60 protein-coding genes and 2 other annotated features (2 of these 62 cut by a window edge) are annotated in these 57,671 nt (G+C 44.3%); of the genes, 51 read left to right on the top strand and 9 right to left on the bottom strand.

Annotation, left to right across the window (positions count from 1 at the left end):
• The 6 genes from ddcA to yihA all read left to right on the top strand — a co-directional run.
• Window positions 1-104 carry the final stretch of a DNA damage checkpoint antagonist DdcA gene (gene ddcA / locus M0696_RS14110; RefSeq protein ID WP_222143283.1) on the top strand. The gene continues 901 nt to the left of window position 1, outside the view, so only the last 104 of its 1,005 coding nucleotides appear in the window; its start codon lies beyond the left edge, outside the window; it ends in the stop codon at window positions 102-104.
• A 227-nt stretch (window positions 105-331) separates the two neighbouring features.
• Window positions 332-1,606: a trigger factor gene (tig, locus tag M0696_RS14105; protein ID WP_166849965.1), complete on the top strand. Its 1,275-nt coding sequence runs from the start codon at window positions 332-334 to the stop codon at window positions 1,604-1,606.
• Window positions 1,607-1,877: 271 nt separating this feature from the next.
• Complete coding sequence (clpX, locus tag M0696_RS14100) at window positions 1,878-3,140, top strand: ATP-dependent protease ATP-binding subunit ClpX (protein ID WP_222143282.1); 1,263 nt, start codon at window positions 1,878-1,880, stop codon at window positions 3,138-3,140.
• Window positions 3,141-3,293: 153 nt separating this feature from the next.
• Window positions 3,294-4,952 (top strand): ATP-dependent protease LonB, encoded by a 1,659-nt coding sequence (gene lonB, locus M0696_RS14095; protein WP_222143281.1) that lies wholly within the window; start codon window positions 3,294-3,296, stop codon window positions 4,950-4,952.
• A 180-nt stretch (window positions 4,953-5,132) separates the two neighbouring features.
• A complete protein-coding gene (gene lon / locus M0696_RS14090) occupies window positions 5,133-7,457 on the top strand; it encodes an endopeptidase La (protein ID WP_222143280.1) in 2,325 nt (774 codons plus the stop codon).
• On the top strand, window positions 7,454-8,041 hold the full coding sequence (gene yihA / locus M0696_RS14085; RefSeq protein WP_166849977.1) for a ribosome biogenesis GTP-binding protein YihA/YsxC: 588 nt from the start codon (window positions 7,454-7,456) through the stop codon (window positions 8,039-8,041). Before lon ends, yihA begins: the two co-directional genes overlap by 4 nt.
• A 228-nt stretch (window positions 8,042-8,269) precedes the next feature.
• Here the strand turns inward: yihA and M0696_RS14080 are convergent, their stop codons facing one another.
• Window positions 8,270-8,767 carry a hypothetical protein gene (locus M0696_RS14080; protein WP_222143279.1) on the bottom strand — a complete coding sequence of 166 codons (498 nt, stop codon included), beginning with the start codon at window positions 8,765-8,767 and terminating at the stop codon, window positions 8,270-8,272.
• A gap of 228 nt (window positions 8,768-8,995) precedes the next feature.
• Between M0696_RS14080 and hemA the strand changes: the two genes are divergently transcribed.
• The 8 genes from hemA to cotN all read left to right on the top strand — a co-directional run bounded on the left by hemA (window position 8,996) and on the right by cotN (window position 18,514).
• On the top strand, window positions 8,996-10,363 hold the full coding sequence (gene hemA / locus M0696_RS14075; protein ID WP_222143278.1) for a glutamyl-tRNA reductase: 1,368 nt from the start codon (window positions 8,996-8,998) through the stop codon (window positions 10,361-10,363).
• Window positions 10,364-10,370: 7 nt separating this feature from the next.
• Window positions 10,371-11,201: a cytochrome c biogenesis protein gene (locus M0696_RS14070; RefSeq protein WP_061186701.1), complete on the top strand. Its 831-nt coding sequence runs from the start codon at window positions 10,371-10,373 to the stop codon at window positions 11,199-11,201.
• Between the two features lie 36 nt (window positions 11,202-11,237).
• Window positions 11,238-12,179 (top strand): hydroxymethylbilane synthase, encoded by a 942-nt coding sequence (gene hemC / locus M0696_RS14065; RefSeq protein ID WP_222143277.1) that lies wholly within the window; start codon window positions 11,238-11,240, stop codon window positions 12,177-12,179.
• Window positions 12,169-12,957, top strand: coding sequence for a uroporphyrinogen-III synthase (hemD, locus tag M0696_RS14060; RefSeq protein WP_222143276.1), 789 nt, complete (start codon window positions 12,169-12,171; stop codon window positions 12,955-12,957). Before hemC ends, hemD begins: the two co-directional genes overlap by 11 nt.
• The gene (hemB, locus tag M0696_RS14055) at window positions 12,954-13,928 is read left to right on the top strand and encodes a porphobilinogen synthase (RefSeq protein ID WP_166850014.1); all 975 of its coding nucleotides are present in this window, start codon (window positions 12,954-12,956) and stop codon (window positions 13,926-13,928) included. The genes hemD and hemB overlap by 4 nt, the downstream gene beginning before the upstream one ends.
• Before the next feature lie 29 nt (window positions 13,929-13,957).
• Complete coding sequence (hemL, locus tag M0696_RS14050; RefSeq protein ID WP_222143275.1) at window positions 13,958-15,250, top strand: glutamate-1-semialdehyde 2,1-aminomutase; 1,293 nt, start codon at window positions 13,958-13,960, stop codon at window positions 15,248-15,250.
• Between the two features lie 133 nt (window positions 15,251-15,383).
• A complete protein-coding gene (locus tag M0696_RS14045; protein ID WP_248602080.1) occupies window positions 15,384-17,456 on the top strand; it encodes a LysM peptidoglycan-binding domain-containing protein in 2,073 nt (690 codons plus the stop codon).
• A 32-nt stretch (window positions 17,457-17,488) separates the two neighbouring features.
• Window positions 17,489-18,514, top strand: coding sequence for a spore coat protein CotN (gene cotN / locus M0696_RS14040; RefSeq protein ID WP_222143273.1), 1,026 nt, complete (start codon window positions 17,489-17,491; stop codon window positions 18,512-18,514).
• Between the two features lie 18 nt (window positions 18,515-18,532).
• Here cotN and M0696_RS14035 read toward each other — a convergent pair whose 3' ends face one another.
• The gene (locus M0696_RS14035; RefSeq protein ID WP_003222590.1) at window positions 18,533-18,724 is read right to left on the bottom strand and encodes a hypothetical protein; all 192 of its coding nucleotides are present in this window, start codon (window positions 18,722-18,724) and stop codon (window positions 18,533-18,535) included.
• 165 nt (window positions 18,725-18,889) lie between these two features.
• Window positions 18,890-19,112 (top strand) — a binding site (T-box leader).
• 59 nt (window positions 19,113-19,171) lie between these two features.
• Here M0696_RS14035 and valS point away from each other — a divergent pair.
• The 16 genes from valS (at window position 19,172) to rpmA (ending at window position 33,592) form a co-directional block, all read left to right on the top strand.
• Complete coding sequence (valS, locus tag M0696_RS14030) at window positions 19,172-21,814, top strand: valine--tRNA ligase (RefSeq protein ID WP_248602079.1); 2,643 nt, start codon at window positions 19,172-19,174, stop codon at window positions 21,812-21,814.
• Window positions 21,815-21,873: 59 nt separating this feature from the next.
• Window positions 21,874-23,166, top strand: coding sequence for a bifunctional folylpolyglutamate synthase/dihydrofolate synthase (locus M0696_RS14025; RefSeq protein ID WP_248602078.1), 1,293 nt, complete (start codon window positions 21,874-21,876; stop codon window positions 23,164-23,166).
• A 136-nt stretch (window positions 23,167-23,302) separates the two neighbouring features.
• Window positions 23,303-24,049: a prepilin peptidase gene (locus M0696_RS14020; RefSeq protein WP_248602077.1), complete on the top strand. Its 747-nt coding sequence runs from the start codon at window positions 23,303-23,305 to the stop codon at window positions 24,047-24,049.
• 133 nt (window positions 24,050-24,182) lie between these two features.
• Window positions 24,183-25,181, top strand: coding sequence for an SPOR domain-containing protein (locus tag M0696_RS14015; RefSeq protein WP_248602076.1), 999 nt, complete (start codon window positions 24,183-24,185; stop codon window positions 25,179-25,181).
• Window positions 25,182-25,331: 150 nt separating this feature from the next.
• A complete protein-coding gene (locus tag M0696_RS14010) occupies window positions 25,332-25,901 on the top strand; it encodes a Maf family nucleotide pyrophosphatase (protein ID WP_248602075.1) in 570 nt (189 codons plus the stop codon).
• 36 nt (window positions 25,902-25,937) lie between these two features.
• A complete protein-coding gene (radC, locus tag M0696_RS14005) occupies window positions 25,938-26,633 on the top strand; it encodes a RadC family protein (RefSeq protein WP_166850041.1) in 696 nt (231 codons plus the stop codon).
• A 91-nt stretch (window positions 26,634-26,724) separates the two neighbouring features.
• Window positions 26,725-27,738, top strand: a complete 1,014-nt coding sequence (gene mreB, locus M0696_RS14000) for a cell shape-determining protein MreB (protein ID WP_003222607.1) — start codon at window positions 26,725-26,727, stop codon at window positions 27,736-27,738.
• A gap of 30 nt (window positions 27,739-27,768) precedes the next feature.
• Window positions 27,769-28,641: a rod shape-determining protein MreC gene (mreC, locus tag M0696_RS13995; protein WP_166850044.1), complete on the top strand. Its 873-nt coding sequence runs from the start codon at window positions 27,769-27,771 to the stop codon at window positions 28,639-28,641.
• The gene (gene mreD / locus M0696_RS13990) at window positions 28,638-29,156 is read left to right on the top strand and encodes a rod shape-determining protein MreD (protein ID WP_248602074.1); all 519 of its coding nucleotides are present in this window, start codon (window positions 28,638-28,640) and stop codon (window positions 29,154-29,156) included. The genes mreC and mreD overlap by 4 nt, the downstream gene beginning before the upstream one ends.
• Window positions 29,157-29,208: 52 nt before the next feature.
• On the top strand, window positions 29,209-29,889 hold the full coding sequence (minC, locus tag M0696_RS13985) for a septum site-determining protein MinC (RefSeq protein ID WP_003222613.1): 681 nt from the start codon (window positions 29,209-29,211) through the stop codon (window positions 29,887-29,889).
• Between the two features lies 1 nt (window position 29,890).
• Window positions 29,891-30,697: a septum site-determining protein MinD gene (gene minD, locus M0696_RS13980; protein WP_064814411.1), complete on the top strand. Its 807-nt coding sequence runs from the start codon at window positions 29,891-29,893 to the stop codon at window positions 30,695-30,697.
• Window positions 30,698-30,845: 148 nt separating this feature from the next.
• Entirely contained in the window at window positions 30,846-31,640 is a 795-nt protein-coding gene (gene spoIVFA, locus M0696_RS13975) for a stage IV sporulation protein SpoIVFA (RefSeq protein ID WP_248602073.1), read from the top strand.
• The gene (gene spoIVFB, locus M0696_RS13970) at window positions 31,633-32,499 is read left to right on the top strand and encodes a stage IV sporulation intramembrane metalloprotease SpoIVFB (protein ID WP_166850084.1); all 867 of its coding nucleotides are present in this window, start codon (window positions 31,633-31,635) and stop codon (window positions 32,497-32,499) included. The genes spoIVFA and spoIVFB overlap by 8 nt, the downstream gene beginning before the upstream one ends.
• Window positions 32,500-32,556: 57 nt before the next feature.
• Window positions 32,557-32,632, top strand: a sequence feature (ribosomal protein L21 leader region).
• A 13-nt stretch (window positions 32,633-32,645) separates the two neighbouring features.
• On the top strand, window positions 32,646-32,954 hold the full coding sequence (gene rplU, locus M0696_RS13965) for a 50S ribosomal protein L21 (protein WP_014114650.1): 309 nt from the start codon (window positions 32,646-32,648) through the stop codon (window positions 32,952-32,954).
• Between the two features lie 2 nt (window positions 32,955-32,956).
• The gene (locus tag M0696_RS13960) at window positions 32,957-33,295 is read left to right on the top strand and encodes a ribosomal-processing cysteine protease Prp (RefSeq protein ID WP_166850088.1); all 339 of its coding nucleotides are present in this window, start codon (window positions 32,957-32,959) and stop codon (window positions 33,293-33,295) included.
• A gap of 12 nt (window positions 33,296-33,307) precedes the next feature.
• The gene (rpmA, locus tag M0696_RS13955) at window positions 33,308-33,592 is read left to right on the top strand and encodes a 50S ribosomal protein L27 (protein ID WP_003222623.1); all 285 of its coding nucleotides are present in this window, start codon (window positions 33,308-33,310) and stop codon (window positions 33,590-33,592) included.
• Between the two features lie 120 nt (window positions 33,593-33,712).
• Here rpmA and M0696_RS13950 read toward each other — a convergent pair whose 3' ends face one another.
• Window positions 33,713-33,835: a hypothetical protein gene (locus tag M0696_RS13950; protein ID WP_138921989.1), complete on the bottom strand. Its 123-nt coding sequence runs from the start codon at window positions 33,833-33,835 to the stop codon at window positions 33,713-33,715.
• A gap of 77 nt (window positions 33,836-33,912) precedes the next feature.
• On the opposite strand from M0696_RS13950, the gene spo0B reads away from it, so the two are divergent.
• Genes spo0B through pheA form a run of 4 tightly spaced genes read left to right on the top strand, consistent with a single transcriptional unit; the run spans window position 33,913 to window position 37,183 of the window.
• Window positions 33,913-34,491, top strand: coding sequence for a sporulation initiation phosphotransferase Sop0B (gene spo0B / locus M0696_RS13945; RefSeq protein ID WP_166850108.1), 579 nt, complete (start codon window positions 33,913-33,915; stop codon window positions 34,489-34,491).
• A 33-nt stretch (window positions 34,492-34,524) separates the two neighbouring features.
• The gene (gene obgE / locus M0696_RS13940) at window positions 34,525-35,811 is read left to right on the top strand and encodes a GTPase ObgE (RefSeq protein WP_166850111.1); all 1,287 of its coding nucleotides are present in this window, start codon (window positions 34,525-34,527) and stop codon (window positions 35,809-35,811) included.
• A 57-nt stretch (window positions 35,812-35,868) separates the two neighbouring features.
• The gene (gene thrR, locus M0696_RS13935) at window positions 35,869-36,312 is read left to right on the top strand and encodes a transcriptional regulator ThrR (RefSeq protein ID WP_003222630.1); all 444 of its coding nucleotides are present in this window, start codon (window positions 35,869-35,871) and stop codon (window positions 36,310-36,312) included.
• A gap of 16 nt (window positions 36,313-36,328) precedes the next feature.
• Complete coding sequence (gene pheA / locus M0696_RS13930) at window positions 36,329-37,183, top strand: prephenate dehydratase (RefSeq protein WP_248602072.1); 855 nt, start codon at window positions 36,329-36,331, stop codon at window positions 37,181-37,183.
• Between the two features lie 24 nt (window positions 37,184-37,207).
• Here pheA and M0696_RS13925 read toward each other — a convergent pair whose 3' ends face one another.
• Together M0696_RS13925 and M0696_RS13920 are read right to left on the bottom strand one after the other, a co-directional pair.
• Window positions 37,208-37,750, bottom strand: coding sequence for a transcription repressor NadR (locus M0696_RS13925; RefSeq protein WP_166850118.1), 543 nt, complete (start codon window positions 37,748-37,750; stop codon window positions 37,208-37,210).
• Window positions 37,710-38,897, bottom strand: coding sequence for an IscS subfamily cysteine desulfurase (locus tag M0696_RS13920; protein WP_222143267.1), 1,188 nt, complete (start codon window positions 38,895-38,897; stop codon window positions 37,710-37,712). Before M0696_RS13920 ends, M0696_RS13925 begins: the two co-directional genes overlap by 41 nt.
• Before the next feature lie 102 nt (window positions 38,898-38,999).
• Between M0696_RS13920 and nadB the strand changes: the two genes are divergently transcribed.
• The 6 genes from nadB (at window position 39,000) to M0696_RS13890 (ending at window position 45,359) form a co-directional block, all read left to right on the top strand.
• The gene (gene nadB, locus M0696_RS13915) at window positions 39,000-40,595 is read left to right on the top strand and encodes an L-aspartate oxidase (protein ID WP_248602071.1); all 1,596 of its coding nucleotides are present in this window, start codon (window positions 39,000-39,002) and stop codon (window positions 40,593-40,595) included.
• The gene (nadC, locus tag M0696_RS13910) at window positions 40,549-41,418 is read left to right on the top strand and encodes a carboxylating nicotinate-nucleotide diphosphorylase (RefSeq protein WP_248602070.1); all 870 of its coding nucleotides are present in this window, start codon (window positions 40,549-40,551) and stop codon (window positions 41,416-41,418) included. The genes nadB and nadC overlap by 47 nt, the downstream gene beginning before the upstream one ends.
• The gene (gene nadA, locus M0696_RS13905; protein ID WP_248602069.1) at window positions 41,405-42,511 is read left to right on the top strand and encodes a quinolinate synthase NadA; all 1,107 of its coding nucleotides are present in this window, start codon (window positions 41,405-41,407) and stop codon (window positions 42,509-42,511) included. The genes nadC and nadA overlap by 14 nt, the downstream gene beginning before the upstream one ends.
• A 115-nt stretch (window positions 42,512-42,626) precedes the next feature.
• Entirely contained in the window at window positions 42,627-43,781 is a 1,155-nt protein-coding gene (gene safA, locus M0696_RS13900; RefSeq protein WP_248602068.1) for a spore coat assembly protein SafA, read from the top strand.
• A gap of 147 nt (window positions 43,782-43,928) precedes the next feature.
• Window positions 43,929-44,531: a YhcN/YlaJ family sporulation lipoprotein gene (locus M0696_RS13895; RefSeq protein ID WP_166850137.1), complete on the top strand. Its 603-nt coding sequence runs from the start codon at window positions 43,929-43,931 to the stop codon at window positions 44,529-44,531.
• A 105-nt stretch (window positions 44,532-44,636) separates the two neighbouring features.
• Window positions 44,637-45,359 carry a YebC/PmpR family DNA-binding transcriptional regulator gene (locus tag M0696_RS13890; RefSeq protein WP_222143264.1) on the top strand — a complete coding sequence of 241 codons (723 nt, stop codon included), beginning with the start codon at window positions 44,637-44,639 and terminating at the stop codon, window positions 45,357-45,359.
• Window positions 45,360-45,399: 40 nt separating this feature from the next.
• Here the strand turns inward: M0696_RS13890 and M0696_RS13885 are convergent, their stop codons facing one another.
• Window positions 45,400-46,854 carry an alanine/glycine:cation symporter family protein gene (locus M0696_RS13885; RefSeq protein WP_222143263.1) on the bottom strand — a complete coding sequence of 485 codons (1,455 nt, stop codon included), beginning with the start codon at window positions 46,852-46,854 and terminating at the stop codon, window positions 45,400-45,402.
• Between the two features lie 268 nt (window positions 46,855-47,122).
• On the opposite strand from M0696_RS13885, the gene M0696_RS13880 reads away from it, so the two are divergent.
• Window positions 47,123-47,245 (top strand): hypothetical protein, encoded by a 123-nt coding sequence (locus M0696_RS13880; RefSeq protein ID WP_222143262.1) that lies wholly within the window; start codon window positions 47,123-47,125, stop codon window positions 47,243-47,245.
• Window positions 47,246-47,290: 45 nt separating this feature from the next.
• Here M0696_RS13880 and M0696_RS13875 read toward each other — a convergent pair whose 3' ends face one another.
• Window positions 47,291-47,938 (bottom strand): phosphotransferase, encoded by a 648-nt coding sequence (locus M0696_RS13875; RefSeq protein ID WP_166850146.1) that lies wholly within the window; start codon window positions 47,936-47,938, stop codon window positions 47,291-47,293.
• Window positions 47,939-48,174: 236 nt separating this feature from the next.
• On the opposite strand from M0696_RS13875, the gene iolG reads away from it, so the two are divergent.
• The 9 genes from iolG (at window position 48,175) to yajC (ending at window position 55,634) form a co-directional block, all read left to right on the top strand.
• Window positions 48,175-49,200: an inositol 2-dehydrogenase gene (gene iolG / locus M0696_RS13870; protein WP_222143261.1), complete on the top strand. Its 1,026-nt coding sequence runs from the start codon at window positions 48,175-48,177 to the stop codon at window positions 49,198-49,200.
• Between the two features lie 79 nt (window positions 49,201-49,279).
• Complete coding sequence (locus M0696_RS13865) at window positions 49,280-50,587, top strand: MFS transporter (protein WP_222143260.1); 1,308 nt, start codon at window positions 49,280-49,282, stop codon at window positions 50,585-50,587.
• Between the two features lie 47 nt (window positions 50,588-50,634).
• Entirely contained in the window at window positions 50,635-51,147 is a 513-nt protein-coding gene (bofC, locus tag M0696_RS13860; protein WP_166850151.1) for a sporulation cell-cell signaling protein BofC, read from the top strand.
• 137 nt (window positions 51,148-51,284) lie between these two features.
• Window positions 51,285-51,890, top strand: a complete 606-nt coding sequence (ruvA, locus tag M0696_RS13855; RefSeq protein WP_166850153.1) for a Holliday junction branch migration protein RuvA — start codon at window positions 51,285-51,287, stop codon at window positions 51,888-51,890.
• Between the two features lie 10 nt (window positions 51,891-51,900).
• A complete protein-coding gene (ruvB, locus tag M0696_RS13850; RefSeq protein WP_019259052.1) occupies window positions 51,901-52,905 on the top strand; it encodes a Holliday junction branch migration DNA helicase RuvB in 1,005 nt (334 codons plus the stop codon).
• Window positions 52,898-53,098 (top strand): DUF2905 domain-containing protein, encoded by a 201-nt coding sequence (locus tag M0696_RS13845; protein ID WP_166850155.1) that lies wholly within the window; start codon window positions 52,898-52,900, stop codon window positions 53,096-53,098. The genes ruvB and M0696_RS13845 overlap by 8 nt, the downstream gene beginning before the upstream one ends.
• Before the next feature lie 28 nt (window positions 53,099-53,126).
• Complete coding sequence (queA, locus tag M0696_RS13840; RefSeq protein ID WP_166850157.1) at window positions 53,127-54,155, top strand: tRNA preQ1(34) S-adenosylmethionine ribosyltransferase-isomerase QueA; 1,029 nt, start codon at window positions 53,127-53,129, stop codon at window positions 54,153-54,155.
• A 26-nt stretch (window positions 54,156-54,181) separates the two neighbouring features.
• Window positions 54,182-55,327, top strand: a complete 1,146-nt coding sequence (tgt, locus tag M0696_RS13835) for a tRNA guanosine(34) transglycosylase Tgt (protein ID WP_166850159.1) — start codon at window positions 54,182-54,184, stop codon at window positions 55,325-55,327.
• A 40-nt stretch (window positions 55,328-55,367) separates the two neighbouring features.
• Complete coding sequence (gene yajC / locus M0696_RS13830; RefSeq protein ID WP_003222677.1) at window positions 55,368-55,634, top strand: preprotein translocase subunit YajC; 267 nt, start codon at window positions 55,368-55,370, stop codon at window positions 55,632-55,634.
• Window positions 55,635-55,691: 57 nt separating this feature from the next.
• On the opposite strand, the gene M0696_RS13825 is transcribed toward yajC, so the two are convergent.
• Window positions 55,692-56,081 carry a TIGR04086 family membrane protein gene (locus tag M0696_RS13825; RefSeq protein WP_061186696.1) on the bottom strand — a complete coding sequence of 130 codons (390 nt, stop codon included), beginning with the start codon at window positions 56,079-56,081 and terminating at the stop codon, window positions 55,692-55,694.
• 197 nt (window positions 56,082-56,278) lie between these two features.
• Between M0696_RS13825 and M0696_RS13820 the strand changes: the two genes are divergently transcribed.
• Entirely contained in the window at window positions 56,279-56,935 is a 657-nt protein-coding gene (locus M0696_RS13820) for a DUF421 domain-containing protein (RefSeq protein ID WP_248602778.1), read from the top strand.
• A gap of 3 nt (window positions 56,936-56,938) precedes the next feature.
• Here the strand turns inward: M0696_RS13820 and spoVB are convergent, their stop codons facing one another.
• Window positions 56,939-57,671, bottom strand: the final stretch of a protein-coding gene (spoVB, locus tag M0696_RS13815) for a stage V sporulation protein B (RefSeq protein ID WP_248602067.1). Its footprint extends 824 nt past the window's final position; the window shows 733 of its 1,557 coding nt (coding positions 825-1,557); its start codon lies beyond the right edge, outside the window; the stop codon is at window positions 56,939-56,941.

Raw genomic sequence — 57,671 nt, 5'->3', positions numbered from 1 at the left:
AAATTGAAAGAGAAGAGCTTCATATGATGTACGAGTTTACTGACAGAGAACTCGATGAAGCTTGTACGATGATAAAAGATATTGAAGAAATTTCTTATTTGTAAATCGCGCCATATAGTTGAAAGCGCTATGTGTTATGTTATAATATAATGGTTGTATTTGTGTATAACGGGTTATAAGAAATACGGTTGGACAGGCTTTGCAGTTCATTATTAACATTTATACATAATGATTCTGATCTTTGGCAGCTTTGTTTTTGTTGGACGAAGCCGAATGATTGCTTTAGAATGGAAGACCGACACAACCTGAATAGATTTTTGGAGGGAAACACATGTCTGTAAAATGGGAAAAACAAGAAGGCAACGAAGGCGTTTTAACGGTTGAAGTTGATGCTGAAACGTTTAAAACAGCACTTGATGATGCATTTAAAAAAGTAGTAAAACAAGTTTCGATTCCTGGATTCCGTAAAGGTAAAATTCCTCGCGGATTATTCGAACAGCGCTTTGGCGTAGAAGCTCTTTACCAAGATGCTTTGGATATTCTTCTTCCTGTAGAATACCCTAAAGCGGTTGAAGAAGCTGGAATCGAGCCTGTAGATCGTCCTGAAATCGATGTTGAAAAAATCGAAAAAGGCGAAAGCTTAATCTTCACAGCGAAAGTAACTGTCAAACCTGAAGTGAAGCTTGGCGAATACAAAGGTCTGGGCGTTGAAAAAGACGATGCAACTGTAACTGACGAAGATGTTCAAAACGAACTAAAAGCGCTTCAAGAACGTCAAGCTGAGCTTGTTGTGAAAGAAGAAGGCGCTGTTGAAGAAGGAAACACAGTTGTTCTTGATTTCGAAGGATTCGTTGACGGCGAAGCATTCGAAGGCGGAAAAGCTGAAAACTACTCTCTTGAAGTAGGTTCTGGTTCATTCATCCCTGGTTTCGAAGAGCAGTTAGTTGGCCTTGAAGCAGGTGCTGAGAAGGATGTTGAAGTGACATTCCCTGAAGAGTATCACGCTGAAGAGCTTGCAGGCAAACCAGCTGTGTTCAAAGTGAAAGTTCACGAAATCAAAGCGAAAGAGCTTCCTGAGCTTGATGATGAATTTGCAAAAGATATCGATGAAGAAGTGGAAACACTTGCTGAACTAACTGAAAAAACAAAGAAACGTTTAGAAGAAGCGAAAGAAAACGAAGCTGACGCTAAATTGCGTGAAGAGCTTGTTCTAAAAGCTTCTGAAAATGCTGAAATCGATGTACCGCAAGCAATGGTCGACACTGAGCTTGACCGCATGCTGAAAGAATTCGAACAGCGTCTGCAAATGCAAGGCATGAACCTTGAGCTTTACACTCAATTCTCAGGCCAAGATGAAGCTGCGTTAAAAGAGCAAATGAAAGAAGACGCTGAAAAACGCGTAAAATCTAACCTGACTCTTGAGGCGATTGCGAAAGCGGAAAACCTTGAAGTATCAGATGAGGAAGTTGATGCTGAGCTTACTAAAATGGCTGAAGCATACAACATGCCTGTTGAAAACATTAAACAAGCCATCGGTTCTACTGACGCGATGAAAGAAGATTTAAAAGTTCGCAAAGCGATTGATTTTCTTGTAGAAAACCGTTAATATGGTGCATAATAATAGTAATAATAAAACAGGGCGCGAATGATTCGTGCCTTGTTTTGTACAATTATGATTTATCTCTTTTTCTTGGGGCAAGATAGTTAATGCAGGACTGTTTTTTGTCATACATATAGAATGTGCCAGTCAGAAACACATTGTTACCGTCTTTTTGGAAAGTATGGTAAAATGCAATACATACTCGTTCGTTTCAAGAATCATTTTCTTTTGCTCTGCCGGTAAAAGAAAAAGTGAGACAAGATTAAGGGGTGAAAGAATGTTTAAATTTAACGAGGAAAAAGGACAATTAAAATGCTCGTTCTGTGGAAAAACACAAGATCAGGTTCGTAAGCTTGTAGCTGGACCTGGTGTATATATATGTGACGAATGTATCGAACTCTGCACTGAAATTGTAGAGGAAGAACTCGGAACAGAAGAAGAAGTAGAATTTAAAGACGTACCGAAGCCTCAGGAAATCCGCGAAATTCTGAATGAATATGTCATCGGCCAGGATCAAGCGAAGAAATCACTCGCTGTTGCTGTGTATAACCACTATAAGCGCATTAACTCCAACAGCAAAGTTGATGATGTTGAGCTTTCGAAAAGTAATATTTCATTAATCGGCCCTACAGGAAGCGGTAAAACCCTTCTGGCGCAAACATTGGCTCGCATTTTAAATGTGCCGTTTGCGATTGCGGACGCTACGTCTTTGACTGAAGCTGGATACGTGGGTGAAGATGTAGAGAATATTCTCCTGAAGCTCATCCAAGCTGCTGATTACGATGTGGAAAAAGCAGAAAAAGGCATTATCTATATCGATGAAATCGATAAGGTGGCAAGAAAATCAGAAAACCCGTCTATTACACGTGACGTGTCAGGTGAAGGTGTACAGCAGGCATTGCTTAAAATTCTTGAGGGTACAGTGGCAAGTGTGCCGCCTCAAGGAGGACGTAAGCATCCTCATCAAGAATTCATTCAAATTGACACAACAAATATTTTGTTCATTTGCGGCGGTGCTTTCGATGGTATCGAACAAATCATCAAACGCCGTTTAGGCCAAAAAGTGATTGGATTTGGTGGGGACAATAAAGCTGCTGATCTTGAGAAAGAAGATCTTCTTTCAAAAGTGCTTCCTGAAGACTTGCTCCGCTTCGGGTTAATTCCTGAATTTATCGGACGTCTTCCGGTTATTGCAAGTCTTGAAAAGCTCGACGAAGAAGCGTTGATTGCGATCTTAACAAAACCGAAAAACGCTCTTGTTAAGCAATTCAAGAAAATGCTTGAGCTTGACAATGTAGAGCTTGAGTTTGAAGAAGAAGCGCTTTCTGAAATTGCTAAAAAAGCAATTGAACGCAAGACTGGAGCACGTGGACTTCGTTCTATCATTGAAGGTATCATGCTTGATGTGATGTTTGAGCTGCCTTCTCGTGATGACATTGAAAAATGTGTGATTACCGGGGCAACTGTGACACATGGAGAGCCACCTCGCCTCTTATTAAAAGACGGCACTGAGGTAAGCGAAGATAAAACATCTGCATAAAGATAAGAACAAACCTCCTGAATGGTGACATTCAGGAGGTTTTTTTGTTGCGTAATCTCTTCCGGAAAAACGTTTATTCCCGCCTTGTGTGGGAGATACTAGCAATCAGAGGAATGAATTGGATACATAAATTGTTTTTCAGGAGGGACCATCATGAGTTGGACAGGGATCGCGTTATTTATTCAGCTGTTTTTCGGGATCATCATTGGTTTGTATTTTTGGAATTTGCTTAAAAATCAAAGGACACAAAAGGTCACGATAGATAAGGAATCAAAGAAGGAAATGGAGCAGCTTCGGAAAATGCGCGCCATCAGCTTGTCCGAGCCATTATCTGAGAAGGTCCGCCCCAAAAGCTTTCAAGATATCGTCGGACAGGAAGATGGCATTAAAGCTTTAAAGGCGGCTTTGTGCGGGCCGAATCCTCAGCATGTCATTGTCTATGGACCTCCGGGCGTCGGGAAAACAGCTGCTGCACGTCTTGTGTTAGAAGAAGCGAAAAAACATAAGCAATCGCCGTTTAAAGAGCAGGCTGTTTTTGTGGAACTTGATGCGACAACAGCACGTTTTGATGAAAGAGGAATTGCCGATCCGCTCATCGGCTCTGTCCATGACCCCATATACCAAGGGGCCGGAGCAATGGGACAGGCGGGGATTCCGCAACCGAAGCAGGGAGCTGTTACCCATGCCCACGGCGGTGTGCTGTTTATTGACGAAATAGGGGAGCTGCATCCTATTCAAATGAATAAAATGCTGAAGGTCCTTGAGGACAGAAAAGTCTTTTTAGACAGTGCGTATTACAGCGAGGAAAACACACAAATTCCGAATCATATTCACGATATTTTTCAAAATGGCCTGCCGGCAGATTTTCGCCTGATTGGGGCGACGACAAGAATGCCAAACGAAATTCCTCCAGCTATCCGATCTCGCTGTTTAGAAGTGTTTTTCCGCGAGCTTGAAAAGGATGAGCTGAAAACAGTTGCCAAAACAGCAGCTGATAAAATTGAAAAAAACATTTCTAATGAGAGTCTGGATCTGCTGACCAGCTATACGCGGAACGGGCGCGAAGCCGTTAACATGATTCAAATCGCCGCGGGGATGGCTGTCACGGAGAATAGAAAAGACATTACGATTGAAGATATTGAATGGGTTATTCATTCCAGCCAGCTTACGCCGAAGCACGAGCAGAAAATCGGCGCTGAACCGCAAATCGGCATTGTTAATGGGCTTGCAGTATATGGGCCTAACAGCGGATCGCTTCTGGAAATCGAAGTGAGTGTAACCGCGGCTCAGGATAAAGGATCAATTAATATTACAGGGATAGCGGAGGAAGAAAGCATTGGCAGCCAATCAAAATCAATCCGGCGAAAAAGCATGGCGAAGGGTTCGGTTGAAAACGTGTTAACTGTGCTCAGGACAATGGGAATGAAGCCGTCTGATTATGATATTCACATCAATTTCCCAGGAGGGGTTCCGATTGACGGGCCGTCGGCAGGTATCGCGATGGCAGCGGGAATTTTCTCAGCGATTCACAAAATTCCAATTGACAATACCGTTGCCATGACGGGCGAAATCAGCCTGAACGGTCTTGTAAAACCCATTGGAGGCGTTATTCCGAAAATAAAAGCGGCCAAGCAGTCCGGTGCGAAAAAAGTGATTATCCCATATGAAAATCAGCAGGCGATCTTAAAGCAGATTGACGGAATCACGATTATTGCAGTGAAGACGTTCCAGGAAGTGCTTGATGAAATTTTAGTGAATCCGCCGACGGAACAAAAACCGTTTAATATTGAAATCAATAAAGAATCCGTTTAAACCCTATTTTTATAATAGGGTTTTTTTCATGAAGGACATCTTTTCCTTTTTCATATCAGAAAGAAAGGGTATACTACGAGGAGACTGTTTTATAGAAAATGGAACCATGCCGTTTATTGTACAAGGATGAAAAAGTTGTATTATAATGGTTCATACTAAAGTCACGGAGGTGTCAGTCACATGGCAGAAGAATTAAAACGCAGCATCCCGCTCCTCCCTTTAAGAGGTTTATTAGTGTACCCGACGATGGTTTTGCACTTAGATGTAGGACGTGACAAGTCGGTTCAGGCACTTGAACAGGCAATGATGCATGATCATATGATATTTTTAGCCACTCAGCAGGATATTTCGATAGACGAACCAGGTGAAGACGAGATTTTTAGTGTCGGCACTTATACAAAAATTAAGCAAATGCTGAAGCTTCCGAACGGTACTATTCGTGTGTTGGTTGAGGGCCTCAAGCGCGCCCAAATCGTCAAATACAATGAGCATGAGGATTACACGTCGGTCGACATTCAGCTGATTCATGAAGATGATTCAAAAGATACAGAAGACGAAGCATTGATGCGGACTTTGTTAGACCACTTTGATCAGTACATAAAAATTTCTAAAAAAATCTCGGCGGAAACTTACGCCGCGGTTACTGATATCGAAGAGCCAGGGAGAATGGCAGACATCGTTGCTTCTCACCTGCCCCTTAAGCTAAAGGATAAGCAGGATATCTTAGAAACAGCTGACGTCAAAGACAGACTGAACAAGGTCATTGATTTTATCAATAATGAAAAAGAAGTGCTGGAGATCGAGAAAAAAATCGGCCAGCGCGTCAAACGTTCGATGGAGCGTACGCAGAAGGAATACTACTTGCGTGAACAAATGAAGGCGATTCAAAAAGAGCTTGGCGATAAAGAAGGTAAAACAGGCGAAGTTCAGACGCTGACGGAAAAAATTGAAGAAGCAGGCATGCCTGATCATGTGAAGGAAACCGCACTTAAGGAATTGAACAGATACGAAAAAATTCCATCAAGTTCTGCGGAAAGCTCAGTGATACGCAACTATATCGACTGGTTAATCGCTCTCCCGTGGACGGATGAGACAGATGATAAGCTTGATTTGAAAGAGGCAGGACGTCTCTTAGATGAAGAGCATCACGGACTTGAAAAAGTGAAAGAACGTATCTTAGAATATTTGGCTGTCCAAAAGTTGACAAAATCCCTGAAAGGCCCGATTCTCTGCTTGGCAGGACCTCCAGGTGTTGGGAAAACGTCTTTAGCAAAATCAATTGCAAAAAGCATGGGGCGGGAATTCGTCAGAATCTCACTCGGCGGAGTGCGTGACGAATCAGAGATCCGCGGACACAGACGGACCTATGTCGGAGCGATGCCTGGACGCATTATTCAAGGGATGAAAAAAGCCGGCAAGCTGAATCCGGTCTTCTTATTAGATGAAATTGATAAAATGTCATCTGATTTCAGAGGCGACCCGTCATCTGCTATGCTTGAAGTGCTTGATCCAGAGCAAAACAGCACCTTCAGTGATCACTATATTGAAGAAACCTTTGATTTATCAAAAGTGCTGTTTATTGCAACGGCAAACAATTTGGCTACAATCCCGGGTCCGCTCAGAGACAGAATGGAAATAATAAATATCGCGGGCTACACAGAAGTAGAAAAACTCGAAATCGTGAAAGACCACCTGCTTCCAAAGCAGGTCAAGGAACATGGGCTGAAGAAAAGCAACCTGCAGCTGCGTGACCAGGCGATTCTTGATATTATCCGCTACTATACGAGAGAAGCGGGTGTGAGAAGCCTTGAACGCCAGCTTGCCGCGATTTGCCGTAAGGCTGCAAAAGCCATTGTTGCTGAAGAGCGAAAACGGATTACGGTCACTGAGAAGAATCTTCAGGACTTTATCGGAAAACGCATTTTCAGATATGGACAAGCTGAAACAGAAGATCAGGTTGGTGTAGTTACAGGACTTGCCTATACAACCGTCGGCGGAGATACGCTGTCGATTGAAGTATCGCTTTCTCCGGGGAAAGGGAAATTGATCCTGACAGGAAAGCTCGGAGATGTCATGAGAGAGTCAGCTCAGGCTGCATTCAGTTATGTGCGCTCAAAAACAGAAGAACTTGGCATTGAACCTGACTTTCATGAGAAGTATGATATTCATATACATGTACCCGAGGGTGCGGTGCCTAAAGATGGTCCGTCAGCCGGTATTACGATGGCGACAGCGCTTGTTTCAGCTTTAACGGGACGTGCGGTTTCGCGTAAAGTCGGCATGACGGGGGAAATCACGCTTCGCGGGCGCGTGCTGCCGATCGGCGGATTGAAGGAAAAAGCGCTTGGCGCACATAGAGCGGGATTAACGACCATTATTGCGCCTAAAGAGAATGAAAAAGATATAGAGGATATTCCGGAAAGCGTCAGAGAGGGCCTGACATTTATATTGGCGTCCCACTTAGACGAAGTTTTGGAACATGCCTTAGTAGGAGAGAAGAAATGAAAGTCACAAAGTCAGAAATCGTGATCAGTGCAGTTAAGCCGGAACAGTACCCTGAAGGCGGGCTTCCGGAAATTGCACTGGCCGGAAGATCAAACGTGGGAAAATCGTCTTTTATCAATTCATTAATCAATCGCAAAAATCTTGCGAGAACATCATCTAAACCTGGAAAAACACAAACACTGAATTTCTACATTATCAATGATGAGCTGCATTTTGTGGATGTACCGGGTTACGGTTTTGCCAAAGTGTCAAAATCCGAGCGTGAAGCTTGGGGCAGAATGATTGAAACCTACATCACGTCACGCGAGGAATTGAAAGCAGTGGTGCAGATCGTTGATTTGCGGCATGCGCCGTCTAATGATGATGTGCAGATGTATGAATTCCTAAAGTATTACGGCATTCCTGTGATTATTATCGCGACAAAGGCAGATAAGATCCCGAAAGGAAAATGGGACAAACACGCGAAGGTTGTCCGACAGACATTAAATATTGATCCGGAAGACGAGCTGATTCTCTTCTCCTCAGAAACGAAAAAGGGGAAAGACGAAGCTTGGGGAGCGATCAAAAAAATGATAAACCGGTAGAGAAACTCTCTGCCGGTTTTAAATTGTTGAAAAATCCTAAAACGATTTTAGTTTTGGGATTTTGTCATCTTTTTTCAGTGTGATTGAAAACCTTTGAAGTCTAGGAAAGGCAAGCATTGGAGCGGAACGAATGTTCTAATTCGTGAGCACCGACGCGCAGGCTTGACAACGAATGCGAGGGTTTGTCAACACGCTGAACCGGTAGAGAAAACTCTCTGCCGGTTTTATTTATCGTATAGATTTTTTCCGTTTTATCAATAATAACAATAAACTGATTCCAATAAAGACAAACGGCCAATACTCTTTCAGAAGCGCTGTTGGAATATGCGCAGATTCAAGCCATGCCATAATCTGTTTGAAAAAGTACAAAAACAGGGAAAAACAAATCATCGATACAGCTTCATATACATATTCTTTTTTCTGAATGGTTGACACCAAGAGTGAGAAGCCGATTATAAATAGGAGCAATTCAAAATCATCCGGCCACCATGGCCATTTCGGCTTGGCGAAAAAGTGCAAGCCGATCCCGAAAAGAAGTAAACCGATAAAGAAATGCGGTGTAACGGCTTCTTTTTTTCCTTGATATACAAAGGCTGCGCCTAACAGCATGAGGAGAACAGGCCATTGATCCTGCCCTGAAAACAGTTCGGCTTGGCCGCTTTCAAGCCATGCATATACAGAAGCGGCAAGCAGCAGACAAGGGAATAAAATTGATTTTTGTTTCATGTATATCACCTTCTTGTTTTTAGAGCTGATGTGTAGTAAATTTCTGCTGTTTTTGGTATTGTCAATAGGAATGCTTCTTTCCTGTTTCGCTTTTTCTAATATAGCATAAGAATTTTAAAATCTGTTCACATTTTGTGAAAGAAACTATGTTATAATTATTATAAATAATGAATTCTATGTTAGAATGATTATAAATAAAGAATGGGCGCTGGGGGTGTAATTAAAGCTATGCATATACTTGTTGTGGGAGTAGATTATAAATCCGCCCCTATTGAGATACGTGAGAAAGTAAGCTTTCAGCCGAATGAGCTGGCAGAAGCGATGGTGCAGCTGAAAGAAGAGAAAAGCATTCTTGAAAACATCATTGTCTCAACCTGCAACCGCACGGAAATTTATGCGGTAGTCGACCAGCTCCATACCGGCCGTTATTATATAAAAAAGTTTTTAGCTGATTGGTTTCAATTGAGCAAAGAAGAACTGTCGCCGTTTTTAACATTTTACGAAAGCGATGCGGCTGTTGAGCATTTATTCCGTGTAGCCTGCGGACTTGATTCTATGGTGATTGGCGAAACGCAGATTCTCGGCCAGGTGCGAGACAGCTTTAAAACAGCTCAGCAAGAAAAAACGATCGGGACTATTTTTAATGAGCTGTTTAAACAGGCCGTTACAGTGGGCAAACGGACTCACTCCGAAACAGATATTGGTTCAAATGCAGTGTCAGTAAGCTATGCTGCAGTTGAACTTGCTAAAAAAATATTCGGAAACCTTTCAAGCAAGCACATATTAATTCTCGGTGCGGGAAAAATGGGCGAGCTTGCTGCCGAGAACCTGCACGGACAAGGAATCGGCAAGGTCTCTGTCATTAACCGAACATACTTGAAAGCGAAGGAGCTTGCAGACCGTTTCTCCGGTGAAGCGAGAAGCCTGAATCAGCTTGAAAGCGCGCTTGCGGAGGCTGATATCCTAATCAGTTCAACCGGTGCAAGTGATTTTGTTGTGTCCAAAGAGATGATGGAAAACGCGAATAAGCTTCGCAAGGGACGTCCGCTGTTTATGGTGGACATTGCCGTGCCTAGAGACCTTGATCCTGCGTTGAATGACCTTGAAGGTGTTTTCCTTTATGATATCGACGATCTCGAAGGCATTGTAGAAGCGAATATGAAAGAGCGGAGAGAAACTGCTGAAAAAGTTGAACTGTTAATTGAAGAAACCATTGTGGAGTTCAAACAATGGCTGAATACACTTGGCGTTGTGCCGGTTATTTCCGCATTGCGCGAAAAGGCGCTTGCCATCCAGTCAGAAACGATGGACAGCATCGAGCGGAAGCTGCCTCACTTAAGCACAAGAGAGAAAAAACTGTTGAACAAACATACCAAAAGTATCATTAACCAAATGCTGCGTGATCCCATCCTAAAGGTGAAAGAGCTTGCGGCAGATGCTGATTCTGAAGAAAAGCTGGCCTTATTTATGCAGATTTTTGATATTGAAGAAGCTGCGGGCCGTCAAATGATGAAAACTGTTGAAAGCAGCCAAAAGGTCCATTCTTTTAACAAGGCTGAATCAAAAGCGGGCTTTGCCCCACTTGTAAGTGAGTGAATGCTGAATGATTGATACTGCAATGGCAAGACTTAATGAGGGAACAATCGTCATTTATGCATTAAGTGTACTCTTTTATTTTATAGACTTTCTTCAACACAACCGGAAGGCTGGAAAAATGGCCTTCTGGTTGCTTTCTATTGTCTGGACTCTGCAAACCGTGTATTTGGCCTATTTTATGTGGGTGACGGGGCGGTTTCCGGTATTAAATGTGACTGAGGCGCTTTATTTTTATGCCTGGGTGCTTGTCACGCTGTCACTTGTACTGACAAAGCTTTTACGAGTAGACTTTATCGTGTTTTTTACAAATGTAATAGGGTTTTCTATGATCGCCATTCATACCTTTTCACCGACAGAGCAGCAGTCAGCCGCTTTTTCCGGGCAGCTTGTGTCTGAGCTTTTGGTGATTCATATTACAATGGCGATTCTTTCATACGGCGCTTTTTCCCTTTCTTTCGTTTTTTCTGTGCTGTATATGTTTCAATATCACCTGCTGAAAAAGAAAAAATGGGGAAAATGGCTGTTGAGAATAGAAGATTTGTCTAAGCTTGATTATATGGCATATGTTCTGAATATCATCGGGGTCCCGATGCTGTTGCTGAGTTTGATTCTCGGCGTCATTTGGGCTTATGTCTCACTAGAAACGCTGTATTGGTTCGACGCCAAAGTGCTTGGTTCGTTTGTCGTCCTTTTGCTGTACAGCTATTATCTTTATATCAGGCTGATTAAAGAGCTGCAAGGAAAGGTCGCAGCACTGTGGAATACGGCTTGTTTTCTCGTGCTGATGATCAATTATTTCCTGCTTGGAAGCCTGTCGCAATTCCATTGGTTCAGTTAAATGATGTCCCAAGCAGATTCGGGAGGAAAGAAAACAATGAGAACAATAAAAGTAGGTTCCAGACGGAGCAAACTCGCTATGACTCAAACAAAATGGGTCATTCAAAAACTAAAGGAAATCAATCCTTCATTTGCCTTTGAAATCAAAGAAATCGTGACAAAGGGCGACCGGATCGTCAATGTTACGCTCTCGAAAGTGGGCGGAAAAGGGCTGTTTGTCAAAGAGATTGAACAAGCGCTTTTGAACGAAGACATTGATATGGCGGTACACAGCATGAAGGACATGCCTGCTGCTTTGCCTGAAGGCCTTGTGATCGGCTGTATTCCTGAACGGGAAGACCCTCGTGATGCCCTTATTTCAAAGAATCGGGTAAAGCTTTCAGAAATGAAGGAAGGCGCTGTCATCGGCACAAGCAGTTTAAGAAGAAGTGCACAGCTTTTGATCGAGCGTCCTGACATTACAATTAAATGGATTAGAGGTAATATAGATACGAGACTTCAAAAGCTGGAAACTGAGGATTATGACGCGATTATTTTAGCTGCTGCCGGCCTTTCCAGAATGGGCTGGAAGCAAGATGTCGTCACCGAATTCCTAGACCCTGAGCGCTGTTTGCCTGCTGTGGGCCAGGGAGCACTGGCGATTGAGTGCAGAGAATCGGATGAAGAGCTATTGGCGTTGTTTACTCAGTTTACGGATGAGTATACAAAACGGACCGTGTTGGCGGAACGTGCTTATTTAAACGCGATGGAGGGCGGATGCCAGGTTCCGATCGCAGGCTACTCAGTATTAAACGAGCGGGATGAAATCGAATTGACAGGGCTTGTCGCTTCTCCTGACGGCAAAATCATTTATAAAGAAACTGTCACCGGAAACGATCCGGAGGAAGTAGGAAAGCGCTGTGCCGCTCTTATGGCTGACAAAGGGGCCAAAGAATTAATTGATCGTGTAAAACGGGAGCTTGATGAGGATGGAAAATGATTTTCCGCTGAAGGGAAAAACAGTCCTTGTCACCCGGAATAAGGCGCAGGCAAAATCGTTTCAGCAAAAAGTGGAGGCACTTGGCGGAAAAGCGGTTTTGACCTCTTTGATTACGTTTCGCGGCGCTTTGCCGAATGATCTTGCAAAACAGTTGAAAGAGGATCTTGCCGCGCCCGGCTGGCTTGTTTTTACAAGTGTGAACGGAGCAGACTTCTTTTTTTCTTATCTAAAGGAAAATCAGCTCATTCTTCCAGCGCATAAAAAAATTGCGGCTGTCGGTGAAAAAACGGCTCGCCGTTTGGAAACGCATAACGTATCGGTTGATGTAATGCCTAAGGACTATATCGCTGAACAGTTGGCGGAGGCCCTTAAGCAGCATGCTGAACCGGCGGAACGAATTACAGTGATTAAAGGTAATTTGTCACGTGATGTGATAAAACAGGAGCTTGTCCCGCTCGGTTTTGAAGTGAAGGAATGGGTTGTCTATGAAACGATTCCAGATGAAGAGGGCATCGAGGCACTGAAAGAGGCTGCGGGCCAATATTCATTTGACTATGTGACATTTACGAGTTCATCAACCGTACATACGTTTATGCATGTCTTGGGAGAAGAATTGAAAAAGTGGCAGGCGAACAGATCGGCCTTTATCAGCATCGGGCCTTTAACAAGGGACGCACTGCTGACGTATGGCATTACATCGCATACGCCTGATACATTTACAATAGATGGCATGCTTGAGTTAATGTGCAGCATGTCAAGAGAGGAAGAGAGAATATGAGTCAATCATTTAACAGACACCGCCGTCTGCGGTCATCAAAAACAATGAGAGAGATGGTAAAGGAAACACGTTTGCACCCATCGGATTTTATTTATCCGATTTTTGTCGTTGAAGGGCTGGAAGGCAAAAAAGCTGTTCCGTCAATGCCTGATGTTTATCATGTATCATTAGATCTATTGAAGGATGAAGTGGCAGAGCTGGTTAAACTGGGCATTCAATCTGTCATCGTGTTCGGCATCCCGGAAGAAAAAGATGATTGCGGAACGCAAGCGTACCATGATCACGGCATCGTCCAAAAAGCCATCACAGAAATTAAAAAACACTTCCCTGAGATGGTTGTTGTCGCTGATACATGCTTATGCGAATATACAGACCACGGCCATTGCGGACTTGTCAAAGACGGGGTCATCCTCAATGATGAATCACTTGAGCTTTTGGCGCAGACAGCTGTCAGCCAAGCGAAAGCAGGTGCTGATGTCATTGCGCCTTCAAACATGATGGACGGATTTGTTACAGTGATCCGAGAAGCGCTTGATAAAGAAGGATTCGTCAATATTCCAATCATGTCTTATGCTGTGAAATATTCAAGTGAGTTTTACGGTCCGTTCCGTGACGCAGCAAACAGCACACCGCAATTTGGGGACCGCAAAACATATCAGATGGACCCTGCCAACCGTATGGAAGCTCTCCGCGAAGCACAATCAGATGTCGAGGAAGGCGCGGACTTTTTGATTGTCAAACCTTCGCTTTCATATATGGATATCATGCGTGACGTAAAAAATGAGTTTGCTTTGCCGCTTGTCGCTTATAATGTTAGCGGAGAGTATTCAATGGTAAAGGCTGCAGCGCAAAACGGCTGGATCAAAGAAAAAGAAATAGTGTTAGAAATTTTGACAAGCATGAAGCGTGCAGGTGCTGACCTGATTATCACGTATCATGCCAAAGACGCAGCGAAATGGCTTGCGGAGTAATTTTATTCAGTTGACAGGAGTTGAGGCAGATGAGAAGCTATGAAAAATCAAAAGCGGCTTTTAAAGAAGCGCAAAAACTCATGCCGGGCGGTGTGAACAGTCCCGTTCGCGCTTTTAAATCGGTAGACATGGACCCGATTTTTATGGAGCGCGGAAAAGGCTCAAAAATCTTTGATATTGACGGAAATGAATATATTGACTACGTTTTGTCATGGGGGCCCTTAATTTTAGGGCATACAAATGACCGCGTCGTAGAGAGCCTCAAAAAAGTGGCTGAATACGGGACAAGCTTCGGTGCTCCGACTGAAGTGGAAAATGAACTGGCAAAGCTCGTCATTGATCGTGTGCCATCTGTAGAAATTGTACGAATGGTCAGCTCCGGAACAGAGGCTACAATGAGTGCTCTTCGTTTGGCAAGAGGCTATACGGGCCGCAATAAGATTTTAAAATTTGAGGGCTGCTACCACGGGCACGGCGATTCCCTCTTGATTAAAGCGGGTTCAGGAGTTGCCACTCTCGGTCTGCCTGACAGCCCTGGTGTACCTGAAGGCACCGCGAAAAACACCATCACGGTTCCGTACAATGATTTAGAAAGTGTAAAGCTTGCTTTCCAGCAATTCGGTGAAGACATTGCGGGAGTTATTGTAGAACCGGTTGCCGGAAATATGGGAGTTGTTCCGCCGCAAGAAGGCTTCCTGCAAGGTTTGCGTGATGTCACTGAGCAATACGGTTCACTGCTGATTTTTGATGAAGTAATGACAGGCTTCCGGGTCGATTATAATTGTGCTCAAGGATACTTCGGCGTAACGCCTGATCTGACTTGTTTAGGAAAAGTAATCGGGGGCGGACTTCCTGTCGGTGCTTATGGCGGAAAGGCTGAAATCATGGAGCAGATCGCTCCAAGCGGTCCAATTTATCAGGCCGGCACATTGTCAGGCAACCCGCTTGCGATGACGGCTGGCTTAGAAACATTGAAACAGCTGACACCTGAATCCTACAAGAATTTCATCAAAAAAGGCGACAGGCTGGAAGAAGGCATTTCTAAAGCTGCTGAGGCTCATGGCATTCCGCATACCTTTAACCGCGCAGGTTCAATGATCGGTTTCTTCTTTACAAACGAACCTGTTATCAATTATGAAACAGCCAAAGCATCTGATTTGAAGCTGTTTGCTAACTATTATAAAGGGATGGCAAATGAAGGTGTATTCTTACCGCCATCACAATTCGAAGGCCTTTTTCTTTCAACGGCCCATACTAATGAAGATATTGAAAAAACAATCCAGGCAGCTGAGAAAGTATTTGCTGAGATCAGCCGCGGCTAAGAGTGAAAACCGGTATCAAGGACATCCTTGTACCGGTTTTTTTCTGTGCTCGCCCACTCATATTTTTCCCAGTTCATACATACACCTTTAGTGACATCTAATTTTAAGGATTAGATGAAAGGAGGATATGAACTTGCCGCAAAATCATCGATTGCAATTTTCTGTAGAAGAATCGATCTGTTTCCAAAAAGGACAGGAAGTTTCTGAACTGCTTTCTATTTCATTAGATCCTGATATTAGGGTTCAGGAAGTAAATGATTATGTATCAATCAGAGGATCGCTTGAACTTACAGGTGAGTACAACATAGATCAAAACAAACATACCGAAGAGTTTTATACAGATAAGCGGTTTGTTGAAGAAGTCAGAAAGAGAGAGGATGGAAGCGCAGAACTGACTCACTGTTTTCCGGTGGATATTACCATTCCTAAAAATAAAGTGAGCCATTTACAGGATGTCTTCGTCTTTATTGACGCATTTGACTACCAATTAACGGATTCACGGATTTTAACGATTCAGGCTGATTTAGCGATCGAAGGGCTTTTGGATGATACCGCTGACAAAGAGCCGGAGATTTCTCTATATGAGGCACCTGCGGCAATCGAAGCGGAAGAGTTTTCAGAGCCGCCAATACAAAGTGCAGTAGAAACGGGTTCACCTTCGGCAGCGGAAGCAGTTCTGCAGGATGAAACGCCAGCTGAACCGCCAGAACTCTTTGTCTCGAAAGCGGGGCTACGTGAAGAGCTGGAAACAGAAAAAGCAGAAGCTGCGCCGCCGGAATCAGTCGCTTCAGAATCCGAGGCGCGAAAAGGTGTGAAAGAGGAAGGTGAGCCGTCAGAGCTTCTGGTGCGGGAAGCAGAAAGTCGTGAAGAATATGAGACAGAAGCAGCTGAGCCAGAACATGATGCTTCAGAAATAGAGATTGAGATCGTTAAAGCAGAAAATGAAACGCTAGAGCCAGCAGCTGCAATAGCAGATGTTCGTGAAGAAGAGGACCTTCCAGCGGAGGCTGAGCTTCGTGAAGATTCGAGAACAGAAGAATCGCCTGCTTTGGAAGCTGAGTTACATGCAGAGACTGTGAGTTCTAAGGAGAAAGCAGAAACATCAGTGTCTCCTATTCTTGAATATGCGTTGCGCCAAGAGGCTCAAAATGAAAAAACGGCTCAACCAGAAGTCGCGGAGCCTGCCCTTCGTCATGAAGAGAAAGAAGCAGCTCAACCGGAACACGCTGAGCCTGCCCTTCGTCATGAAGAGAAAGAAGCAGCTCAACCGGAGCACGCTGAGCCTGCACTCCGTCGAGAAGAGAAAGAAGCAGCTCAACCGGAGCACGCTGAGCCTGCACTCCGTCGAGAAGAGAAAGAAGCAGTTCAACCGGAACACGCTGAGCCCGCACTCCGTCGAGAAGAGAAAGAAGCAGCTCAACCGGAACACGCTGAGCCCGCACTCCGTCATGAAGAGAAAGAAGCGGCTCAACTAGAACATGCTGAGCCCGCACTCCGTCATGAAGAGAAAGAAGCGGCTCAACTAGAACATGCTGAACCCGCGCTTCGTCAAGTAGCGGATGAAGCTCAGGAGACTGAATCTCAGGCCGTACTTTCCATAGAAGAAAGCAGAGAGAAGAAACCAGCCTCAGCTCCAAATGTGGAGAATGACGAAACCGCTTTACAGCTTCATTTCAATCAAAAAGCAAACTTGGAGGAGGCAACTCAAGAAGAGCCTGCACCGGCATACCGTACCTTCCTGCCCGAACATGAAGAGGAGGATTCTTTTTATTCGGCGCCTAAGTTGCTGGAAGAGGAGGAACAAGCGGAAGAAAGTTTTGAAATTGAAGTGAGAAAAATACCACCGGCGAATGAGCCTGAGGAAGAAACACCTCTTCAGTCCTTCCAGCTGCCTGATACCTCAGAGACTGAAAGGAAGGAAGCGAATGCTGTTCCTAGGGTTGCTCCTGCTGCTGAAACGAAGGAACCTCAAACAAAGGAAAGTGATAATTCTCTTTATTTAACAAAACTCTTTACGAGAGAAGAGGAAGAGTTTTCGAGAATGAAAATATGCATTGTTCAGCAGGAAGATACGATCGAACGTTTATGCGAACGGTATGAAATCACATCCCAGCAGCTGATCAGAATGAATTCTTTAGCCTTGGACGATGAATTGAAAGCAGGACAGATCCTCTATATTCCTCAATATAACAACAGCCATGCGTAAACCGTAAGCGATCGGAAAATGTGGTGAATGGAATGGAAGATACCCAATCGGTTCTTCAGAAATACGGACTGATTGCTCAATTTATTGAGCCTGTCAGTCCTCTTGTGTGGAAAGTGTATACAGACTACGGCATATTTGCCCTGAAAAAATTGAAATCAGCTCGCAGCAAACAGTTCACAGATCATATGGTGGCGATTGAAGAAAAAGGTTTTCGTTCATTTGTTCCCGTTTACAGAACAAATAGCGGTGAGTTTTTCTCAGAAGGTATACAATCCGGAGATTCCTATTATTTAATGCCTTGGCTCCAATTTGACCAGGAGGAAGAACTGGATCAGAAGCATGCTTATTTATTTAGAGAAACAGCCCGTCTTCACGAGAGAACCGCGCAGGAAATAAAGGCCAGCCGTGATGATATTGAACGTTATTACGGACAAACGAAAAAAAAGTGGGAACATGATAAAATTTTTTATGAACAGTTTGTAGACAGAGCTGAGAAGGAATGGTACCTTTCCCCTTTTGAACTCCAGGCCGTAACCTATTTTTCAGAAACCATTTCGGCGGTGAACTTTGCGCTGGAGCGGTTGGAAGACTGGTATGAGTCGGCAAAAGAAAAGGGCGTCTCAAGGGTTGTGATAAACCACGGCAGCCTGTCTATACACCATTTTCTGTATAATGATGCCGGGACCGGATATTTCACAAATTTCGAAAGAGCGTCTGCCGGCCCGCCGCAAAACGACTTACTGGGCTTTTATACAAAAATGTTCAGAGGCTTTCCGAAAGCTTGTCCGGAATGCGTCGAATGGTTTTATGCATACACGAAATCATTCCCTTTGCGTGATGCGGAAGTCAGCCTTTTTCTCAGCTATATGGCATATCCGACGGCCATGTACAAGGTGCTGAACCGTTATCAAACCGGAAAAAGACAGCATGAAAAAAATGAATGTACGCAATTATTAAAGGCTTATTGGCAAATGAAAAATATAGAGCCGTTTGTGATGAAAATCCATCAGGTAGAACAAGAGAAAAAATTCCAGGCTGAAAACGAGTCCACGTCTTAATGGCGCGGACTTGTTTGTTTATATCCATTCTAAATGAAGGGCGCAAGCTAAAAAGATTAGGATTGCGAGCAGCAAAACATCAAAGGTTGTCGGAAAGAAAATAGTTCTGATTCCTTGAAAAATCGTAATGGGAATAATCACTTGTGCGGATACAAGCCGAATTTGCCTAACCCACGGCGGGAGCGAATAAGAGCTGAAACGTTTCTTCACGGTGCATCCTCCTCTACGCATTTACAAGCATCATATGTAAACTTGGGCAATAGGTGCCTGCCCATCTGTATAGAAAGCGGCGTTTTTGGAAAAGATGATTGACGAATCAAAAACACTTTTACTATAATAAAGAACATAAATAATGTATATAATGAGCTGATAAATACACCTGCTTAGAACGGGAAGAGTACAAAAAAGGCGCATGCAGAGAGAGAAGCCGTTTGCTGAAAGGTTTCTTATGTTGTCTGATTGGAAGGTCGCCCGGGAGCATAATTTCTTGAAAGAAGAGTAGAGAAATTCGGGAAACACCCGTTATCCGTTGTAAGTGCATGAACTGATAGAGTTCATGAAAAAAGGTGGTACCGCGAAAGAGCTTTTCGTCCTTTTACAGGGATGAAAAGCTCTTTTTTCGTTCTCAGCCATTTTTAAACATGCTGGAGGGTTATCATGGAAACGAATGAACAAACAATGCCGACGAAATACGATCCGGCAGCAGTTGAAAAAGACCGATATGATTTTTGGCTAAAAGGCAAATTTTTCGAAGCTGGCAGTGACCAGACAAAAGAGCCATACTCTGTTGTCATTCCGCCGCCAAACGTAACAGGAAGACTTCACCTTGGCCACGCGTGGGACACAACGCTGCAAGACATTGTAACAAGAATGAAACGCATGCAGGGCTATGATGTGCTGTGGCTTCCGGGTATGGACCACGCCGGCATCGCGACACAGGCTAAAGTGGAAGCGAAACTTCGTGAAGAAGGCAAATCCCGCTACGATTTGGGCCGCGAGAAATTCCTCGAAGAAACGTGGAAGTGGAAAGAAGAGTATGCTGACTTTATTCGCAGCCAGTGGGCGAAATTAGGGCTTGGCCTTGATTATTCCCGTGAACGTTTTACGCTGGATGAAGGCTTAAGCAAAGCGGTTCGCGAAGTTTTCGTTAAGCTTTATGAAAAAGGCCTGATCTACAGAGGCGAATATATTATTAACTGGGACCCTGCGACAAAAACAGCCCTATCCGACATTGAGGTCATTTACAAGGATGTTCAAGGCGCGTTCTATCATATGAGCTATCCGCTCGCTGACGGTTCAGGTTCGATTGAAATTGCGACGACACGTCCTGAAACGATGCTTGGTGATACAGCTGTTGCTGTTCATCCTGAAGATGAACGCTATAAGGATCTTATCGGAAAAACGGTGATCCTGCCGATTACAAATCGTGAAATTCCGATTGTCGGTGATGACTACGTTGATATGGAATTTGGTTCTGGTGCAGTGAAAATTACGCCTGCTCATGATCCGAACGATTTCGAGCTTGGCAACCGCCACAATTTAGAACGCATTCTTGTCATGAATGAAGACGGAACGATGAATGAAAATGCCCTGCAATATCAAGGTATGGATCGTTTTGAATGCCGCAAAAAGCTCGTAAAAGATTTACAGGAGGCGGGAGTTCTCTTCAAAATCGAGGATCATATGCACTCTGTCGGCCATAGTGAACGAAGCGGGGTTGTTGTTGAGCCTTATCTTTCTACACAATGGTTTGTGCGCATGCAGCCGCTTGCTGATGAAGCGATTGAGCTGCAAAAGAAAGAAGAAAAAATCAACTTTGTGCCTGACCGTTTCGAAAAAACGTATTTACACTGGATGGAAAATATCCGCGACTGGTGTATTTCCCGTCAGTTGTGGTGGGGCCACCGCATTCCGGCTTGGTATCACAAAGAAACAGGCGAGTTATATGTCGGGCTTGAAGCGCCTGAGGACAGCGAAAATTGGGAACAGGATACAGACGTACTGGATACATGGTTCAGTTCTGCACTCTGGCCTTTCTCCACTATGGGCTGGCCTGATGTAACGGCTGAAGACTTTAAACGGTACTACCCGACAGACGTACTCGTGACAGGGTACGATATCATTTTCTTCTGGGTATCACGCATGATTTTCCAAGGCATTGAATTTACAGGCGAGCGCCCGTTCAAAGATGTTTTGATCCATGGCTTAATCCGTGACGAGCAAGGCCGGAAAATGAGTAAATCTCTCGGCAACGGTGTCGATCCGATGGATGTCATTGACAAGTATGGAGCCGATTCTCTGCGTTATTTCCTTGCGACTGGAAGCTCTCCTGGCCAAGATCTGCGCTTCAGTTATGAAAAAGTGGAATCGACATGGAATTTTGCCAATAAGATTTGGAATGCCTCCCGTTTTGCATTAATGAACATGGACGGCATGACATACGATGAGCTCGATTTGTCAGGCGAAAAATCAGTTGCTGACAAATGGATTTTAACGCGATTAAATGAAACAATCGAACACGTGACCCAGCTTGCTGATCGATATGAATTTGGTGAAGTCGGACGCCATTTATATAACTTTATTTGGGATGATTTCTGTGATTGGTATATTGAAATGGCGAAGCTTCCGCTTTACGGAGAAGACGAAGCGGCTAAGAAAACAACCCGTTCCATCCTTGCTTACGTACTGGATCAAACGATGCGCCTGCTCCATCCGTTTATGCCATTCTTAACGGAGGAAATTTGGCAGCACCTTCCTCATCAAGGGGAATCGATTACAGTAAGTCAATGGCCTGTTGTAGTACCGGAGCATACCGATACTGAAGCGGCAGCTGACATGAAGCTTCTTGTTGAGCTGATTCGTTCTGTACGTAATATCCGCAGTGAAGTCAATACGCCAATGAGCAAGCAAGTCGAATTGTATATTAAAACAAGCACAGATGAAATAGCAGCCCGTCTCGAAGCGAACCGTTCATATGTTGAACGCTTTACGAATCCGAGCGTGCTTAAAATCGGCACGGATATCGAGGCTGTTGATAAAGCGATGACGGCCGTTGTCTCAGGAGCAGAGGTTATTCTTCCGCTAGAAGGCTTAATTAATATTGATGAAGAAATTGCCCGTCTGCAAAAAGAATTTGACAAGCTGACGAAAGAAGTCGAGCGCGTCCAAAAGAAACTTGGTAATGAAGGGTTTATGAAAAAAGCGCCTGCGCACGTAATTGATGAAGAACGTGAAAAAGAAAAAGATTATGTGGCAAAGCGTGACGCTGTTCAAAAACGAATGGCTGAGCTGAAGGGCTAATGAAAAGCCGGGGCGGTTTCTAGAGAAACCGCCTTGTCTTATAAAAGAGGGGATTATCATTGTTTACTGCATATGAAGAAGCGCGCAGCTGGATTCACGGGCGGCTGAAATTCGGAGTGAAGCCCGGACTTGGCCGAATGGAGCAGCTGATGACGCGGTTAGGGCATCCTGAAAAGAAAATCCGCGCGTTCCACGTCGCAGGAACAAACGGTAAAGGATCAACTGTCGCTTTTATCCGTTCTATGCTGCAAGAAGCCGGATATACGGTTGGAACGTTTACGTCACCTTATATCATTACGTTTAATGAACGGATCAGCGTTAACGGGACACCGATTTCAGATGAGGAATGGACAGCACTCGTCAATCAGATGAAACCGCACGTTGAAGCGCTGGATCAAACGGAATACGGACAGCCGACAGAATTTGAAATTATGACGGCTTGTGCATTTTTATATTTTGCAGAGTTTCATAAGGTCGACTTTGTTATTTTTGAAACAGGTCTTGGAGGTAGATTCGATTCTACGAATGTAGTTGAACCGCTTTTAACTATGATTACAAGCATCGGACACGACCATATGAACATTCTTGGAAACACCATTGAAGAAATTGCTGGAGAAAAGGCCGGAATTATTAAAGAAGGTATACCTATTGTTACAGCTGTTACTCAGCCGGAAGCCTTACAGGTCATTCGTTATGAAGCTGAACGACATGCTGCGCCGTTCCAGTCATTACATGATACATGTGTTATTTTTAATGAAGAGGCTCTGCCTGCGGGAGAACAGTTTTCATTCAAAACGGCCGAGAAGTGTTATGAAGATGTTCGAACATCTCTGATCGGCACCCATCAAAGACAAAATGCGGCTTTGTCCATTTTGGCTGCTGAGTGGCTTAATAGGGAGAACATTGCCCATATCAGTGATGAAGCGTTAAGAAGCGGGCTTGTAAAGGCTGCTTGGCCGGGTCGCTTAGAGCTTGTTCAGGAACATCCGCCGGTATACTTAGATGGTGCGCATAACGAAGAAGGCGTTGAAAAGTTGGCGGAAACGATGAAACAGCGTTTCCCTGATTCTCGCATTTCTGTGGTGTTTAGCGCGTTAAAGGACAAACCGTATCAAAACATGATTAAGAAACTGGAAACCATAGCGCATGCGATTCATTTTGCTTCTTTTGATTTCCCGCGTGCTTCTCTTGCAAAAGATCTCTATGATGCAAGTGAAATCAGCAATAAAAGCTGGAGTGAAGATCCTGGCGATGTGCTCGAATTCATAGAAAGCAAAAAGGGTTCAAATGAAATTGTGCTGATTACGGGATCACTTTATTTTATTTCTGACCTTCGCAAAAGGTTGAAATAAGGCGTCCAGCCCCGGCAGTATCAAAAAATGAGATTCTGCCGGGGTTTTTATGTGTAAAATTGAATATTCCCGATTAGAATTCAGCCCGCTCACTTTGCTACAATCCATACCAGTATCTTGTAAAGGTGTGTTGTCTATGCTTCCCATTCTTTTTATCCTCGGGCTAATCCTTGGTTCATTTTATTATACGGCCGGGCGCCGTATCCCCTTACATCTATCTATTATCGCGCCCCGTTCATCATGCTCGTTTTGCCGGCGGACCTTAACTCCTGCAGAATTAATTCCCATCCTGTCATTCCTTTTCCAAAAAGGTAAATGTAAAAGCTGCGGGCAGAGGATTTCTATTATGTATCCCGTAATAGAGCTTGTGGCAGCGTGTTTATTTGCCGCCGCAGGAATACGCTTTGGCACGTCGCTTGAACTGTTTCCTGCTGTTGTGTTTATCTCTCTTCTTATCATTGTTGCAGTGACAGATATTCATTTTATGCTGATTCCAAATCGAATATTGGTTTTCTTTCTTCCCTTTTTGGCGGGTGCAAGATTGATTTCTCCGCTTGATCCCTGGTATGCCGGCCTGTTAGGTGCTGCCGCCGGGTTTCTATTTCTGGCCTTAATTGCTGCAATCACCCGTGGAGGAATAGGGGGAGGAGATATTAAATTATTTGCGGTGATTGGCTTTATGCTCGGTGTGAAAATGCTGGCAGCTGCCTTTTTCTTTTCTGTTTTGATAGGTGCATTGTATGGAGCGGCAGCCGTTCTGACTGGTAGACTCGCCAAAGGGCAGCCGCTTCCCTTTGCCCCCGCAATTGCGGCAGGGAGCATTTTAGCCTATTTATACGGTGACTCTATCATTTCTTTTTATATTAAAATGGCAATGGGCTGACCGCTGAAAAATTTGACGAACGTTTTTTGGACAAGACGACAAAAGTCTTGTTCTTTTTTTTTTCGCCTGTGCTAAAGTGTGTAGCATGAAAAGCCGACAAGAACGGTCAAGCAAATGAAGGGAGGAAGCGGAATTGAAAAAAAGGAAGAATAAAAAAAACAGTAAAGCCGCAGAAAAAGCCCTCAAGGTGACGATTAATGGAAAAGAAGAGACGGTTTACGAACAAGAAACGCCTGAGACTGAGACGGATAAAAACATGACATTTTCAAATTGGGAGGAAAAGAGAAAGGCAGAACAGGAGGTCGCGGCTTCCCATGAACATCCCGATGAAGATGAATTTAACTGGGATTCAGAAGAGGACAAGGTGTTTAAAGAAGATCCAAAAGTCGTTCCGCCTTACCAAAAGAAAAAAACAAAGCTGTATGCAAAAGGAAAGGCCGGGACTGCCAAGCCGGTAAAAAGAGTGGCGGCGACGATTGCCTTTGCAGCTGTCATAGGCACCGGATTAGGTTTATTCGCGTTGAACATCTCGGGCAATAAAGAAGCGGCAGCACCAGCCTCTTTAGATGATTCTCTGGGCAGCCAAACGGTAAAAGCCGGAGATGTTTCTGCTGATAAACAAAGCTCAGGCGCGGAGAAACAGGCGGCACCAGCTGAAGGTACATATAAAACGTACGCTGTACAAGCCGGAAAATTTTCAAATGAAAAGGGTGCCGAAACGTTAACAGAACAGCTGACTGAAAAAGGTTATTCCGCAGTTTCACTGTCAAAGGATGACGGGTATACGTATGTCATCGCAGGCTTAGCCAGTGATAAGGACGTGTCACAGCAGTTAGGGCAGATTTTAATCGACAGCGATTTTGAAGCTTGGGGAGGCAAGGAGCTTTCCTTATCAATAGAGTCAGATATGACAGATTCTTTCAAGGAAACAGCTGAGCTTGCAGCAAAGGCAATTCTCGGTGAAGATATTACAAAAACGAGTGTAGAAAAAATAGAAAAGTCGCTTGGTGAAACAGAAGCATCAGAAGCAGGAGAGAAAAAAGCGATTTTGCAGGCATTAAAGGAATTAGAGGACCCAAGTGCTGAAGCCGGATGGAAGGCTCAGCAGCAACTGTTAGCCGTCATTAAATAAGAGAAAGTGCCTGAGCCTTTGTCCTTTAGTGACAGGCTTTTTTATTTTGTCATGAAAAAGTTATTTTTCTGAAATTGTGACAAGCCTCGTGATTTGGTAGGATAAACGAGTATCTTTTTTTCTTAAGCAAACCCTGAAAGGATGACGAACATGACAAAGCCGCTAATACTTGCATCACAATCTCCGCGCAGGAAAGAACTCCTCGATCTTCTCCAGCTGCCCTACTCCATTATTGTCAGTGAAGTAGAGGAAAAATTAAATCGAAACTTTTCACCTGAAGAAAACGTCCAATGGTTGGCAAAACAAAAAGCTAAGGCTATAGCTGATCTCCATCCGCATGCAATTGTTATCGGAGCTGATACAATGGTATGCCTGGACGGCAATTGCCTCGGTAAACCGAAAGATCAAGAAGAAGCTGCTTCTATGCTGCGGAGGCTTTCAGGTCGAAGTCATTCAGTAATCACCGCAGTCAGCATACAAGCCGAAAATCACAGCGAGACTTTTTTTGATAAGACAGAAGTTACGTTTTGGCCTCTCAGTGAAGAAGAGATTTGGACTTATATTGAAACAAAAGAGCCGATGGATAAAGCAGGTGCATATGGCATCCAAGGAAGAGGCGCGCTTTTTGTAAAGAAAATAGACGGAGATTATTATTCAGTCATGGGCCTTCCTATATCAAAAACGATGAGAGCTCTTCGCCATTTTGATATAAAGGCATGACGGTTCTATAAACGGGAAGGGAAAGAAAAGGAGTGCTTGATCATACACGATCTGCCATTAAAACTCAGAGATTTCCCAACGAAAGAAAAGCCAAGAGAACGGCTCCTGAAAGTCGGAGCCGAGAACCTAGCGAGTCATGAACTTTTGGCTATATTATTGCGGACAGGCACTAAACAAGAATCTGTTATGGACCTGTCAAACCGGCTGCTGCGCTCTTTTGACGGGTTGCGGCTGCTGAAAGAAGCCTCTGTTGAAGAGCTGTCGAGCATCCCGGGAATCGGTATGGTAAAAGCGGTTCAAATACTGGCGGCGGTTGAGCTTGGAAGCCGTATTCATAAATTAGCCAACGAAGAACATTTCGTCATTCGCTCCCCGGAAGACGGCGCAAATCTTGTCATGGAGGATATGCGCTTTTTAACCCAGGAGCATTTTGTCTGTTTATACTTAAATACAAAAAACCAAGTCATCCATAAACGCACTGTTTTTATCGGAAGCCTGAATTCATCTATTGTCCATCCGCGAGAGGTGTTTAAAGAAGCGTTTAAACGCTCTGCCGCTTCCTTTATCTGTGTTCATAATCATCCTTCTGGAGATCCGACGCCGAGCAGGGAAGATATTGAAGTGACAAGACGGCTGTTTGAATGCGGAAACCTGATTGGCATCGAGCTGCTTGACCATTTGGTGATCGGGGACAAAAAATTTGTGAGTTTAAAGGAAAAAGGATATTTGTAACACTTTTTTTTTCGTCGAATTAAGCTATAATAGAGTTTATGAGTTTTTCCCTTTAGGGTATTTTTGCTTTAAGAAAGGAAGATACATACATATGTTTGGAATTGGTGCAAGAGACCTTGGTATAGATCTTGGAACTGCGAATACGCTTGTTTTTGTAAAAGGAAAAGGAATTGTTGTGAGAGAGCCGTCAGTTGTCGCTTTGCAAACGGATACGAAGTCGATTGTTGCTGTCGGAAATGATGCGAAAAATATGATCGGACGGACACCGGGCAACGTGGTGGCTCTTCGCCCGATGAAAGACGGCGTTATCGCTGATTATGAAACAACGGCGACGATGATGAAATATTACATCAATCAGGCCATTAAAAATAAAGGCATGTTTGCTAGAAAACCATATGTGATGGTTTGTGTTCCATCAGGTATTACGGCTGTTGAGGAACGCGCTGTCATCGATGCGACTAGACAGGCGGGAGCGCGTGACGCGTATCCGATTGAAGAGCCGTTTGCCGCAGCGATCGGGGCAAATCTGCCAGTTTGGGAGCCGACTGGAAGCATGGTTGTTGATATCGGGGGCGGTACGACAGAGGTTGCGATTATTTCCCTCGGAGGCATTGTAACCTCTCAATCGATCCGCGTAGCCGGTGATGAGATGGATGATGCGATCATCAACTACATCAGAAAAACGTACAACCTGATGATCGGTGACCGTACGGCTGAAGCGATTAAAATGGAGATCGGATCTGCAGAAGCTCCTGAAGAATCCGATAAAATGGAAATCCGCGGACGCGATTTACTGACAGGTCTGCCGAAAACAATCGAAATTACAGGAAAAGAAATTTCTAATGCTCTGCGCGACACTGTGTCTACAATTGTTGAAGCAGTGAAGAGCACACTTGAAAAAACACCGCCTGAGCTTGCAGCAGATATCATGGACAGAGGTATTGTGTTAACCGGCGGCGGAGCTCTTCTTCGCAATTTGGATAAAGTCATCAGCGAAGAAACAAAAATGCCGGTCCTTATCGCCGAAGACCCGCTTGATTGTGTAGCGATCGGAACAGGGAAAGCACTGGAGCACATCCATCTTTTCAAAGGAAAAACTAGATAATCGGGAGTTCAATAGAAGAGGTGTAACACGATGCCGAATAAACGGTTAATGCTATTACTTCTGTGTATTATCATATTGGTGGCTATGATTGGATTTTCGCTGAAGGGCGGCCGCAATACCACCTGGCCTGAGAAAGTGATCGGCGATACGACGGGAGTATTTCAAAATATTTTTCATACGCCTGCCGAATTTTTTGCAGGGATATTTGAGAACATTAATGATTTAAAAAACACATACAAAGAAAACGAGCGTCTGAGAGAGAAGCTTGACGGACAGACACAATATGAAGCCAAGCTTCAAGAACTTGAAGAAGAAAACAAATCCTTGCGTGACGAGCTTGGCCATGTCAAATCGATTAAAGATTACAAGCCGATTTTAGCAACGGTCATTGCCAGAAGCCCGGATAATTGGGCGAAACAGGTCACGATTAATAAGGGGACTCAGCAAAACGTAGCGAAAGATATGGCTGTAACAAACGAAAAAGGCGCATTAATCGGCAAGATCAAAAGCTCCGGTCTTAATAATTTTACGTCTACTGTTCAGCTTTTAAGCGATACTGACCGCAATAACAGAGTCGCGACGAAAATTTCAGGAAAAAAAGGCAGCAAAGGCTACGGCCTGATCGAAGGATATGACAAAGAGAAAAAACGTCTTAAGATGACAATTATTGAGCGTAAGGATAAACAAGACGTGAAAAAAGGCGATCTTATTGAAACGTCAGGCACAGGCGGTGTTTTCCCTGAGGGGCTGACAATCGGTGAAGTGACTGATATCGAGTCAGATTCCTATGGATTAACGAAAGTTGCTTATGTAAAACCTGCTGCAGACCTTACCGATTTAAATAATGTGATCGTTGTTAACCGTGATTTGCCGACTGTCGATACAGAGGAGGAAGGATCGTGAAACGTTTCCTTCTCCCTTTCGTTATGATGCTTGTTTTTTCTGCGGAAAGCATTTTTACAGATCTGGTGCATTTTCCGTTCGTTACAGATGATCAGGTGCTTGCCCCGCGTTTTCTGATGGTTGTACTGATATTTATGTCAGCTTTCGTCAACCAAAAACACGCGATGATTTACGGATTTATTTTTGGCCTTCTATATGACATGAACTATACAAGTCTATTAGGCGTTTATATGTTTGGTTTTGCCGGGTTATGCTATTTGGCTTCAAAAGCGTTTAAAGTGCTGCACACAAACGCATTTGTAGTGATATTGATAGCAGTTCTAGCTGTCTGCCTGCTCGAACTTTACGTATTCGGCATTCAGTCGTTGATTCATAAGGACATCATGACGTTTAACGGGTTTGTGCTTGATCGCTTTATACCGACAATTTTATTAAATATTGTAGCGGCTCTTATTCTGGTTCTGCCATTTAGATTGTTTTTTATGAGTCTAAAGAAAGAATTGAGAGATGAGTAAAAAGGATTTTATCTTTTTTTGACGAAATGAGTATGTTGTTGAGGTGAATATTGTGAAGACCAAAAAGCAGCAATATGTAACAATAAAAGGAACAAAGAATGGATTAACATTGCATCTGGATGATGCGTGTTCTTTTGATGAGCTTCTCGATGGTCTTCAGAATATGCTGTCAATTGAACAATATACGGATGGAAAAGGCCAGAAAATCAGCGTCCATGTTAAGCTGGGAAATCGCTTTTTATATAAGGAGCAAGAGGAACAGCTGACCGAATTGATTGCGTCAAAGAAAGATTTGTTTGTTCATTCTATTGACAGTGAAGTCATTACTAAAAAAGAAGCACAGCGTATGAAAGAGGAAGCTGAAATTATTTCTGTTTCAAAGATTGTCCGTTCAGGCCAAGTGCTGCAGGTGAAAGGCGACTTGCTCCTGATCGGTGACGTGAATCCAGGCGGAACAGTAATGGCTGGAGGGAACATTTTTGTTCTTGGCTCATTGAAAGGAATCGCGCATGCTGGATTCAACGGAAATAATCAAGCGGTCATCGCCGCCTCTGAAATGCTGCCGACACAATTAAGAATCAATCACGTGTTAAATCGCTCCCCAGACCACATTCAAAAAGGGAACGAAATGGAATGTGCTTATTTAGATACAGACGGAAATATGGTCATTGAACGCCTTCAACATTTGGCTCATTTAAGACCTGATCTAACAAGGCTTGAGGGAGGAATGTGAATTGGGTGAGGCTATCGTAATAACTTCGGGAAAAGGCGGAGTAGGTAAAACGACAACATCTGCTAACCTCGGTACCGCCTTAGCCATTTTAGGGAAGCGTGTATGCTTATTAGATACTGATATAGGACTGCGCAACCTTGATGTTGTAATGGGTCTCGAAAATAGAATTATTTACGATCTAGTAGACGTTGTAGAGGGAAGATGCAAAATGCATCAGGCGCTTGTAAAAGACAAACGTTTCGATGATCTGCTCTATTTAATGCCCGCTGCTCAAACGAGCGATAAGACAGCCGTTGTTCCTGAACAAATTAAAAATATGGTTCAAGAGCTCAAACAGGAATTTGATTATGTCATCATAGACTGTCCTGCCGGAATTGAGCAAGGATACAAAAATGCCGTTTCCGGAGCTGATAAAGCGATTGTGGTCACAACGCCTGAAATCTCAGCTGTTCGTGATGCTGACCGTATTATAGGGCTGCTGGAGCAAGAGGAAAATATTGAACCGCCGCGGCTCGTTGTAAACAGAATCAGAAATCACCTGATGAAAAACGGTGACACGATGGATATCGACGAAATCGTACAGCATTTGTCGATCGATTTGCTCGGAATCGTGGCTGATGATGATGAAGTCATTAAAGCTTCCAACCATGGCGAACCGATTGCAATGGATTCGAAAAATCGAGCTTCCATTGCATATCGCAATATTGCCCGCCGCATCTTAGGCGAATCTGTTCCTTTGCAGGTGCTTGAAGAGCAAAACAAAGGAATGATGGCTAAGATTAAATCATTTTTCGGAGTAAGATCTTAATGTGATAGAATCAAAGAGAAGAATCTGACAAAGCAAATGCTGTGTCAGGTTTTTTTGTTTTTGTCTGCTTTGTGCTTGAGGATAACGAATATTTGCCATGGACAAGACATATCATGTACAAACCCAACGAATGCAAAGGATGATGGCAATGAGTCACAGAGCAGATGAAATCAGAAAACGATTAGAGAAAAGAAGAAAACATCTTTCCGGCTCAAAACGTTTCTCTACTCAGACAGTTTCTGAAAAGCAGAAACCCCCGTCTTGGGTAATGGTATCGGATCAGGAAAAGCATGGAACTCTTCCGGTCTATGAAGATAACATTTCAACATTCAACGGAAAGCACCCTTTGGTTAAAACAGATTCAATTATCCTGAAATGTCTTCTGTCGGCCTGCATTGTTCTCGTTTCCGCCATAGCCTATAAAACAAACATTGGGCCGGTCAGCCAGATTAAACCCGCTGTTGCCAAAACCTTCGAAAATGAATTTCAATTTGCTTCAGCAAGCCATTGGTTTGAAACGAAATTCGGCAATCCGCTCGCTTTTCTGGCTCCTGAACATAAAAATAAGGAAGAGCAGGTTGAAGTGGGCCAAGACTTGGTCGCGCCTGCATCTGGGAAAGTACAGCAGGATTTTCAGGACAACGGGGAAGGGATTAAAGTTGAAACAAGCAGCGATGCAATTGATAGCATAAAAGAAGGCTATGTAGTTGAAGTCAGCAAAGACAGCCAGACGGGACTGACAGTTAAGGTGCAGCACGCTGACAATACCTATAGTATTTATGGCGAGCTCAAAGATGTGGATGTTGCTTTATATGATTTTGTAGATAAAGGAAAAAAACTCGGCTCAATTAAACTTGATGATCATAATAAAGGGGTCTATTATTTTGCCATGAAAGACGGCGATAAATTTATTGATCCGATTCAGGTGATTTCATTTGAATAAATGGCTTGACCTTATCTTGAAGATTCATGTGCATCCTTTTCTTTGGATTATCGCGGCGCTTGGGCTGATCACAGGCCATGTGAAAGCATTATTATGTCTGCTCCTGATTGTACTGGTCCATGAGCTGGGGCATGCTGCTCTGGCCGTGTTTTTTTCTTGGAGAATCAAGCGTGTTTTTTTGCTGCCGTTCGGCGGAACGGTGGAAGTGGAAGAGCACGGGAATCGGCCGTTAAAGGAAGAGTTTGCGGTGATTATTGCCGGCCCTCTTCAGCACATTTGGCTTCAGCTTGCTGCCTGGATGCTTGCAGAATTCTCGGTGATTCATCAGCATACCTTTGAACTCTTCACCTTTTATAATCTTTCTATTTTATTTGTGAATCTGCTGCCGATCTGGCCGCTTGACGGCGGAAAACTGTTGTTTTTGCTGTTTTCCAAACAGCTGCCTTTTCAAAAGGCTCACCGGCTCAACTTAAAAACGTCGCTCTGCTTCTGCCTGTTGCTCGGGTGCTGGGTTTTATTTGTGATTCCTCTGCAAATCAGCGCATGGGTTTTGTTTGTCTTTCTCGCTGTTTCTTTGTTCGAGGAATACAGGCAAAGGCATTATATCCATGTGAGATTTCTCCTTGAAAGGTATTATGGAAAAAACCGTGAGCTTGAAAAACTGCTGCCGCTGACTGTAAAGGCAGAGGACAAAGTCTATCATGTGATGGCAGAGTTCAAACGCGGCTGTAAACATCCGATTATAGTAGAGAAATCAGGCCAAAAGCTCAGCCAGCTTGACGAGAATGAAGTGCTCCATGCTTACTTTGCCGATAAGCGGACGAATTCCTCTATGGAGGAACTGCTGCTGCCTTACTAAAATTGATTGACAAACACCTTGTATTTTGGTATATTTTTTAATGTTATGGATGTAGCACCATTGCTACAACCGCTCAGTACAGGTGTTAAGAGCTTTTACAGCCCCCTGGTATCTGGCGAGTCTTAGTCTAATAGGAGGTGCAGAGAATGTACGCAATCATTAAAACAGGCGGTAAACAAATCAAAGTTGAAGAAGGCCAAACTGTTTTCATCGAAAAACTTGCTGCTGAAGCAGGTGAAACAGTTACTTTTGAAGACGTTTTGTTTGTTGGCGGAGACAACGTGAAAGTCGGCAACCCTACAGTTGAAGGCGCAACAGTAACGGCTAAAGTTGAAAAACAAGGTCGCGCGAAAAAAATCACTGTTTTCAGATACAAACCAAAGAAAAACGTTCATAAAAAACAGGGTCATCGTCAGCCTTACACTAAAGTGACGATCGAAAAAATCAACGCGTAAGCATGATTCAGGCAACAATCAGAAGGTCTCATGATAAAGGCATATTGTCTTTTGAAATGACGGGCCATGCGAATTTTGCTGAACATGGACAAGATCTTGTTTGTGCCGGAGTGACAGCCGTTGTGTTTGGAGCCGTTAACGCGGTCATTGTGCTCGCGGGCTTCGAGCCGCTTCTTGATATAGGGGAGGACGGGGGTTATTTTTACTTTGAATTCCCTGAATCTCTTGATCCGGAGGTGCGTCAAAAAGCTCAGCTGCTGATTGAAGGCATGGTTGTTTCGCTGGAGACAATCGAACGGGATTACAAAGATAACTTGCGTGTGACCACAAACATAATATAGGAGGTGAGCTACATGCTTAGATTAGATCTTCAGTTTTTCGCTTCTAAAAAAGGAGTAGGTTCTACAAAGAACGGACGTGACTCTGAGGCTAAACGTTTAGGTGCTAAACGTGCTGACGGTCAATTCGTAACAGGCGGTTCTATCCTTTACCGTCAACGCGGAACAAAAATTTACCCAGGTGAAAACGTGGGCCGCGGCGGAGATGACACTCTATTTGCGAAAATCGACGGAACTGTTAAATTCGAACGTTTCGGCCGTGACCGCAAAAAAGTGAGCGTATATCCTGTAGCTCAATAATGATTCAAAAAACTCCGGTCGATGATGACTGGAGTTTTTTTTGCAATATGCGGAGTAAACACCAAGAATGAAATGCAGAGTATGTGCGAGCAGACCCCGCCAAGAATGAGAATAAACATCTCAAACCCACTGGATATGTTCCCCAAGCAGTAATACATAAAATGTTCTGCCTGGCTGCAAATCAACCATAGTCAGAAAAAAGGAACATGATATTTCTGGGAAAAACAATTGTTTTTCTAACAAAGCCTTCTCTGTTATAATTCATAATACACACTTATACAGACTCCTAAATAAGAAATTAAATGATTGGGAGTGCGAAAATGAAGGATGTTTCAAAAAATCAAGAAGAAAATATAAGCGACACGGCATTAACAAACGAACTGATTCATCTGCTCGGCCATTCTCGGCATGATTGGATGAATAAGCTGCAGCTGATTAAAGGAAACTTAAGCTTGCAGAAGTATGACCGCGTCTTTGAAATGATTGAAGAAATGGTTATAGACGCAAAGCACGAATCAAAGCTCTCAAACCTGAAAACACCGCATTTGGCGTTTGATTTTCTTACGTTTAATTGGAAAACTCATTATATGACGCTTGAATATGAAGTTCTTGGAGAAATTAAGGATTTGTCGGCTTATGATCAAATGCTGGCGAAACTGATGAGAAAGCTGTTTTATCTGTTTGATCAAGCAGTCAGCAGAGAGAGCGAAAATCATTTAACGGTTTCGCTGCAAACGGATCATCCTGACAGAAAGCTGATTCTGTACCTTGATTTTCACGGCGCCTTTGCCGATCCATCTGCTTTTGATGATATTCGGCAGAATGGATATGAGGACGTTGATATCTTGCGTTTTGAGATCACAAGTCACGAATGTCTGATTGAAATTGGGTTGGACTAGCGGAGTTTTTAACGGTTTAGAACGGAGGACATTATGTTTGTAGATCAGGTCAAAGTATATGTAAAAGGCGGCGACGGAGGCAACGGGATGGTTGCGTTTCGCCGTGAAAAATATGTGCCGAAAGGCGGCCCTGCCGGCGGTGACGGAGGAAAGGGAGGAGACGTCGTTTTTGAAGTGGACGAAGGTCTCCGTACCTTGATGGACTTTAGATACAAAAAACACTTTAAAGCGATTCGCGGCGAGCATGGCATGTCCAAAAACCAGCACGGGCGAAATGCTGATGATATGGTCATTAAAGTTCCGCCAGGCACTGTTGTGACAGACGATGATACAAAGCAGGTCATCGCTGATTTAACAGAGCACGGGCAGCAGGCTGTCATCGCAAGGGGCGGAAGAGGCGGAAGAGGGAATTCCCGCTTTGCTACACCGGCTAATCCCGCGCCTCAGCTTTCAGAAAACGGTGAACCGGGAAAAGAACGCTATGTTGTTCTTGAATTAAAAGTGCTTGCGGATGTCGGACTTGTCGGGTTCCCGAGTGTTGGAAAATCCACTTTGCTGTCTGTTGTCTCATCTGCAAAGCCGAAAATTGCGGACTATCACTTTACAACGCTTGTCCCGAATCTCGGCATGGTTGAAACGGATGATGGACGCAGCTTTGTTATGGCCGATTTGCCGGGGCTGATTGAAGGCGCACACCAAGGCGTCGGACTTGGCCACCAGTTTTTGCGCCATATTGAACGGACGCGGGTTATTGTTCACGTTATTGACATGTCTGGCTTGGAAGGCCGCGATCCGTATGAGGATTATGTGACGATTAACCAGGAACTGAGCGAGTACAATCTGCGTCTCACGGAGCGTCCGCAAATTATTGTTGCAAATAAAATGGACATGCCGCAGGCTGCGGAAAATCTTGAAGCCTTTAAAGAAAAGCTGACGGATGATTACCCGGTATTCCCGATCAGTGCGGTGACAAGAGAAGGCCTTCGTGAGCTTCTGTTTGAAGTCGCCAATCAGCTGGAGAACACGCCGGAATTCCCGCTGTATGACGAGGAAGAGCTTACACAAAACCGCGTTATGTACACGATTGAAAATGAAGAAGTGCCATTTGACATTACACGCGATCCAGACGGTGTATTTGTGCTTTCAGGAGACAGCCTTGAGCGGCTCTTCAAGATGACTGATTTCTCACGTGATGAATCGGTTAAACGGTTTGCAAGACAAATGCGCGGAATGGGTGTTGATGAAGCACTCAGAGAACGCGGAGCCAAGGATGGAGATATTATCAGGCTTCTGGAATTCGAATTTGAATTTATTGATTAATGATGGCAAAAAGGAGAGCCTGGATGTCAGGCTCTCTATTTTAAAGGGGGGATGCAAATGAAAGAGGAGACATTTTATCTTGTCCGTGAAGATGTATTGCCCGATGCGATGAGAAAAACATTGGAAGTCAAAAAGCTGCTTGACCGAAAAAAAGCAGATTCAGTGGCAGATGCCGTTCAAAAGGTCGATTTAAGCAGAAGTGCGTTTTATAAATACAGAGATGCTGTTTTTCCGTTCTACACTATGGTTAAAGAGCAAATTATCACACTTTTCTTTCATTTGGAGGATAGGTCAGGTGCGTTATCCCAGCTCCTGCAGGCGGTAGCGGATTCTGGAAGCAACGTTCTTTCCATTCACCAGACCATTCCGCTTCAGGGCAGAGCAAATGTGACACTGTCTATCAGCACGTCTGCCATGGAAGAGGACATTCATACGTTAATGAATAAGCTCAGGAAGTTTGATTTTGTAGAAAAGGTTGAAATATTAGGTTCAGGTGCATAAGGGAGAGAATATTGTCATGAAAGTCGGTTACTTAGGTCCAGCAGCTACATTCACACATCTAGCAGTCAGTTCTTGTTTTCAAAACGGCGCCGAACATGTTGCTTACCGAACCATACCGGAGTGCATAGATGCGGCAGTTGCAGGCGAAGTTGATTTCGCTTTTGTTCCTTTAGAGAATGCATTAGAAGGATCAGTAAATTTAACGATAGACTATTTAATACATGAACAGCCCTTGCCAATCGTGGGTGAAATGACATTGCCGATTCATCAGCACTTGCTTGTCCATCCTTCCAGAGAGAATGCATGGAAAGAGCTCGACAAAATTTACTCGCACTCACATGCGATTGCGCAATGTCATAAATTTCTCCATCGCCAATTTCCTTCTGTTCCATATGAATACGCCAATTCAACTGGGGCGGCAGCAAAATTTGTCAGTGGCCATCCTGAGCTGAATATCGGTGTCATTGCCAATGACATGGCAGCTTCTACATACGAATTAAAAATCGTGAAACGAGATATACAGGATTATAGGGACAATCATACGAGATTTGTTATCCTGGCTCCTGATGAAAACATATCTTTTGAAGTGAATTCCAAATTGAGTTCAAGGCCCAAAACAACCCTAATGGTAATGCTACCTCAGGATGAATCAGGGGCGCTGCACAGAGTGCTGTCTGCTTTTTCTTGGAGAAACTTAAACTTGTCAAAAATTGAGTCACGTCCGACTAAGACCGGATTGGGCCATTATTTCTTTATTATTGATATTGAGAAAGCGTTTGATGAGGTATTGATTCCAGGTGCCATGCAGGAGCTCGAAGCACTGGGCTGCAAAGTGAAACTTCTTGGTGCATATCAGTCCTACCAATTATAAAAAAAGCCCAATAAAGGGCTTTTTTTAGTCTTTAATTAAAATACCGACTGCCTCGAGTGCTTGGCAGGCCTGATCGATGCGGTGTTCATCAGGTGCTGTCAGTGTATGGAGATGCACGCCGTCAGTCAGCTGTGATAAATAGGCAGCGTTCGTAGAATTAATTTTTTTTATGAAATTGCTAACTTCCTTCCGGGTGCCTACTTGGATGGCTGCAGTTAAATCTCCGTATACGGGATGCTCGATTTTTACGTCTTTTACTGTAACACCTTCGTCCACGATGAGCTGCAGTTCCTCTTCTGTCCGTTCAGGATCGTGCAGACAAGCTATGATTCTTTCTGCCTGCTGGTGCTGCTGAGCGGCTGCATCCATGTATACATATCCTTGGCTTGTGGCGATGATCGGTTCATTTTTCGCTTTCAAGAGCGAAATATCCTGAACAATTACTTGTCTTGAAACGTTCGCTTTTTTTGCGAGTTCCCCTCCTGTCAGCGGTGATGCAGATTCCTTCAGCCACAGAAGAAGCTGGTCACGCCTGTTGGCGCCCATAAGCTTTAGTTCTTCGGTCAATATTAAATTCTCCTTTCTTTTGCTCCCAAAGCGCTGTAAACGTATGTAATAACTTATCCAGCTGTTCAGCTGTTGTATGCCTTCCAAAAGAGATGCGGATAAATTGCAACGCTTCTTTTTCTGTTTTTCTTAATGCCTTCATCGTTGCAGACGGACCGTGATAACCTGCAGAACAAGCGCTGCCCGTTGAAATGCAAATATTACTTCGATTACATTCTAACATAACATATTGTCCTTCAAATGAGTGAAAAAAACACCCGATAATATGCGGAAGACATTCCGTTTGTACAGGGTCTGCCACAAGGGTTACAGGGAGAGACCGAATGCTGATTTGCTCTAAAAAGTGTGTTCTTAATGTCTTATTGCGGGATATCTGTTTATCCATTTCGTTTATGATCAGCTCTGCAGCGGCAGTAAAGGCACCGATTCCGGGGACATTCACGGTGCCGGCTCTGAATCCGTGTTCGTGAGTAATGAGAGGGTAAACGGGTTTCCAAGGGACACCTGGGTGAATATAGACCGCACCCACTCCTTTAGGACCGTGGACTTTATGGCTGGACACTGAGAGTGCATCCACCCCCAGCTCTTTTGTATTGATCGGGATTTTCCCGAATGTTTGAACAGCGTCGCAATGAAGAAGAATACCCCTTTTGTGCAGGTATGAAGACAGGCGTTGAATAGGCTGAATGATCCCAGTTTCAGAGTTGGCATGCTGAATAGATACCAGGCCTGTTTCCGGCCGGATATGAGCTGCTAATATTTCCTCGGTAATAAGTCCATATTCATTCGGTTCAATGATCGTTACATCAAATCCATGCTGTTTTAGAAAAGCAGCACAGCTATGAATGGACTGATGTTCCATGGCAGTCGTAATGAAATGTCTTTTTGTATTTGGCAGGCCGTTTAGTAATGATTGAATGGCTAGAAAATTGGATTCAGTGCCGCCGCTTGTAAAATAGATGCCGTTTGCTTCTCCGCCAATGATGTCGGCGATTTTTTCACGGCAGTACTCCAGTATGTGCTTTGCTTTTCCTCCCGCATCATGCAGGCTGCTGGCATTTCCGTACATATCCATGCTGAGCTTCTGATATACGTTAAGGGCTTCCTCGCAAATAGGCGTTGTCGCTGCATAATCTAAATAAATCATCTGGTCTTCCTCCATCCGTTCTCCATAAAAAACTCTTGAGTTTATTTTATCCTTGTGTAAATATAGGTGTCAAGACAGGTGTAAACGACAGGAGGGTGGCATATGTCTAAAAAGACGATTGCAGTCATCGGTTCAGGGGCGGCGGCACTTTCTTTAGCGTCAGCTTTCCCGCCCTCATACAAAGTGACTGTCATCACAAAAAAAAGCGTCAAAAATAGCAACTCTGTCTATGCGCAAGGCGGGATTGCTGCGGCGTATGCAAAAGGTGACTCGATTGAAGCCCATCTGGAGGATACGTTATATGCAGGATGCGGACATAACGATCTAGCTATTGCAGCAGACGTTTTACATGATGGAAAAATCATGATTCAAAGCCTATTGGAGAGTGAATTTCCATTCGACTGCAATGAACAGGGCGATGTTTGTCTTGGCAGAGAAGGAGCCCACTCATACAACCGCATTTTCCATGCGGGCGGAGACGCAACCGGCAGACTGCTTGTTGATTATTTGCTGAAACAGATCGACAGCAAAATCGAGTTAATCGAGCATGAAACAGCAGCTGATTTGCTTGTTGAGAATGGGCGCTGTATCGGCGTCATGACAAAAGACAGCCAGGGACAGATCAAGGTAAGACACGCGGATGAAGTTGTGCTGGCGGCTGGCGGCTGCGGCAGCCTGTTTCTTCATCATACGAATGATCCATCTGTCACAGGTGACGGCCTTTCTTTAGCTTACCGGGCCGGAGCGGAATTAACTGATTTAGAGTTTACTCAGTTTCACCCGACACTACTTGTGAAAAACGGTGTTACATGCGGCCTTGTTTCAGAAGCTGTCAGAGGGGAAGGCGGATATTTAGTAGACGAAAACGGCCGCCGGATTATGGCTGGACGGCATTCTTTAGGTGACTTGGCTCCAAGGGATATTGTCTCACGGGTTATTCATGAAGAAACGGTAAAAGGAAACCGCGTTTATATCGACTGCAGTGCGATTTCTGATTTCGAAGCACGTTTCCCTACCATCACCGCTATTTGTGAAAAAGCAGGAGTTGATCTCCAAAACGGAAAAATACCTGTTGCCCCGGGTATGCACTTCTTAATGGGAGGTGTTTCAGTTAATCACTGGGGGGAAACGACAGTGCCGGGTCTTTATGCAATTGGCGAGACCGCATGTACCGGTTTACATGGAGCAAATCGGCTTGCGAGCAATTCCTTATTGGAAGCGCTGGTGTTTGGAAAAAGAGCAGCTGAGCATATTATGCAAAAACCGGTTTATAACAGGCAATATCAATCATTATCAGAAACCAGTGTAACCTACGAGGTGCCGAATACAGAGCTGTATGAATTGCAAAGCAGAATGACAAGCTACATGTCTATATTGAGGAAACAAGGCAGTCTGATTGAGCTGAGCAACTGGCTTCATATGCTGCCTTTTCAGGAAGTGAATGTGAAGGATATCACAATACCTCAGCTGGAGCTTTCTCATTTATGGCAGGCGGCAAAGCTGATGACATCTTCTGCGCTTTTGCGGGAGGAAAGCAGAGGGGCTCACTTCCGCACCGATTTTCCTCAAGCTGATGTGCGCTGGCAAGGAAGACAAATTGTCCATACAAAAAAGGGAACGAAGATTAGAAAAAACGAGGGGATTTGGAAAAATGAATCATTTACAGCTGAAAAAATTGCTGAATCACTTTTTTCTTGAGGATATAGGCATGGGGGATCTTACATCACAGTCTATCTTTGGAGAACAGAGCTGTGCAGCGGAGATTGTTGCAAAGTCAGACGGCATCTTTGCTGGAGCTGCAGTGATAAAAGAAGGCTTTACTTTATTAGATAAAAATGTTCAAACCATTTTACACAAAACAGATGGGGACATTTTGCGAAAAGGTGAAGTGATTGCCGTGTTACGCGGTCCGGCGGCAGCGCTTCTTTCGGGAGAGCGGGTCGTATTAAATCTTATTCAGAGGCTGTCAGGAATTGCGACGATGACAAGGGAGGCTGTTCGTAGGCTGGATGATGAACAGATAAAAATTTGTGACACGAGAAAAACAACACCGGGGCTGAGAATGCTGGAAAAGTATGCTGTCAGAGCGGGTGGCGGGTATAATCATCGATTCGGCTTGTATGACGGCGTCATGATTAAAGACAATCATATTGCAGCATGCGGCTCTATTTTAGAAGCATGCCAAAAAGCGCGTCAGGCCGTCGGCCATATGGTAAATATTGAGGTGGAAATTGAAACGGAGGAACAGCTCCGGGAAGCAATTGAAGCAGGCGCAGATGTTATTATGTTTGACAATTGCCCGCCTGACAAGGTCTGTCATTTTGCGAATCTCACACCGAACCATATAAAAACTGAAGCTTCGGGCGGGATTACGTTAGAATCTTTGGCTGCTTTTAAAGGGACGGGCGTGAATTATATTTCATTAGGGTTTCTGACTCATTCCGTCAAAAGTTTAGATATCAGTATGGATGTTACATTATCAAATGAATCTGTGGAGGAATGCCGTTATGTCAATTCTTGATGTGATAAAACAATCGAATGATATGATGCCTGAAGGTTATAAAGAAATATCGAGAAAGGACATGGAAACGCGTGTTGCAGCCATTAAGAAAAAGTTCGGCAGCAGGCTCTTTATACCAGGCCATCATTATCAAAAAGATGAAGTGATACAATTTGCTGACCAAACAGGCGATTCCCTGCAGCTGGCCCAAATTGCGGAAAAAAACAAAGAAGCGGATTATATTGTTTTTTGCGGCGTGCACTTTATGGCAGAGACCGCTGATATGCTGACAGGAGAGGAACAAACAGTCATCCTGCCTGATATGAGAGCAGGATGTTCTATGGCCGACATGGCTGACATGCAGCAGACCAATAGGGCGTGGGAGAAGCTTCAGCATATATTTGGAGATACGATCATACCTTTAACTTATGTGAACTCCACTGCGGAGATCAAGGCTTTCGTCGGTAAGCATGGCGGAGCGACTGTAACTTCTTCGAATGCGAAAAAAGTGCTTGAGTGGGCGTTTACACAGAAAAAACGAATTTTATTTTTGCCTGATCAGCATTTAGGGAGAAATACGGCATATGATCTGGGTATCGCACTTGAGGATATGGCTGTGTGGGATCCGATGAAAGATGAATTAGTGACTGAATTTGATCATAAGAATGTGAAAGTAATTTTGTGGAAAGGGCATTGCTCTGTTCACGAAAAATTCACCGCGAAAAATATCCAAGATGTAAGGGACCGTGATCCTGACATTCGGATCATTGTGCATCCTGAATGCTCACATGAAGTCGTGATGCTAAGTGACGACAGCGGATCAACAAAATATATTATCGATACAATCAACCAGGCTCCGGCGGGAAGCAAGTGGGCAATCGGAACAGAAATGAATCTTGTCCAGCGGATCATTCACGATCACCCTGATAAACAAATCGAATCACTCAATCCTGATATGTGCCCGTGTCTGACAATGAATCGAATCGATTTGCCGCATTTACTGTGGTCTTTGGAACTAATAGAAAAAGGAGAACCTTCAGGCGTGATCAAGGTGCCAAAAGCCATTCAGCAAGATGCCCTCCTTGCCCTGAATCGAATGCTTTCGATCACGTAAATCAGAAATATTTCCCCTCCTGTACTCATAACTTCTTTTGTTCAGGCATATGTTGTGAAGAAACATATTGTAATCACAGCTGAACTGTTCACGTTTTGCATAGGAGGGGAAAACGTTGAAAATCCATATCGTTCAAAAAGGCGATTCGCTCTTGAAAATAGCTGAAAAGTACGGAGTTGATATTGAGGAAGTGAAGAAGCTTAATACACAGCTCAGCAATCCAGACTTAATCATGCCTGGAATGAAAATAAAAGTGCCGTCTGAAGGTGTCCCGGTCAGAAAAGAGCCAAAAGCGGGCAAAAGTCCGGCGGCCGGGAGTGTGAAGCAAGATCATCCATATGCGAAAGAGAAGCCTAAATCCGTTGTCGACGTAGAAGACACAAAGCCGAAAGAAAAGAAGTCTATGCCGTATGTCCCGCCGATGCCTAATCTGCAGGAAAATGTGTATCCCGAAGCTGATGTGAACGATTATTATGATATGAAACAGCTTTTCCAGCCTTGGTCGCCTCCTAAACCGGAGGAGCCGAAAAAACATCATGACGGAAATATGGATCATATGTATCACATGCAAGACCAAGATCAATTTCCACAACAGGAGGCTATGAGTAATATGGAAAATGCAAATTATCCGAATATGCCTAATATGCCAAAGGCGCCAGAGGTAGGCGGTATGGAAGAAGAAAACGTTCATCATACAGTCCCGAATATGCCGGCTGTTCAGCCTTTCCATCATTATCCGGCTCATTTCGTGCCATGTCCGGTTCCTGTTTCACCAATTCTTCCAGGGTCAGGATTATGCTACCCGTACTTTCCACATGCTTACCCAATGTATCCGCAGCATGGATACCAGCCAAGCTTTGTGTCGCCTCAGTATGATCCGGGTCATTATGAAAACCAGCATCATGAAAACAGCCATCACGGACATTTCGGTTCATACGGAGCGCCTCAATACGCATCTCCGGCTTATGGATCTCCGTATGGACATATGCCGTATGGCCCTTATGGCACTCCCCAAGTGATGGGTGCATACCAGCCGGCAGCGGCCCCAGGATACATGCCGTACAAAGGCCATGACGACTGCGGCTGTGACGATGATCATCAGCCATATTTTTCCGCACCTGGCTATTCGGGACTCGGAGCTTATGGAACCCCTAATATGCCTTACGGCGGAGCGAATCCAAATCCATATGCGGCCGGAGTTTCTATGCCAATGGCGAATCAGCCTTCTGTAAACCAAATGTTTGGCCGGCCGGAAGAAGAAAATGAGTGATTGTTCGGAACGATGTAAATCGTTCCTTTTTTTGTTTCGGCGCAGATTACCGCCAAATGGACAGAACTGACACGCTTAACATGCCCCTCGGACGCACATGATAAAAACGAGCAAACATGCTCAATTTGTCTACGGGGGGTTTTTCCATTGGGTAAAAAAGTGATGATCGCTAGCTTGATTTTAATGACAGCCGGCTTAACAGCATGCGGAGCAAACGATAATGCTATGAATGATACGCGCAATAACGGCAATACCCGTCCAATCGGATATTATACAAATGAAAATGACGCTGACAGACAGGGAGAAGGAATTGTCGACAATGACGGACCTGTTACTGAATTAATGGAGGACCAAAACGACGGTAACCGAAACACCACGAATGTAAATGACCGTCGTGACCGTGTTACTGCTGACGACCGCGTTCCTTTGGCAACTGACGGAACATATAACAACACGAATAACAGAAACATGAATCGAAACGCGACGAACAACGGATATGACAACCAAGAAAACAGAAGACTGGCAGCTAAAATTGCCAACCGTGTGAAGCAAGTGAAAAATGTTAATGACACACAAGTGATGGTAACGGACGACCGAGTAGTCGTCGCCGTCAGAAGCCACAGCGATTTCACAAAGTCCGACAGGGATAATGTCGCAAAAGCCGCACGCAACTATGCGAATGGCCGTGACGTTCAAGTGTCCACAGATAAAGGGCTGTTCACAAGACTTCATAAAATGAACGCTCGCTAAGGATGAAAGGCTGCCGGAAGTGATATTCGGCAGCCTTTTTCTTTGCATCAGTGAACAATACAGATTAAAGTGTACATAGAAAATTCGTAAAAAGAAGGTGAAAACATGGCAGGCCATTCTAAGTGGAAAAACATACAAAAAAGAAAAAATGCGCAGGATGCAAAGCGCGGGAAAATATTTATGAAGCTTGCGAAAGAAATCTATGTGGCAGCGAAAGAAGGTGGAGCTGATCCAGAAGCAAATTCAGCATTGCGTCTTGTCATCGAAAAAGCAAAAGGCGCCAATATGCCGAATGACAATATAGACCGTGCCATTAAAAAAGCAGCGGGGAGCCTGGATGGAAGCAGCTATGAGGAAATCACCTATGAAGGCTACGGCCCATCAGGGATTGCCGTGATGGTTGAATGTGTAACAGATAACAAAAACCGAACGGCGTCAAATGTGCGGACAGCATTTAATAAAAATGGCGGAAGTCTGGGAGAAAGCGGATGTGTAGCCTTTTTATTTGAACGGAAGGGATTCATTGCAATCGACCGTACAGAACGGCAAATAGAAGAAGATGAGCTCATGCTTGATGTGCTGGAAGCAGGGGGAGAAGAGCTGCAGACTGAGGAAGACCAATATGAGGTAATAACAGATCCCGAGCGTTTTGAAGAGGTAAAAACAGCTCTCGAATCGAATTATCCAATTTCTTCGGCAGAGGTGACCATGCTTCCGAAAACCTATGCAGATGCCGATGATCAGGCTGTTGAGAAGCTGGAAAAATTGATCGACATCCTTGAGGGTGACGATGATGTCCAAGAAGTGTATACCAATTATCGCTTATAAAAAACCGGCACGATGTCATATCGGGCCGGTTTTTTTATATTCAAGAGACACGCTCATTTTCCCGTGTGTATTCTTTCTCCCAAAATTCAGCGTTTTTAATGCCTAGCGCTTTCGGATCAAAGACCGGGTCTAAGCCCTGCTTCCTTTGGCGCTCGTAATCCTTTAACGCGAGAAGCGCCGGTTTGGCAAGCAGCACAATCGCAATGACGTTCAGCCATACCATAATGCCAAGTCCTGCATCGCCTAATGCCCAAGCAAGAGAAGCGGTTTTCACAGTTCCATAGAACGTCGCGGCTAAAATAATCACTTTTAAGACAAACATTGCCCATTTGCTTTCTCTGCCTCGGGCTAAATAGGCGATATTTGTTTCTGCGATATAGTAATACGCCATAATTGTTGTAAATGCGAAGAAGAATAAAGCGATGGCAACAAAGCCTGCACCGAATCCGGGAAGAACGTTGTCAATGGCCGCTTGAGTGAAACCGGGCCCCGCCTCTACGCCTTTAAGTTGATGAACGATAAAGGAACCATCTGCAGCCTGGGTATTGTACATGCCGGTAAACAAGATCATGAAAGCTGTAGCGGAACATACAAATAGCGTGTCGATATAAACAGAAAATGCCTGAACCAGCCCCTGCTTGACCGGATGGGAAACTTCTGCAGCGGCTGCTGGATGGGGGCCTGTTCCCTGTCCGGCTTCGTTTGAGTAAATGCCTCGTTTGACCCCCCAGGAAATCGCCATGCCGATCAGGCCGCCAAAAGCGGAATCTAAAGCAAAAGCGCTTTTGAAAATCAATGAGATCACAGCAGGCAATTCAGAAACATTCATGGCAATAATGATCAAAGACAGCAGGATATAGCCAATGGCCATAAACGGAACAATCATTTGCGCGGCACTGGCAATTCGTTTGACGCCGCCAAAAATAATGAACCCTAATAATAAAACGAGAACACAGCCTGTAATGGCAGGAGAGATGCCGAATGCATTTTTGACGCCAGCCGCAATGGAGTTGGACTGCACGCCCGGCATCAGAAGGGCCATTGAAATGAGGGCGGCTGCGGCAAATAAGACGGCAAACCACTTAATGCCTAAGCCTTTTTCTATATAATAAGCCGGGCCACCCCGATATTGTCCGCCTTGTTTCACTTTGTAAATTTGGGCAAGAGTTGACTCAACAAAGGCGCTCGCCGCACCGATAAAGGCAATCGCCCACATCCAGAACACCGCACCGGGTCCGCCGAATGCAATTGCTGTCGCCACACCCGCAATGTTTCCTGTCCCCACTCGTCCGGACAGTGCAATCGATAACGCTTGAAAAGAAGAGACACCGGCTTCAGAGCTCTTTCCTTTGAACATCAAAACAATCATTTCTTTCAAATGTCTGACTTGTAAAAAGCGGGTCAAAATAGAAAAAATTAATCCAATTCCCAATAAAATATAAATAACGGGGGTACTCCATAAGACCTCGTTTAAACTAGTAACAAAATCTGCCATCAAGCTTCCTCCTCACTTCATTTCGATTACATGTATAAAAATATTTTGGGCTAATCGAACTATTTCTACAATCGATTTGTCACATTATATGACCGGTAAGTATCAATAAGAAGAGGAAGGGAAAAAGAAAAAACGCCGCGTATTGATTACGCTGCGCTTTTCCGCGTTGCACCATATAGCAGGTTCATACTATCTTTACATTTCCTTAAAATTCACTCAATAAAGCGGTGGTATGATGAAATAAAATAAAGGGTGAGGGGAGACAGAGATGGAAAAAACGTATTGTCATTCCAGCGAGAAAGGCTCAGAAGCGGTCTACTTAACTGTGAGAGGCTATCGAATTAAGCTGTCGCCTCAACAAATGAAGCTGATTTCTGCCATCAGAAAGTAAAAATATATGGATGAAGGCAGCCGCGTGTGCGGCTGCCTTTTTGATTTAAGAATATTTTCTTTTCCGCTGTGCGAAATGCCTTTGGAACCAATCTTTCTTATATAAAAATGCGATGATCTCCAGCCAAAAACCCGGAATCTTTTTGGGGAATATCGGTTTTTTGTAGAGTGCATGATACGCTGATTTTAAATCGTCCCACTGGGTGCACGTTTTTGTCTGTTCGAATCTTGCAACATCAATCACCCGCACTGCCCCGGATTCTGTCAGAATCAGATTGCGCAAATGAATGTCTGACGGATTCAAGCCGGCTTCACGGGCGTCAGAAAGTGCTTCTTCAACTTGCTGAATCATGCCATCACTGATCGCAATGCCTTTCTTTAGGCAGTTATAAAAGGTTTCGCCTTTAATATATTCCATAAGAATAAATGAATCACCAGTTTCGTAAATGTCAGGATAGAAAGCGGAACCAGCTAATTTTTCATAGATCGCGGCTTCTTTGACGGCTGTCGCTTGATACTCCGGAAAAAATACTTTCAGCGCCATTTTTCGATCGCCTTCTGTTAAAGCAAACACATAGGCGCTTCTTCCCTTGCCGATTAGTGTTAATTCCTCAGGTTTTTCTTTGACTTTATCAAATCTGCTGTTCTTGCGGTATATGACTGAATGGGCCAGTGCCTCTGCTTTTGTCAGCATTTCATTCACCTTCTTTGCTCTATTTTATGCAGTTGTTTATAGGAAAATCATAAACTGTTCAGGAAAAAGAGCCTAATTCTAGTGTATCTGGTCTTGAAGAAGAAGGCTACCTATAAGCATTAATTGTGATAAAAGAGACATAGAGCGATCATTTCCATTCTTGAAAAGCGCTTACAAATGGGATAGTATTAATTTAAAATAAAGCGCTTTCGTGAATGTTCAAGGGGGAACAAGCCATGACAAAACAGATTGTGACAGGGATTATCGGTGCAGGGCGCATCGGCAAACTTCATGTTCAAAATATACGCCGGATTCCTCATATGAAAATAAAAGCAGTCTCTGATATTCAGGCAAGCCGTATAAAAAGCTGGGCTGACAGTCACCAGATTGAATACATAACCTCTGATTATCGCGATTTATTACACGACCCGGATATTGACGCTGTTTTTATTTGCTCACCGACAGCCGTACATGCACAGATGATCAGAGAAGCAGCCGAGGCGAAAAAGCATATTTTTTGTGAGAAGCCCGTCAGTTTCTCTCTGAATGAAACAAAAGAAGCGCTTGCGGCCGTCCGGAAACACGGGGTTGCACTCCAAGTCGGATTCAACCGCCGTTTTGATCCTCATTTTAAGAAAATCAAAACAATTGTTGAAAATGGTGAAATCGGTACGCCTCATTTATTAAAAATCACGTCGCGGGACCCAGAGCCCCCGAATATAAATTATGTACGTACTTCAGGCGGCTTGTTTATGGATATGTCGATCCATGACTTTGATATGGCCAGGTATATTATGGGAAGCGAAGTGACCGAAGTGTATGCAAAAGGGGCAGCTTTGGTGAATCCTTCTTTTGCTGAGCTGGGTGATATTGATACGGCTGTCATTACACTGACTTTTGAAAACGGTGCCATGGCTGTGATTGACAACAGCCGCCAAGCTGTGTACGGATATGACCAGCGGGTCGAGGTTTTTGGGACGAAAGGCTCTGCAGCAGCGGACAACAGCAGGCCGACGACGGTCGAAGTGTCAACTGCTGATTTTGTGATGAAGGATAAACCGCATTTCTTTTTCCTTGAACGCTATAAGGATGCGTATGAGGAGGAGATTCTTCGGTTTGCAGAAGCGATCGACACCAACCGGGAAACTGCTTGCACCGGCAATGACGGTTTTCAGGCGGAACGGATTGCCAGAGCGGCACAGCAATCGCTTGCTTTTGGCATGCCTGTCAGTATTGAGCATACTGAAAAAGTCGCTTTTTGATTAAACAGGATTACAATTCAGTAAGCTTGGGTATAGAACCTCCATTGATACTTTAGAAAAAAAGTAGGCGGTGGAGAAAATGAATACAGCACATGCTAAAGGAAATGTTTTGAATAAAATCGGAATTCCTTCTCACATGGTTTGGGGTTATATTGGCGTTGTCATCTTTATGATTGGAGACGGGCTCGAACAAGGCTGGCTGTCTCCTTTTCTCGTTGATCATGGTCTCAGCATGCAGCAATCCGCATCGCTTTTTACCATATACGGCATTGCTGTCACCATCTCGGCTTGGCTTTCAGGCACGTTTGTCCAAACTTGGGGGCCGAGAAAAACGATGACTGTCGGCTTGCTTGCATTTATCCTCGGTTCAGTCGCTTTTATCGGCTGGGCGATTCCTCATATGCATTATCCGGCTCTCTTAGGCAGCTATGCACTTAGAGGCTTGGGATATCCGCTGTTTGCGTACTCTTTTCTTGTGTGGGTGTCATACAGCACCTCTCAAAAGCTTCTTGGAAAGGCCGTCGGCTGGTTTTGGTTTATGTTTACGTGCGGCCTTAGCGTGCTCGGTCCGTTCTATTCCAGCTATGCGGTTCCGGCCTTTGGAGAAATCAATACGCTTTGGAGCGCTTTACTGTTTGTAGCAGCAGGCGGACTCCTCGCCCTATTTTTTAACAAAGATAAATTTACACAGGTACAAAAACAAGATCAGCCAAAATGGAAAGAACTGTCGAAGGCGTTTACAATTATGTTTGAAAATCCTAAAGTCGGCATTGGCGGAGTTGTCAAGACGATTAATGCCTTAGGACAATTCGGATTTGCCATTTTTCTCCCGACCTATCTAGCGCGTTACGGGTATTCCGTTTCGGAATGGCTGCAAATATGGGGGACGCTGTTTTTTGTTAATATTGTGTTTAATATCATTTTTGGCGCAGTCGGAGATAAACTGGGCTGGCGCACTACCGTGATGTGGTTTGGCGGTGTCGGGTGCGGTATTTTTACGCTGGCGCTTTACTACACGCCTCAGTTGATCGGGCATCAGTATTGGGTGCTGATGATTATCGCCTGCTGTTACGGTGCTGCATTGGCTGGCTACGTGCCATTAAGCGCGCTTTTGCCAACGCTTGCACCTGATAATAAAGGCGCTGCCATGTCAGTGTTGAATCTGGGATCTGGTTTATGTGCGTTTATCGCGCCGGGCATCGTAAGTCTTTTCATTGGACCGCTCGGTGCAGGCGGTGTCATATGGATCTTTGCGGCATTGTATTTTTTCAGCGCTTTTCTGACACAATTCTTGACCATTTCTGAGAAAAGCGCTGATGTGTATACGGAGGAACGGCTTGTCAGAGAAAACGTGCAAACAAATTTCGAGAGAACGGTTAAGCTGTAGCCTCTTTGGTCAAACTAGTCATAAACGTGTGCAAAGAGGTGTAGAGGGTGAAACGATTTAGCACGGCGTATCTTTTGCTGGGCATTCTTTGCTCAGCCGCAGCTTTTCTGATAGTTGCTTCTCCCCGCGCGCTTGGGGCGGAAGTGGAGCACTATGAACCGCTGCAGGTGCATGTGCAGCTTGAGAAGGTGTATTTGGACGGCGATGTCAGCATTGAGCATAAACGTGAAAAAGTGCTTTCTATGGATGATTTTTGGGCAACTTATGCCGGCTGGACGCTTGTCGAACAAAAAAAGGGATATGTGCTCTTCCGAAAGCAAATGGACGATATTTCTCCGCTCAGTAAGGTGAACGGTTATATCGGTGTATCGGATAATGGAGTGATTTCCACTTTTCACGGCCGGCCTGAGTCAGCTTCCGAACCGATTCAGTCTTTTTTTCAAATTGATCTAGAAAGGCTGGAAAGCCATATGCAAAAAAATCTGCTGAAAGGCATTCCATTTCGGACAAAAGCGGAGTTTGAGGATGTCATAGAACACATAAAGACATACAGCGGGTAACGTCCGCTGATTGAAGACATGTATTCATGTCTTTTTTTTCGTGGAAGAATGAGAGAGAAGCGAACGTATGTTAACTTTTCTATAAGACTTTGGCTGTTTTTATGGTACAATGAAGAACAGTCAAAGAGGTGAATTGCGTGATTGAATTTGTTAAAGGGACGATTGATTATGTATCTCCCCAATATATTGTGATAGAGAACGGCGGCATTGGATATCAGATTTTCACGCCGAATCCGTTTATATATAAGGAGAGAAACCAAGAAACGATTTTTACGTACCATCATATTAGAGAGGATGCTTTTTCGCTCTACGGTTTTTCAACAAGAGAGGAGAAGGCGCTCTTTACAAAACTGTTAAACGTGACCGGTATCGGTCCGAAAGGCGCACTCGCCATCTTGGGCTCGGGTGATCCGGGAGCGGTAATCCAAGCGATTGAAAATGAGGATGAAGCCTTTTTGGTCAAGTTTCCTGGTGTAGGAAAGAAAACCGCACGTCAGATTATTCTTGACTTAAAAGGAAAGCTCGCTGATGTTGTGCCTGAAATGATTGAAAATCTGTTTAATCATGAAGAAAGGCTTGAAAAGCAAACAGCAGAAACGGCCCTCGAAGAAGCGCTTGAGGCCCTCAGGGTTCTTGGATATGCTGAAAAAGAAATCAAAAAGGTGCTTCCTCACCTGAAAGAAGATATTGGGCTGACAACAGACCAATACGTGAAAAAAGCATTACAAAAACTATTGAAGTAAGGTGATGTTCATGGATGAACGGCTCGTCTCAAGTGAAGCAGACAACCATGAATCAGTGATAGAGCAAAGCCTGAGGCCGCAAAATTTGGCGCAGTATATCGGTCAGCATAAGGTGAAAGAAAATTTGCGCGTGTTTATAGATGCGGCAAAAATGAGACAGGAGACGCTTGATCATGTTCTTTTGTACGGGCCGCCCGGACTTGGAAAAACGACGCTTGCTTCCATCGTTGCCAATGAAATGGGAGTTGAATTGCGTACGACATCTGGGCCTGCGATTGAAAGACCCGGTGATTTGGCTGCCATATTAACAGCGCTTGAGCCGGGAGATGTGTTATTTATTGATGAAATACATAGACTGCACAGATCGATTGAAGAGGTGCTTTATCCTGCAATGGAAGACTTTTGTCTGGATATAGTGATTGGGAAAGGCCCTTCTGCCCGCTCGGTCCGGCTTGATCTTCCGCCTTTTACGCTGGTAGGCGCCACGACAAGGGTAGGGCTTTTGACGGCGCCGTTAAGAGATCGATTCGGCGTAATGTCGCGCCTTGAGTACTATACGCAAGAAGAGCTGGCGGACATTGTCACAAGAACTGCTGATGTATTCGAGGTTGAAATCGATAAACCGTCTGCTCTCGAAATCGCGAGGAGATCGAGAGGGACGCCCCGCGTAGCGAACCGCCTGCTGAGAAGGGTCCGGGATTTCGCCCAGGTGCTGGGTGACAGCCGGATCACGGAAGAGATTTCGCAGGATGCGCTGGAGCGGCTGCAGGTTGACCGTCTCGGTTTGGATCATATTGATCACAAGCTGCTGATGGGCATGATCGAAAAATTTAACGGCGGCCCGGTGGGTCTTGATACCATTTCAGCCACGATCGGCGAAGAACCGCATACGATTGAGGACGTGTACGAACCGTACCTCCTGCAAATCGGATTTATCCAAAGAACGCCGCGGGGAAGGATCGTGACACCGGCCGTTTATCATCATTTCCAAATGGAGGCTCCCCGGTATGACTGAATTCCCTAAGATCATTATGATTCTTGGTGCTGTTTTGCTTATCATCGGAGCAGTGTTGCATTTTGTCGGCAAGATGCCGGGAGATATTTTTGTGAAAAGAGGGAATGTTACATTTTTCTTCCCGGTTGTCACTTGTATCATCATAAGTGTGGTATTATCAATTTTGCTTAATCTTTTCGGAAGAATGAAATAACAAAAGACTAGAATAAAGGTGAAATCTCATGAAAGTCGATTTATTTGATTTTGAACTACCGGAACGTTTAATTGCACAAGTGCCGTTGGAGCAGCGTGATGCTTCAAGGCTGATGGTGCTTGATAAACATACAGGAGAGCTGACTGACAGCTCGTTTAAACACATTATCAGCTTCTTTAAAGAAGGGGATTGTCTAGTACTGAACAATACCCGCGTGCTGCCTGCGCGGCTATTCGGCACAAAAGAGGATACCGGCGCGAAAGTGGAATTGCTTTTGCTGAAACAGGAAGCTGGTGACAGGTGGGAAACACTTGCCAAACCGGCGAAACGGGTAAAAAAAGGAACCGTTGTGACATTTGGAGACGGAAGATTGAAGGCTGTCTGCACGGAAGAACTTGAGCATGGCGGCAGAAAAATGGAGTTCCAGTATGACGGTATTTTTTACGAAGTGCTGGAATCCCTTGGAGAGATGCCGCTCCCGCCATATATTAAAGAACAGCTTGATGACAGAGAGCGCTACCAGACCGTGTATTCTAAAGAAATCGGCTCTGCGGCCGCGCCTACTGCTGGCCTTCACTTCACTGAAGAAATCTTGCAGCAATTGAAAGACAAAGGTGTGCAGATTGAGTTCATCACTCTGCACGTAGGCCTTGGAACGTTTCGCCCTGTGAGTGCCGATGATGTTGAAGAGCATAATATGCATGCAGAGTTTTATCAAATGTCAGAAGAAACAGCTGCAGCCTTAAACAAAGTAAGGGAAAATGGCGGCCGGATTATTTCTGTCGGCACGACATCGACACGCACGCTTGAAACGATTGCCGGGGAACATGACGGGAAATTTAAAGCATCAAGCGGCTGGACATCTATTTTTATTTATCCGGGCTATGAATTTAAAGCCATTGACGGAATGATCACAAACTTCCATTTGCCGAAATCGTCATTGATTATGCTGGTCAGTGCGCTTGCGGGAAGAGAAAACGTTCTGCGCGCTTATCATCATGCAGTGGAAGAGGAATACCGTTTCTTCAGCTTCGGAGACGCGATGCTGATTCTATAATTTAAGAACAGGAGGCCTCACCAAAAGTGGCTGAACAACCAATACGCTATGAATTTATAAAAGAATGCAAACAAACAGGGGCGCGGCTGGGAAAAGTGCATACTCCTCACGGCTCCTTTGACACACCAGTTTTTATGCCGGTCGGCACACTGGCGACAGTCAAAACAATGTCACCTGAAGAACTGAAAGCAATGGATGCGGGCATCATTTTAAGCAACACTTATCACCTATGGCTCCGTCCGGGTCACGATATTGTCAAAGAAGCGGGCGGGCTCCATAAATTTATGAACTGGGACCGCGCGATATTAACAGATTCAGGCGGTTTTCAGGTCTTTTCTCTAAGCAAGTTTCGTAATATAGAGGAAGAGGGCGTTCATTTCCGCAATCACTTAAATGGAGACAAGCTGTTTTTATCTCCGGAAAAAGCGATGGAGATCCAAAACGCACTCGGCTCTGATATTATGATGGCATTTGACGAATGCCCGCCATATCCGGCAGAGTACGATTATATGAAGCGGTCAGTAGAACGGACAAGCCGCTGGGCGGAACGCTGCCTGAATGCCCACAACCGTCAGGATGAACAAGGGCTGTTTGGCATTGTACAAGGCGGAGAATATGAAGATCTGCGCACGCAAAGTGCGAAGGACTTGATTTCCCTTGATTTTCCGGGATATGCTATAGGCGGATTATCTGTCGGTGAACCGAAGGATGTCATGAACCGTGTGCTCGAGTTTACAACACCGCTTTTGCCGAAGGATAAACCGAGATATCTGATGGGAGTTGGTTCTCCGGACGCGCTGATCGACGGAGCGATCCGCGGGGTCGACATGTTTGACTGTGTGCTGCCTACCCGGATTGCAAGAAACGGCACTGTGTTTACAGCTGAAGGCCGTCTCAATATGAAAAATGCGAAATTTGAAAGAGACTTCCGTCCGATTGATGAAGAGTGTGATTGCTATACATGTAAAAACTACACTCGCGCGTATATCAGACACTTGATCCGCTGCAATGAAACATTTGGCCTTCGATTAACAACTTACCATAACCTTCATTTTCTGTTACACTTAATGGAGCAGGTAAGACAGGCTATTCGTGAGGATCGTCTGGGTGATTTCAGAGAAGAGTTCTTTGAGCGTTACGGCTACAACAAGCCAAATGCGAAAAGCTTCTAAATAAAAATGAAAAACAGGTTTACAGAAAGGGGTGAAAATCATGACAGGCACTTTAGGTACATTGGTTCCTATTATTTTAATGTTTGCGGTCCTTTACTTCTTGCTGATTCGTCCTCAGCAAAAACAGCAAAAGGCAGTACGCCGAATGCAGGAGGAACTGAAAAAAGGCGATTCAGTAGTGACAATCGGGGGATTGCACGGTACTGTTGACTCTATCGACGAAAGCAAAGTCGTCATTAAGACTGGTGAAAACACACGTCTTACGTTCGACCGCCGCGCGATCAGAGAAGTTTCTGCTGCTGAATAACAGCAGGAGCTATACATAGCAAACAAAAAAAGAGCGGGTGAGTGAGCCCGCTCTTTTTTATGTGGAAGACCTGTTTCCCCTCATGTTCACGCCGAAAACCCCGCCCAGCATGCAGACCCCTAAAAATCCAAGATGGAAGAGCAGCTGTTCCGCTGTAAATGTCTTTCCGAATCCTAAATACTGAAACAATAAAATAATCAGAGAAAAGCTTAAGGCAGTCAATGCCCCGATCATCCAGCCTCTTTCCTTTCCTTTACCGCCAGAAATGAACCCGCCGATGAACAAAGAAAGAAATGAGATGGCGGTGATTAGCCAGTTGAATGATGACTCTTCCAGCGTGGTTGCCGTCAGTAAAAGTGAAACGGCTAAACTTGTCAGGAGCATGGCTGAGAAAATGGCGATTAAGCCGTAAAGAATGCCTTTTCCAACTTGTTTCGTTTCCTCCATAAATGTCTCCTCTCTGCCTGTATTAAAAGGCTTCTGTTCTTTTTCAACAAAGCCGTCAGACATGCTGATGGCTCGTCTTTGTAAAAATGTATTCCCCTATCACATGAATTAGACGTAAAAGCTTTATGAAATACGATCGCTTTTTCTTACATAAATTGTTCGTTTTGTTGCATCCTATAATGAGTTGGAGGTGCATGATGGAAGAGCTTCTCACTATTACGTTTCGCACAATCATATTGTATTTTGTAATATTGGTCATTTTTCGTTTTATGGGCAAACGGGAGATCGGGGAGCTTAGCATTTTAGATCTCGTTGTCTTTATCATGATGGCTGAAATTGCCGTTTTAGCCATAGAAAACGTAGAAGATCATCTATTTCACACTATTTTGCCAATGCTTGTATTAATGATCATCCAAGTGACTTTGGCATACTTTTCTTTAAAAAACCGAAAAGTCCGCCAGCTTCTTGACGGAAAGCCGACCATTATTATTAAATATGGGAAAATTGACGAAGACGCCATGAAATCACAGCGTTATAATTTCGATGATTTAATGGTTCAGCTCAGAGAAAATAACATCGACAGAGTGGCTGATGTATCATTTGCCATTTTAGAGCCGTCAGGCAAACTGACTGTTGTAAAGAAAGAAAACAGCGGAGAGCATCGGCAGCTCGAAATGCCGCTTATTATAGATGGCTCTATTCAAATGGAAAACCTGTCCAGGATTGAAAAAGATCAACAGTGGCTGCTTGAAAAACTAAGAAAACACGGATATGCAAACCTTTCAGATATTTCATTTTGCTCGTTTACTGACGGTGAGTTATTTATAGATAAAAAAGATGGGCACCGCACGTGACCTTTAGCGGACGATCAGACGTCCGATAATAGGAATGCGGCGAAGCTCATCTTTTTTAATTAAACGGAAAGCGAGCAAGAGGATGATATAGATGGCAGTACTTATTGCAATCCATCCGGCGACATTCACAGCCTCGGACGATCCAAAGCTTACATATTGTTTAATGCCGGAGCTGATGAATCCGCAAATTATAATAACAGCGAAGCTGAGCGCGTACTCCTTGATTTTAATACTGATCGGCAGCACCTTGCTTACGGTTGCCGCGTGTAAAAGCGTGACGAGCACCATGCCTGTCACAATGGCTAATGCCGCGCCCATAATACCGAGAGACGGCCTGGTGGCGAGGACAAAAATAAGGCCGGTTTTGACAAGCGCTCCGATTAAACTGTTCATCATCGCAGCCCCTGCTAAATTAAGCGCCTGCAGCACAGCTTGAAGAGGGCCCTGGAAATAATAAAGCAGAAAAAACGGGGCCATCACTTTTATAAATACAGCAGCGCCTGAGGAACCGTACATCACCCTCATCAGCTCATCCGCAAATACAAATAAAATGACAACTGAAATGCCTCCGCTGAGCAGACACAGACGCATGGCCTGTTCCAAGCGGTATTCCACCACCTGCAATTTTTTCTGCTCCATTCCTTCACTTATCGCAGGAACAAGCGCGGTCGATAAAGAATATGTAATAAAGCTGGGCAGAGTCAGCAGGGTCATGGCAAAGCCGGTCAGCTCCCCG

The organism is Bacillus rugosus (assembly GCF_023238245.1).
In the GTDB taxonomy this organism is placed as follows: Bacteria; Bacillota; Bacilli; order Bacillales; family Bacillaceae; genus Bacillus; species Bacillus rugosus.
Note: the sequence above shows the minus strand (reverse complement) of the source record. Positions and strands in the feature narration are given on the sequence as shown.

What these genes read in the sequence shown, in the direction of transcription:
- M0696_RS14070 (WP_061186701.1), top strand. Translation starts at nt 10,371, where the DNA reads ATGATTGATACTGCAATGGCAAGACTTAATGAGGGAACAATCGTCATT.
- cotN (WP_222143273.1), top strand. Translation starts at nt 17,489, where the DNA reads ATGGAAGATACCCAATCGGTTCTTCAGAAATACGGACTGATTGCTCAA.
- pheA (WP_248602072.1), top strand. Translation starts at nt 36,329, where the DNA reads ATGAAAGTCGGTTACTTAGGTCCAGCAGCTACATTCACACATCTAGCA.
- clpX (WP_222143282.1), top strand. Translation starts at nt 1,878, where the DNA reads ATGTTTAAATTTAACGAGGAAAAAGGACAATTAAAATGCTCGTTCTGT.
- hemB (WP_166850014.1), top strand. Translation starts at nt 12,954, where the DNA reads ATGAGTCAATCATTTAACAGACACCGCCGTCTGCGGTCATCAAAAACA.
- thrR (WP_003222630.1), top strand. Translation starts at nt 35,869, where the DNA reads ATGAAAGAGGAGACATTTTATCTTGTCCGTGAAGATGTATTGCCCGAT.
- M0696_RS14020 (WP_248602077.1), top strand. Translation starts at nt 23,303, where the DNA reads ATGCTTCCCATTCTTTTTATCCTCGGGCTAATCCTTGGTTCATTTTAT.
- M0696_RS13920 (WP_222143267.1), bottom strand. Translation starts at nt 38,897, where the DNA reads ATGATTTATTTAGATTATGCAGCGACAACGCCTATTTGCGAGGAAGCC.
- hemL (WP_222143275.1), top strand. Translation starts at nt 13,958, where the DNA reads ATGAGAAGCTATGAAAAATCAAAAGCGGCTTTTAAAGAAGCGCAAAAA.
- hemA (WP_222143278.1), top strand. Translation starts at nt 8,996, where the DNA reads ATGCATATACTTGTTGTGGGAGTAGATTATAAATCCGCCCCTATTGAG.
- nadB (WP_248602071.1), top strand. Translation starts at nt 39,000, where the DNA reads ATGTCTAAAAAGACGATTGCAGTCATCGGTTCAGGGGCGGCGGCACTT.
- lon (WP_222143280.1), top strand. Translation starts at nt 5,133, where the DNA reads ATGGCAGAAGAATTAAAACGCAGCATCCCGCTCCTCCCTTTAAGAGGT.
- yajC (WP_003222677.1), top strand. Translation starts at nt 55,368, where the DNA reads ATGACAGGCACTTTAGGTACATTGGTTCCTATTATTTTAATGTTTGCG.
- M0696_RS13865 (WP_222143260.1), top strand. Translation starts at nt 49,280, where the DNA reads ATGAATACAGCACATGCTAAAGGAAATGTTTTGAATAAAATCGGAATT.
- lonB (WP_222143281.1), top strand. Translation starts at nt 3,294, where the DNA reads ATGAGTTGGACAGGGATCGCGTTATTTATTCAGCTGTTTTTCGGGATC.
- M0696_RS14010 (WP_248602075.1), top strand. Translation starts at nt 25,332, where the DNA reads ATGACAAAGCCGCTAATACTTGCATCACAATCTCCGCGCAGGAAAGAA.
- rpmA (WP_003222623.1), top strand. Translation starts at nt 33,308, where the DNA reads ATGCTTAGATTAGATCTTCAGTTTTTCGCTTCTAAAAAAGGAGTAGGT.
- M0696_RS13880 (WP_222143262.1), top strand. Translation starts at nt 47,123, where the DNA reads ATGGAAAAAACGTATTGTCATTCCAGCGAGAAAGGCTCAGAAGCGGTC.
- spoIVFA (WP_248602073.1), top strand. Translation starts at nt 30,846, where the DNA reads ATGAGTCACAGAGCAGATGAAATCAGAAAACGATTAGAGAAAAGAAGA.
- mreC (WP_166850044.1), top strand. Translation starts at nt 27,769, where the DNA reads ATGCCGAATAAACGGTTAATGCTATTACTTCTGTGTATTATCATATTG.
- M0696_RS13875 (WP_166850146.1), bottom strand. Translation starts at nt 47,938, where the DNA reads ATGCTGACAAAAGCAGAGGCACTGGCCCATTCAGTCATATACCGCAAG.
- hemD (WP_222143276.1), top strand. Translation starts at nt 12,169, where the DNA reads ATGGAAAATGATTTTCCGCTGAAGGGAAAAACAGTCCTTGTCACCCGG.
- M0696_RS13825 (WP_061186696.1), bottom strand. Translation starts at nt 56,081, where the DNA reads ATGGAGGAAACGAAACAAGTTGGAAAAGGCATTCTTTACGGCTTAATC.
- M0696_RS13845 (WP_166850155.1), top strand. Translation starts at nt 52,898, where the DNA reads ATGACTGAATTCCCTAAGATCATTATGATTCTTGGTGCTGTTTTGCTT.
- ruvB (WP_019259052.1), top strand. Translation starts at nt 51,901, where the DNA reads ATGGATGAACGGCTCGTCTCAAGTGAAGCAGACAACCATGAATCAGTG.
- tig (WP_166849965.1), top strand. Translation starts at nt 332, where the DNA reads ATGTCTGTAAAATGGGAAAAACAAGAAGGCAACGAAGGCGTTTTAACG.
- yihA (WP_166849977.1), top strand. Translation starts at nt 7,454, where the DNA reads ATGAAAGTCACAAAGTCAGAAATCGTGATCAGTGCAGTTAAGCCGGAA.
- M0696_RS13890 (WP_222143264.1), top strand. Translation starts at nt 44,637, where the DNA reads ATGGCAGGCCATTCTAAGTGGAAAAACATACAAAAAAGAAAAAATGCG.
- M0696_RS13885 (WP_222143263.1), bottom strand. Translation starts at nt 46,854, where the DNA reads ATGGCAGATTTTGTTACTAGTTTAAACGAGGTCTTATGGAGTACCCCC.
- M0696_RS14080 (WP_222143279.1), bottom strand. Translation starts at nt 8,767, where the DNA reads ATGAAACAAAAATCAATTTTATTCCCTTGTCTGCTGCTTGCCGCTTCT.
- M0696_RS13820 (WP_248602778.1), top strand. Translation starts at nt 56,279, where the DNA reads ATGGAAGAGCTTCTCACTATTACGTTTCGCACAATCATATTGTATTTT.
- rplU (WP_014114650.1), top strand. Translation starts at nt 32,646, where the DNA reads ATGTACGCAATCATTAAAACAGGCGGTAAACAAATCAAAGTTGAAGAA.
- M0696_RS13960 (WP_166850088.1), top strand. Translation starts at nt 32,957, where the DNA reads ATGATTCAGGCAACAATCAGAAGGTCTCATGATAAAGGCATATTGTCT.
- iolG (WP_222143261.1), top strand. Translation starts at nt 48,175, where the DNA reads ATGACAAAACAGATTGTGACAGGGATTATCGGTGCAGGGCGCATCGGC.
- nadC (WP_248602070.1), top strand. Translation starts at nt 40,549, where the DNA reads ATGAATCATTTACAGCTGAAAAAATTGCTGAATCACTTTTTTCTTGAG.
- obgE (WP_166850111.1), top strand. Translation starts at nt 34,525, where the DNA reads ATGTTTGTAGATCAGGTCAAAGTATATGTAAAAGGCGGCGACGGAGGC.
- queA (WP_166850157.1), top strand. Translation starts at nt 53,127, where the DNA reads ATGAAAGTCGATTTATTTGATTTTGAACTACCGGAACGTTTAATTGCA.
- mreB (WP_003222607.1), top strand. Translation starts at nt 26,725, where the DNA reads ATGTTTGGAATTGGTGCAAGAGACCTTGGTATAGATCTTGGAACTGCG.
- nadA (WP_248602069.1), top strand. Translation starts at nt 41,405, where the DNA reads ATGTCAATTCTTGATGTGATAAAACAATCGAATGATATGATGCCTGAA.
- spo0B (WP_166850108.1), top strand. Translation starts at nt 33,913, where the DNA reads ATGAAGGATGTTTCAAAAAATCAAGAAGAAAATATAAGCGACACGGCA.
- hemC (WP_222143277.1), top strand. Translation starts at nt 11,238, where the DNA reads ATGAGAACAATAAAAGTAGGTTCCAGACGGAGCAAACTCGCTATGACT.
- valS (WP_248602079.1), top strand. Translation starts at nt 19,172, where the DNA reads ATGGAAACGAATGAACAAACAATGCCGACGAAATACGATCCGGCAGCA.